At 37.6% G+C, this 57,671-nt stretch carries 36 protein-coding genes and 1 tRNA gene; 3 read left to right on the top strand and 34 right to left on the bottom strand.

From position 1 onward, the window contains the following. Positions 1-165: 165 nt before the first annotated feature. The gene (locus tag PMI10_RS15150) at positions 166-561 is read right to left on the bottom strand and encodes an ExbD/TolR family protein (RefSeq protein WP_007809541.1); all 396 of its coding nucleotides are present in this window, start codon (positions 559-561) and stop codon (positions 166-168) included. Positions 562-563: 2 nt separating this feature from the next. Further along, positions 564-1,259: a MotA/TolQ/ExbB proton channel family protein gene (locus tag PMI10_RS15155; protein WP_007809543.1), complete on the bottom strand. Its 696-nt coding sequence runs from the start codon at positions 1,257-1,259 to the stop codon at positions 564-566. A gap of 128 nt (positions 1,260-1,387) precedes the next feature. On the opposite strand from PMI10_RS15155, the gene PMI10_RS15160 reads away from it, so the two are divergent. Then, entirely contained in the window at positions 1,388-2,614 is a 1,227-nt protein-coding gene (locus PMI10_RS15160; protein WP_007809545.1) for a bifunctional folylpolyglutamate synthase/dihydrofolate synthase, read from the top strand. 170 nt (positions 2,615-2,784) lie between these two features. Beyond that, positions 2,785-2,859: transfer RNA gene (locus PMI10_RS15165), tRNA-Val, on the top strand. Between the two features lie 59 nt (positions 2,860-2,918). Here the strand turns inward: PMI10_RS15165 and PMI10_RS15170 are convergent. From PMI10_RS15170 to PMI10_RS15205, 8 genes are all read right to left on the bottom strand, one after another. Next, positions 2,919-3,287 (bottom strand): hypothetical protein, encoded by a 369-nt coding sequence (locus tag PMI10_RS15170; RefSeq protein WP_157489862.1) that lies wholly within the window; start codon positions 3,285-3,287, stop codon positions 2,919-2,921. Positions 3,288-3,439: 152 nt separating this feature from the next. Next, complete coding sequence (locus tag PMI10_RS15175; RefSeq protein ID WP_007809549.1) at positions 3,440-3,826, bottom strand: hypothetical protein; 387 nt, start codon at positions 3,824-3,826, stop codon at positions 3,440-3,442. Positions 3,827-3,876: 50 nt separating this feature from the next. After that, positions 3,877-4,479, bottom strand: coding sequence for a peptidylprolyl isomerase (locus tag PMI10_RS15180; RefSeq protein WP_007809551.1), 603 nt, complete (start codon positions 4,477-4,479; stop codon positions 3,877-3,879). A gap of 45 nt (positions 4,480-4,524) precedes the next feature. Further along, a complete protein-coding gene (locus PMI10_RS15185; protein WP_007809553.1) occupies positions 4,525-4,833 on the bottom strand; it encodes a hypothetical protein in 309 nt (102 codons plus the stop codon). A 316-nt stretch (positions 4,834-5,149) separates the two neighbouring features. Then, complete coding sequence (locus PMI10_RS15190; RefSeq protein ID WP_202948192.1) at positions 5,150-6,436, bottom strand: bile acid:sodium symporter family protein; 1,287 nt, start codon at positions 6,434-6,436, stop codon at positions 5,150-5,152. A 137-nt stretch (positions 6,437-6,573) separates the two neighbouring features. Then, positions 6,574-7,236, bottom strand: a complete 663-nt coding sequence (locus PMI10_RS15195) for an aspartate/glutamate racemase family protein (protein ID WP_007809559.1) — start codon at positions 7,234-7,236, stop codon at positions 6,574-6,576. Continuing rightward, positions 7,233-8,612 (bottom strand): four-carbon acid sugar kinase family protein, encoded by a 1,380-nt coding sequence (locus PMI10_RS15200; protein WP_007809561.1) that lies wholly within the window; start codon positions 8,610-8,612, stop codon positions 7,233-7,235. The genes PMI10_RS15195 and PMI10_RS15200 overlap by 4 nt, the downstream gene beginning before the upstream one ends. Beyond that, positions 8,612-9,853 carry a ribulose-bisphosphate carboxylase large subunit family protein gene (locus PMI10_RS15205; RefSeq protein ID WP_007809563.1) on the bottom strand — a complete coding sequence of 414 codons (1,242 nt, stop codon included), beginning with the start codon at positions 9,851-9,853 and terminating at the stop codon, positions 8,612-8,614. The genes PMI10_RS15200 and PMI10_RS15205 overlap by 1 nt, the downstream gene beginning before the upstream one ends. Before the next feature lie 376 nt (positions 9,854-10,229). Here PMI10_RS15205 and PMI10_RS15210 point away from each other — a divergent pair, with 376 nt between their 5' ends. Beyond that, positions 10,230-11,492, top strand: coding sequence for an MFS transporter (locus tag PMI10_RS15210; RefSeq protein ID WP_007809565.1), 1,263 nt, complete (start codon positions 10,230-10,232; stop codon positions 11,490-11,492). A 117-nt stretch (positions 11,493-11,609) separates the two neighbouring features. Here PMI10_RS15210 and PMI10_RS15215 read toward each other — a convergent pair whose 3' ends face one another. From PMI10_RS15215 to PMI10_RS15330, 24 genes are all read right to left on the bottom strand, one after another. Continuing rightward, positions 11,610-12,401 (bottom strand): hypothetical protein, encoded by a 792-nt coding sequence (locus PMI10_RS15215; RefSeq protein ID WP_007809568.1) that lies wholly within the window; start codon positions 12,399-12,401, stop codon positions 11,610-11,612. A gap of 25 nt (positions 12,402-12,426) precedes the next feature. Next, positions 12,427-13,653: a hypothetical protein gene (locus PMI10_RS15220; RefSeq protein ID WP_007809570.1), complete on the bottom strand. Its 1,227-nt coding sequence runs from the start codon at positions 13,651-13,653 to the stop codon at positions 12,427-12,429. Between the two features lie 44 nt (positions 13,654-13,697). Continuing rightward, positions 13,698-14,207, bottom strand: a complete 510-nt coding sequence (locus PMI10_RS15225) for an endonuclease V (protein ID WP_007809571.1) — start codon at positions 14,205-14,207, stop codon at positions 13,698-13,700. Positions 14,208-14,388: 181 nt separating this feature from the next. Then, complete coding sequence (locus PMI10_RS15230; protein WP_007809573.1) at positions 14,389-16,821, bottom strand: sugar-binding domain-containing protein; 2,433 nt, start codon at positions 16,819-16,821, stop codon at positions 14,389-14,391. A gap of 124 nt (positions 16,822-16,945) precedes the next feature. Then, positions 16,946-20,443 (bottom strand): malectin domain-containing carbohydrate-binding protein, encoded by a 3,498-nt coding sequence (locus tag PMI10_RS15235; protein ID WP_007809575.1) that lies wholly within the window; start codon positions 20,441-20,443, stop codon positions 16,946-16,948. Positions 20,444-20,656: 213 nt separating this feature from the next. Next, entirely contained in the window at positions 20,657-23,389 is a 2,733-nt protein-coding gene (locus PMI10_RS15240) for an alpha-d-galacturonidase (protein WP_007809576.1), read from the bottom strand. 45 nt (positions 23,390-23,434) lie between these two features. After that, positions 23,435-24,328: a sugar phosphate isomerase/epimerase family protein gene (locus PMI10_RS15245; protein WP_007809578.1), complete on the bottom strand. Its 894-nt coding sequence runs from the start codon at positions 24,326-24,328 to the stop codon at positions 23,435-23,437. Positions 24,329-24,382: 54 nt separating this feature from the next. Then, positions 24,383-25,528 carry a sialidase family protein gene (locus PMI10_RS15250; protein WP_007809581.1) on the bottom strand — a complete coding sequence of 382 codons (1,146 nt, stop codon included), beginning with the start codon at positions 25,526-25,528 and terminating at the stop codon, positions 24,383-24,385. Positions 25,529-25,668: 140 nt separating this feature from the next. Continuing rightward, complete coding sequence (locus PMI10_RS15255; RefSeq protein ID WP_007809583.1) at positions 25,669-28,416, bottom strand: glycoside hydrolase family 78 protein; 2,748 nt, start codon at positions 28,414-28,416, stop codon at positions 25,669-25,671. A gap of 120 nt (positions 28,417-28,536) precedes the next feature. Further along, complete coding sequence (locus tag PMI10_RS15260; RefSeq protein WP_035631954.1) at positions 28,537-30,105, bottom strand: MGH1-like glycoside hydrolase domain-containing protein; 1,569 nt, start codon at positions 30,103-30,105, stop codon at positions 28,537-28,539. 201 nt (positions 30,106-30,306) lie between these two features. Then, a complete protein-coding gene (locus tag PMI10_RS15265; protein WP_007809587.1) occupies positions 30,307-31,305 on the bottom strand; it encodes a hypothetical protein in 999 nt (332 codons plus the stop codon). Positions 31,306-31,369: 64 nt separating this feature from the next. Then, positions 31,370-33,835: a glycoside hydrolase family 95 protein gene (locus tag PMI10_RS15270; RefSeq protein ID WP_007809589.1), complete on the bottom strand. Its 2,466-nt coding sequence runs from the start codon at positions 33,833-33,835 to the stop codon at positions 31,370-31,372. Positions 33,836-34,040: 205 nt separating this feature from the next. Continuing rightward, positions 34,041-35,468 (bottom strand): acetylxylan esterase, encoded by a 1,428-nt coding sequence (locus tag PMI10_RS15275; RefSeq protein WP_007809591.1) that lies wholly within the window; start codon positions 35,466-35,468, stop codon positions 34,041-34,043. 8 nt (positions 35,469-35,476) lie between these two features. Then, positions 35,477-38,221 (bottom strand): glycoside hydrolase family 78 protein, encoded by a 2,745-nt coding sequence (locus PMI10_RS15280; protein WP_007809593.1) that lies wholly within the window; start codon positions 38,219-38,221, stop codon positions 35,477-35,479. Positions 38,222-38,300: 79 nt separating this feature from the next. Further along, positions 38,301-40,175 carry a hypothetical protein gene (locus PMI10_RS15285; protein WP_007809594.1) on the bottom strand — a complete coding sequence of 625 codons (1,875 nt, stop codon included), beginning with the start codon at positions 40,173-40,175 and terminating at the stop codon, positions 38,301-38,303. Between the two features lie 139 nt (positions 40,176-40,314). Continuing rightward, positions 40,315-41,232: a glycoside hydrolase family 43 protein gene (locus PMI10_RS15290; RefSeq protein WP_007809596.1), complete on the bottom strand. Its 918-nt coding sequence runs from the start codon at positions 41,230-41,232 to the stop codon at positions 40,315-40,317. Positions 41,233-41,461: 229 nt separating this feature from the next. Next, positions 41,462-43,036 (bottom strand): glycoside hydrolase family 28 protein, encoded by a 1,575-nt coding sequence (locus tag PMI10_RS15295; RefSeq protein ID WP_007809598.1) that lies wholly within the window; start codon positions 43,034-43,036, stop codon positions 41,462-41,464. A gap of 161 nt (positions 43,037-43,197) precedes the next feature. Next, on the bottom strand, positions 43,198-44,589 hold the full coding sequence (locus tag PMI10_RS15300) for a glycoside hydrolase family 140 protein (protein WP_007809600.1): 1,392 nt from the start codon (positions 44,587-44,589) through the stop codon (positions 43,198-43,200). A gap of 115 nt (positions 44,590-44,704) precedes the next feature. Further along, entirely contained in the window at positions 44,705-47,860 is a 3,156-nt protein-coding gene (locus PMI10_RS15305) for a DUF6298 domain-containing protein (protein WP_007809602.1), read from the bottom strand. Between the two features lie 164 nt (positions 47,861-48,024). After that, positions 48,025-49,725, bottom strand: a complete 1,701-nt coding sequence (locus PMI10_RS15310; RefSeq protein ID WP_035631955.1) for a polysaccharide lyase — start codon at positions 49,723-49,725, stop codon at positions 48,025-48,027. Positions 49,726-49,807: 82 nt separating this feature from the next. Beyond that, complete coding sequence (locus tag PMI10_RS15315; RefSeq protein ID WP_050992455.1) at positions 49,808-50,473, bottom strand: DUF3826 domain-containing protein; 666 nt, start codon at positions 50,471-50,473, stop codon at positions 49,808-49,810. A 68-nt stretch (positions 50,474-50,541) separates the two neighbouring features. Then, entirely contained in the window at positions 50,542-52,245 is a 1,704-nt protein-coding gene (locus PMI10_RS15320; RefSeq protein WP_007809609.1) for a hypothetical protein, read from the bottom strand. Between the two features lie 89 nt (positions 52,246-52,334). Further along, entirely contained in the window at positions 52,335-54,365 is a 2,031-nt protein-coding gene (locus PMI10_RS15325; protein ID WP_007809611.1) for a RagB/SusD family nutrient uptake outer membrane protein, read from the bottom strand. Between the two features lie 26 nt (positions 54,366-54,391). Continuing rightward, entirely contained in the window at positions 54,392-57,619 is a 3,228-nt protein-coding gene (locus PMI10_RS15330; protein ID WP_007809613.1) for a SusC/RagA family TonB-linked outer membrane protein, read from the bottom strand. Positions 57,620-57,671 lie beyond the last annotated feature (52 nt).

Below are 57,671 nucleotides of genomic sequence, written 5' to 3' on the forward strand. Positions count from 1 at the left end.
ACAGAAATGACAACATAGTTTTAAAGTCATACTCGTTTTTTGCGTGAGGGATAGCAGCAAGCTACCGAAGTAGCGCGGATAGCCCGACCGCAATAAAAAAATGGGCTCATCAACACCCTGCTGATTAGCCCATTTTATTTATTGAGGTCACGCCCTAATGATTTTTTACTTTGGACTTGTGGCAATTACAAACTTCAGATTGTTCTTTACCCCTATCTGTAATACATCAACCAAATCCTGTACCTGAAGATTAAACGGAATACGAACTACAACAGTTTGCTGTTTATCATCTCCAATTTTTGACATCAGACTCGTTTCTAATTCTTCAAACTCGACTGGCTGTTTGTCGATATAGAACTTTTTATCCTCGGTAACTGATAAACTAATTAATTGTTTATTCGTTTTTTCGTTAGATTTCGCTTTCGGCAAAGTCATCTTAATAACATTCGGATTTGCAAGTGTTGAGATAATAAGAAAAAACAACAGCAGGAAAAACATGATGTCACTCAATGATGAGGTCGCCACTTCGGCATGAAATCTTCTTTTTCTTTTAATAGACATACCTATGCTCTTTGAATTATATTGACAAAAGCTAATATTTGTTTTTGGATTTTTAAGGCAAAATCATCAATTTTACCATTCAGAATATGATAAGCGCTATAAGCAATAATACCTACAATAAGTCCCGCTCCACTACTAATCATTTTCTCATACAATCCTCCCGAAATGTTTCCGATACTAATATTTTCAGTTACAGAAATACTGTAAAAAATCTTAATTACACCCGAAATAGTTCCGACAAACCCAAGTGTTGGTGCGATACCGGCAATAAGTCCCAGATGTCCTAAACGACTTTCCATTTCACCAATTTCAATATCGGCAGCACGATCCATATTGGCTTCGATTTCTGCGATTGGTCTTCCAATAACCAAAACTCCTTCTTTTAAAACATTCGAAGCTGCAGTATCACTTCTTTCTACAATTGTTCTGGCCAATTCAATATTTCCGGTATTCAGTTTATCTCCAACATCCTGCATTAATCTATTATCTATTTTTGAGGCTTTTGTAATGTATAAATAACGTTCAATAATCACGTAAAAAGTATAAAACAATAGTATGGCAATTGGAATCAGAAAAAAACCTCCTTTTAAAATAAATCCTAAAACTGAGATTTCGGTATTTGGTGCAATTTTTTCGATAACTACGTTAGATGCAGCATTTGCGATGGTATCTGTTTGTAATTGAATGAAGCTAAACATATATTAATTCTGGTTTATAATAATTAATTCTAAAAAATATTTCAAATTTGCAATAAAGATAATTTTCACTATAACATTAAACTAATAAAATCGAAAATTATTTCAATTAACCACTATTTTATTCAAAAATGAACTATCAGGAAACCACAAATTGGATGTTTAATCAATTGCCAATGTATCAACTTCAGGGTGCTTCTGCATACAAAGAAGACTTAACCAATATCAGGCTGCTGGCGTCACAATTGGACAATCCACAGGACAGGTTAAAATGTATTCATGTTGCGGGAACCAATGGCAAAGGATCGACTTCGCATATGCTGGCTTCGGTTTTACAGGAATCCGGATACAAGGTTGGACTATACACTTCTCCGCATTTAAAAGATTTCAGGGAAAGAATAAAAATCAATGGAGAAGAAATTTCAGAAGATTTTGTTATTGAATTTATCGCCAGGCATAAATCCTTTTTTGAAGCAAATGACATGAGTTTTTTCGAAATGTCTGTTGGTTTAGCCTTTGATTATTTTGTTTCTGAAAAAGTTGATATTGCTATTATTGAAGTTGGTCTGGGAGGAAGATTAGACGCAACTAATATTATTACGCCCTTAGTTTCGGTTATCACCAACATCGATTTAGACCACATGCAGTTTTTAGGAAATACACCCAGAGAAATTGCTGGTGAAAAGGCCGGAATTATTAAACTAAATGTTCCGGTCGTAATTGGAGAATACACTCAGGAGACACAGCCTGTCTTTTTGGCTAAAGCCGAAGAAAATAAGGCTCCGATATATTTTGCTTCCGATTTAATTTCTGAAGTTTTTGCTTCGGATTTAATTGGGGATTATCAGTTTCATAATAAAAAGACAGTTCAGCAGACCATTGCTGTTTTAAATACTCAAAACGAATTTAAAGTTTCAACTGAGAATTTAAAAATGGGGTTGTTAAATGTTTCAAAAAACACAGGTTTACAAGGAAGATGGCAACAGTTAGGTGAAAATCCGAAAATAATTTGTGACACGGCACATAATAAACATGGTTTGGCAATTGTGATGAAACAGATTCAAAAAGAAACTTTTGAAAACCTGCATATTGTTTTGGGAGTTGTAAACGATAAAGACCTTGATTCGATTTTGCCTCTTTTTCCTAAAAAAGCAATTTATTATTTCTGCCGACCTAATTCTTCAAGAGGTTTGGATACTGAAATCCTGAAAGAAGCGGCGAAAAAACACGATTTATTAGGCAAAAAATACAATTCTGTAGAAGATGCCTTCTCTGCAGCCAGGAAAAATGCTGGCCAAAACGATTTTATTTATGTTGGCGGAAGCACTTTTGTTGTTGCCGAATTGCCTTTGAAGTAATTGAAATTTAATTTGCATAGAAAAGTTCAAAAAAAAAGCTTTTATAACAAATTCAATTCCAGTAAAATATAAGTTTTAGTGTAAAAAGTTTACATATTTAATGCATTTTCTTTGCACAACTGAAAAACTAACGTATATTTGCACTCGCAATAAGGCATTACACCTTATACGGGCGATTAGCTCAGCTGGTTCAGAGCACCTCGTTTACACCGAGGGGGTCGGGGGTTCGAACCCCTCATCGCCCACAAAAAACTCCATTAGAAATAATGGAGTTTTTTTATGCCCGAAACTTTCGTTTTGACACTTATATTTTATCAAGTGTTATTTTCATTTCTTTGCTGTCTAATATCAGTTTATCATCTGTTATTGTACTTTCACTAGGATATGGTGTACCAGTTTCATCTTTGATTACTAAACTTTTCCCGCCTTTTGTTAAAATATAAGTACCATCTGTAATTTCTGCCTGCAAATAGCCTGTTACATGTCCGTCTTCAGTAAATGTTAGAGTTCCATTTTTTAAAATTGCATTTTTTACAGAATCCGAAAGTGGTACTTTCGCTTCAACAGCAGTAATTTTCCAGGAATTAATAAGTTTATTTCTTCCTTTATGACATGAAATCATTATTATTGTTAAGAATGCAATCCCGAAGATAAATAATTTAGATTTTTTCATGATCTTATGATTAAAGTTAAACATCAACAAGTTACAAAAAAAATAAATTCAAAATATTTAAAATCAATTATTTACACAAGTAAAAATATAAATTTAGAAAGCGTCAATATTTTGAAAAATTACAGCCCCTTTTTATTCAAAGAAATGCTATGTTATTCGTTCAATTTAAAAACATCATCATAATTAATATACCTTTTTCTACCGATGGTATATATCGGAATTCCATTTTCATCCTTAATGATTCCCATACTTTCATCATCTGATTTTGGAAAATTAATTTGATAATTTCTTCCGTCAGCCAATTGAATTCCATAAGTAGAAACAGAATTTTCAATTTGCACAGAATTCTGACTATACTCAAATTTTTCTTTTTTGCCGGAGCTATTTCTAACGGTGAAATCTTTGGCATTAAAAAACAATTCAAATTTTGCACCATTAGCATCTGTGGCTTTCCATGAACCGCGATAGGTATCTGAGCCACTGCATCCAACTAAAATTACTGCTAAAATTCCCAACAATGCAATACTTGCTTTTTTCATTTTTATTTATTTAATTTTTTTTTAGGGTTTTAAGTTTATGCTTTAGAGCCTTAACTAGTTCTAACTTTCAAAACACTTAATTCCTCCAATTCTTTATCCTCAAATGTTTTTAACACAATGTAATACCATTTTTTATCAGCAACATCGACTTTAAAAATCTCATTTTGTTTATGATTCTTGACCGCATTTTCGAAATCAGGAATCATCATTCCCTCTGAAAACCAACCAAGATCCCCGTCAGGACTACTATCCATAGTATACTTTTTAGCTAAAATAGCAAATGAACTCCCCCTATTATATTCCTCTATAATCTTCGTTCTCGACTTTTCAATTTCTTTTAACGAAAGTTTACTTCCATCCAAATAAATATAGCTTACCCGAAAAACCTGAACATTTTTTACAGAAATTATTTTGTACACAAAGTCAATATCTGAAAAAGCATCTCCTGGTTTGACATTGGAAAGTTTTGCAGAAAATTCGTCTGCATACATTCCAGGCACTATATTCATAAGCTGTGCTTCAAGGTTTTGATTTTCCAGCACAAAATTTCTTGCATCTTCAATTGTGACGACTTGCTTTAATTGCTCTTTTATATTTTGAGCAAAAATTACTGATCCAAATAAAAAAGTAATAACTGTAAATATTTTTATCATCTGGAACATTTTTGTATTTCTCTACTCAACTTCAAGCTTATCATTTTATAAAACATCAAAGGAAGAACCCACATAATTTAAAACTTCAACTTTATGTGTGTTGTCCAATCCGCTTTTATCTCTTTGCTCCTGAAAAGATTTAAAAGATGGAATGTTGAGGATTTGTTTTTGTATTTCCTCATTTTTGTAAGTTGAAAAATGAAGGAAAGTTATTCCGTCTTCCTGCAAATAAACATTATAACGAAATTCAGACGGATTCAATTTTTTGAAGTCGATTAGAAATCTGCTGATATTCTCTTTGTTTGCTTCCACAAACTCAGGTTTTACTGTGTAGGTTACTTTTACCGTTATCATATATATACTTTTATTTGTTCGTAAATTGCTTATATGTCGTTTTCTGTCTGACAGTTGATAGTTCTAAAAACTTTCAGGAAACTTATTTATACCAACCTTAAATCGAGAATTTCAGGTATAACGCAAGTATCTTTATTCTTGCTAATATAATATTATTATTACAAATTTGAAACACAAATTCAATCGAAAAAAGGGTTATAAAAATGAGTTTGCATGGACAGCTCATACGCGGCGGCGGACATGTCCAAATTCTTAAACTAACTAAACATTCCATTCCATAAAAAAGCTCCATCTAAATAATGGGGTTTTGCGTATTTTAAATTGTATTGGGAACGACTTCTGCTTCTTCCTCATCTCCTTTTTTACGCCAATAATTAGCCAGTAAAGATCCAGAAACATTCATCCACGGACTAAATACGGCTGAGGCTAATCCTAATGTTGCCAGTTTTCCCATTGAACCTGCTAATCCGGAAGCCATACCTCCGTTTTGGAGACCCACTTCGAAAGCGATGGTCTGACTGCTTTTTTTGTCGAGTCCGCTTAACCTGCTCAGCCAATAGCCAAAAAAGTACCCCGCTCCGTTGTGCAAAACCGAAGCAAGGAAAAGCAAAAACCCAATCTGGATTAAATTATCCCTTCCGGCAGCTGTAGTTACCAACGTAAAATAGATGATTCCAAACATGGAGAAATAAGGCATAATCGCATCAATTTTTGGATAGGCTTTGTAAAGCCAATGGTACAATACCCCTACGATGAAAGCGCCACAGGTAAAGTTGATGATTTCTAAGATATGGGAAGCGGTACTGTCATCGGCAACTGCGAATGCATCTGCGAAGAAAATAAAAACACCTAACCAAATTGTTGAGATCGCAGTCAGAATATAAATTCTTCTTTTAGCTACAGATCCATAATTTTTTAGAATATCATGAATCATAGCAGCTGCCAAAGGAACAAGAACGATTTTAATAATCTCCATCATCATATTGAAGAAATGCACCTCAACCATTGTTCCTGCAAATATTTTCATCAAGAACGGGGTCATAATCGGCGCAGCCAATGTAGACATTGCCGTTACAGTAACGGATAAAACCAGATTTCCCTTAGCAATATACGTCATCACATTCGAAGCCAATCCACTGCTGCAGGATCCAATCAGGATAATTCCGGCGGCGATTTCGGGTTCGAAACCAAAGGTTTTGGCAATGATAAAACCGGCAAGCGGCATGATGGTAAAATGTCCCAATAAGCCAATCAGTACGCCTTTTCCGGATTTTCGGATGCCTGTAAAATCCTCAATGCTCATTTGAGTTCCCATTCCGAACATCACCATTTGAATGATAATCAGGATAAGCCATTTGTTGCGCATATCGAAACTACCCACATGCAGGAAAAAATCAGGATAGATTAATCCGGCACAGACAGCGGTAATAATCCAAAACGTATATTGATACCCGCTCAATACTTTCAGGTGTCCTACCCCAACGGCAATACTTGAAAAACCCAAGATTAATCCCAACTTCCAAAGAATTTCTATTTGCTGTAACCAGCCTAAACCGGCAACGATAAAAAGTAATGGGACAGCCCAAAGAAAATATTTACGCATACTAAACATTATTAAACCATATTATTTTATTCAAAACTTTTTTAAACCATATAAGTCATATAAGTAAATATTAAGTTGTTGCCTTTTTTGCGCTGAGCTTAAATGTCCTTATATAACTTATATGGTGATTTTTTTGGTTAGAAATAAAGCTCTGCCAGTTTTTTCATGGCGATGGCCGGACTTGCCAAAATCGGCACTAGTTTTTCTTCGGCGCTTAAGCCATCAACCACTCTTGCCATTGAAGCCTGTGCCAAAACTATTACATCTACTTCTTTCATTAATTCTTTCAGAGCTTTGGCTACCATTTCGTCATGCTTGGCTGCGTCTCCGCTCATTAAAGCTTCAAAAGCACCTTCACATAATTTAGAAGTAATCGTTGCTTTTTTACCTGCCAACTCTGCTCTTCTTCTAACCAAATCACTGGTTGGTTCCAAAGTAGTTGGTAAAGTGGCAATAACACCTATTTTATTACCAATTTGAACTGCTTCATCTGCCATCGCCTGGTCTACGCGAATTACCGGAACGTTACTTAAAGTTGCAGCGGTTTCAATCGCCACACCAATAGACGAGCAGGTTACCAGAATCACATCGGCTCCTGCGGATTCAGCAAGCTTAACATGGCTCACAACTCTCGCGGCCGTATTGGGCATTAATTTTCCTTTTTTGATTACGTCTTTAATCAGACTATCATCCACTATATTGAACGTTTCAATTCCCTGTAAAAACTCATTACTTAACTGTTGAAACAACGGAACCAGTGTTGCCGATGTATGTACAAAACCTAACGTTTTTGCGCTCATAATTTTTCTCCTTTTAATACTTTTATAAAATAATCGGTGGTACCAACCTGACCGCCTTTAAAATTCATTTCTACTCCATTAACCCATTCATTGTCCGAAACTGCCTTGCAAAGCGGTGCTCCCGGAGCTATTGGTGCAATCATTTCCAGTGCCAGAATATCCAGTTCTGATGCGGCGTAACTTGATGTGTCCCCACCTGCAAAAAGGATTCTTTTAATTTTGACAGCCTTTAGCACTTCTTTGGTTATTTGTCCCAAAATGCTTCCGTAAACCGTACTGCATTGTTTTTGAATGTCATTTTCCGAAATTCCTTTTGTTCTGAAATATGCTTCGGTTTCTGCAATACGTGGATCGTTTGAACCAGTGCTCGTATGCAGAATCGTGCTTTTTCCCTGATTGAAATTGTCAACAATTCGAGCAACGGTGTTTTTTATAATTGCTTCCTGATTTTGAATATCGACAGCTTTGCTTTCTAATGCTATTTCCAAAAATCCATTTTTGAGAGCGTATTCAATTTGTTTAGAAGTCACTGGTGAGCAGCTTCCCGATAAAACAAGTATGGGCGAAACTTCTCCTTCTGATTCAAATGCTGTTTCGTTTCCTATGCCTTTTTTGTCTTTCCAATCCAATCCCAAAGCCATTTCGATTCCGGATGAACCTACTGAAAACAATGTTTTTTCGGTTGCCAATTGATTAAAAACACTTCCGATGGTTTTGAGGTGTTCCAAATTGAAACCGTCAAAAAACAGGATTTCTGCTTTATTGTTTTCTACCGATTCCAAAACTGCTGATGCACCTTTTTCAATTGTCGTTAAATTGACAAGATTGATGGATTTCTTCGTTTGTTTAGCCAAATGAACAGTCAAATCGCCTTCTAAAGCAGGTGTAACGGGATGTTTGCTCATGGACGGATGACGGTCGATACGATAAATTTCTCCGTTTCCAATAGTTCCCATTCGGGCAAACAGATTTCCGAACACGCAAAATCTTCCCAAATGTGGTGCTGATGGCGAAACCAAAACCGTTTTTTGATTGAAAACTTCGCTTCCGATTTCAATTGCTTTTCCGATGTTACCAACATGTGGTGCAGAATCGAAAGTGGAACAGACTTTATAATGAAAGTGATTTGGGGCAAAACTTTTCAGATTCTCAAAAGCAGTATAAAGTTCTGTCTCCATTTCCGATGGTGACATTGACCGGCTTTTTCCGGCCAGGCCGATTGCCTGAATTCCCGGAAAACGATCTAAATCTTTTTGTTCGGGTTTTCGAAGAAAAAGAACAGTTTTCACTCCGGCCAGCGTCAGAAATTCCAGGGCATCCGTAGAGCCCGTGAAATCGTCGCCATAATAGGCCAAAAGCAATTTATCGTCCTTCATTATTTCGAAAATTTCTTTACCGATTCGGCAAATTCCGGATATTTCAAAGTAGTTTCTTCCACAGATAAACCGTCAACGGCTCCTGTCCAGGCTTGCTGTAATGCGTTCACTCCCGCTTTTGCCCCCATTGGATGAGCTAAGATTCCGCCACCTGCCATATACAGCAAATCAGTAGTTTGGGTTCTTCGGTAGGTTTCCACCGCTTGTCCTCCCCATTGTCCAGAAGATACTACCGGTAAAATTTCGTATCCGCCCAAAAAGGGTTTCAAACAGGATTTTATCGAAGTTACCACAGAATCATCGGATTCCCAAAATTTATTCTGGATTCCGTTGACATGCAGTTGATCGACTCCTGCCAGACGCTGAATTTTTTGATAGGCAGGAAACTCAATTCCCAACATTGGGTGTCTGTTCAGCATTCCCCAGCCGTTTCTGTGACCGTGAATAACGAGTTCGCCCTGATCGCAGATTTTCTTCGTTCCCGAAAGGCCAACACTGTTGATGCTGATCATCGCACAGCTTCCTTCTTCCTTTTTGATTAAATCATATTTACGTTGCATTTCGTCAATTTCATCGCTGATATTGAAGGCATACATTACTTTTTTACCTGTTTTTTGTTCGTTGTCACGAATGACTTTCATAATTGCTTTTACCCTTTCATCAAAAGGAGAATTAGCGGCAAAGCCCATCAATTCATCGTCTTTGATAAAATCGATTCCGGCGTCAATGAGTGTTTTTACCAAAGTAGCAGTTTCCTGCACACTCATCCCAATACTTGGTTTTATAATGGTTCCAATCATCGGCCTGTCGGTTACACCACAAGATAATTTAGAACCTTTGATTCCGAATTTTGGTCCTTTAAAATGAGTTGCGAAAGAATCCGGCACTTCAAAATCCATTAGTTTTAAACCCGTAAATTGCGTGATTTCGTATAAATTTCCTTGTAAAGTGCTGATCAGAACCGGCAGATTATAACCGAAGTTCTCAATCGACCAGCTTACTTTTACTCTTGCTTTCTGGTATTTTTTCCCTGGAATACTCCCGCCCGGAATAGAAGGTTCGTCTGCCAAATCCAATAACTGAATATCCTCCACTCGGGCCGCAAAGCGTTTTTTCAATTCTTCAGTTTCGCCCGGAACAGACACAAAAGTTCCCGACGACTGCTCGCCTGCCAAAACCGCCGAAGCCTGTTCTACATCATAAGGGGTTTCGATAAGATATTCTGCAAAAACTCTTTCCATTGTCTTTCAATTTTTTAAGAAATCCTAAATAAATGAATTTATGGGGAGTAAGTGTCCTGCTGTGTGCTGTATGGGAAAATTTATTTTGAAGTTAAGTTAACCTGAATCGGATATTTTAATTTCAGGAGCAGAAAAATTAGGCATTATCAGTAAACATTGTCCCGCTCTTCCTTGCAATTTTGTATGCCGAACCCCGGCACACAAAGATTTTCACTTCGATCGGGGCTAAAAAGCAACATTTTGCTTTTTTGTAATCATGCAAAAAAGAAAACAAGTATGAATCGAATAGCAAACATCGCAAACAAATCAGATCGAAAACAATTATTTCCTGTTGTGTTTGAATTCGTATATTCGCCCATTATTTTGAAAAAAGAAAATGATTGCAAAATTGAATGAAAAAAAATCCTATCCATGGATTGTTGTTGGCTTGTTGTGGTTTGTCGCTTTACTGAATTATTTAGACCGACAGATGCTTTCAACTATGAAATCAGCGATGATGGATGACATTCCTGAATTGGCCAAAGCTGAAAATTTCGGTCTCTTAATGGCTATTTTCCTTTGGATATATGCGCTTATGAGTCCCGTTTCCGGAATTATAGCGGATCGCTTTAACCGAAAAAGAATCATCATAGCCAGTCTTTTTATCTGGTCCGGGGTTACGATGGCGATGGGTTATGCCACCACTTTCAATCAGATTTATATTTTGCGCGGCATTATGGGCTTCAGTGAAGCTTTTTACATTCCGGCCGCATTATCCTTAATTGCCGATTACCATCAGGAAAAAACACGCTCATTTGCTATCGCCATTCATACCACCGGAATTTATTTAGGACAGGCACTTGGTGGTTTTGGAGCCACTATTTCTAAGCATTTTTCCTGGCATTTCAGCTTTCACTCCGTCGGTTTACTCGGCGTGCTTTACAGTTTAGTACTTATATTTTTTCTACAGGAAAAGAAAACGTACTTTTTTGATACAGCAAAAAAGTCATCTGTCAGCTATGAATTCAGGCAAATGTTCAAAGGATTGGGAATGTTATTTGGCAATATCTCCTTTTGGGTTTTGCTCTTTTATTTCGCTGCACCAAGTTTACCGGGTTGGGCGGCCAAAAACTGGTTACCCACTTTATTTACTGAAACGTTACGTTTAGACATGGCTCTGGCGGGACCAATTGCAACTGTAACCATTTCGATGTCTTCCTTTTTTGGCGTATTAATTGGTGGTGCCATTTCAGACAGATGGGTCATGAAACATCTTAAAGGAAGAATTTACACCAGCGCTATCGGATTGTTTCTTACCATTCCGGCCTTATTTTTATTTGGCTACTGCTGCGACACAGCAGCTATTATTTTGGGCGCTATCCTCTTTGGACTAGGATTTGGAATATACGATACCAACAACATGCCTATTCTTTGTCAGTTTGTTGCGCCTCGCTACCGTGCCACCGGATACGGAATTATGAATTTTGTTGGCATTTCGGCCGGAGCCGTAATCACCGAGTTTTTAGGAAAAGCCGCTGATAATGGAGGAATGAGACACGTTTTTGTATTGCTGTTATTTGTAGTTTTGAGTGCTATCGTTTTACAACTGGTTAGCCTGCATCCAAAAACTATTGATATGACTGAGGGAAATGAGTTTTGAAGTTATAGACAAAAAAGAATTCTGAAAAATTATTGAGTTTTTATACAGCCTTTTTTTGTTTTAACTTTTACTACTAGAAGACCATCACAGAACTTTACGTTATTTTAAGAATTTTTCTTAGAGTGGGGCAAGAGTATCGCCAACACTTAAAGTATACAACAGCTTTGGATAAACGAAGTTTGTAACGCTATTTTCCTCTCCTCTTAATTTAAAAAATGCTGCTTTTTGATCATCATTGGCTAATTTTAATAATTCTCCGGTAGGAAAGCGAGGTGATCCATCATTAAAATTTATAAACGTTTTCGATTTTCTAAAAGTAATACCAAGCCATTTATTATCTGATTCAGACTTTTTTAAACTTGGCATTGATTCTAGTATAATTTTATGCAGAAACTTTGTATTCGCAGACAATGAAAACAAAACAATTGAATTATGGGTCAATGTAATATCAAATTCCTCGTTTGTTGTTTTGTCTTTAAGTTTGAGTTTTCTTAAATTTTTCTCTGTCAATTTATCCGGATTTTCATAGCAGGTAAAAAGTCCGATATAAGAATCTGTTTCCAAATCCATACATTGATCAGAATGGTATTTCATGGTGGCGTAATTGCAATCATAAACTTCTATTAAGGCATTATTAAAATCCAGCAATGGCAATTGACACGTTTCATCATTTTTAATTGTCTCGTTTACAGATTCGACAATTGTATGATGAATGGCAGAAAAATTATGGGCCGGTATATTGTATACGGTCGTAGTTCTTACTATTGGAACACCATTTTGAGATGTTGCTACCAAATGATTTCCGATTCTGCCTTTTGCTACATCTTCAAAAGAAACAGAATTCGATAATTCGTCGAATAAATTCTTTTCTAAAGGAAGTGTGATTTTATAAAAACCTGAGTTTTCCATTATTGATTTTTAATAAAGATTTGGTTTAAAATATTGGTTTTTCATAATCTCCTGAATTCATACTGAAATGAATTTTTCCGTATTCCACTTTCTTCTCATACATATTTTCTTCGTAGTAAGAATTTCGCAAATCAACCATCGTTTCAGAGGTCATTTCTTCCAGCTTGATTAATTCACCATTTTCTTTAATATAAGTCTGACCGTTCATGTGTACAGCCTCCAGATTAGAACAACGGGCAACATAACCCATTCTCACCGGAATTTTATCCACATTCAGTACCGAAGGCCTGATTTCATGCGTATACAATCTATTGGTAGAAAGCGGTATTAAAAATGCTGAATTTGGATATAATGTCACGCTGAATTCTTTTTCTAAAGTCGAATCAGTAACCGTACTTTTTAATTTGAAATGCAGTTTTGTCAACCCGCTTGTTTCTTTATAACACCAATCGTATCTGTCTTTTTTTGATGGTTTTAGCTGATCAAAATTAGCTTCATCATAAAAAGTACAAAACACAATAATGCCTTCTTTCGGCATGTCTTTCGTTTTATCAGAATGCGCTTTTATTTTCGATTTTACTTCTTTTGTATTCTCGGCCGTTTTTACTTTGTTTTCATAAATCTGCGCTAATACATGATTTACTTTCGTTTCATCCTCAAAACTATATTTGACAGCATCGTTTAATTCATTTATTATAATATGATCGGTTTCGCGAAAATTATCTGTTGGTCCAGTAAAATTGCTTGAACATCTTAAAAGACGATAATGCAGTATTTCGTTTTCGTCTGCGTTTTCTTCTCTTGAAACTTCCGTCAAATAAATCCCTTTTCTTAAAGCAAGAGAATCTTTATTAGATTCTGTTAAATGCTGAAAAATATGTTCTGATTTAATTTTATCAAAATAATCCTTATCAAACATATCCCTAAAATAAACACCCGCATTGCTGATCAAAATTGGCACTTTTCCTAAGTCTGCAATATGGAAGTTTTCTTTATCGTTTTCATAATTTACAGAGAGTTCCTTAATAATGTACAGCGCATTGGTATCATTTTTAAGTTCATCTAAATCTCCACAGACATAAATTTTCTTATTGTCTAAAGGAGCCTCGATTTCAGATAAACTTTTGACTACAGTTCCGCAAAAGTTTTCGATTGTATACTGAAGTTCTGCTATTTCCTGCTGATTATTTTGTAAAACAACAAGAATATTTTTATCCCTGGCAATTCTGTTTTCAATATCTGATGTTATCATTTTATATTTAGTTTTGATAAAATTTAATTGATTTTCGCTTTTGTCTATATGGTGTCTTCTTTTGTCAATCGGTCCAGTTCTTTCAACAATGTCGGAATCCTGAATTCGCCTTCCATACTTGCTACTTTTTGTACCGCATCGTCTAGTTCAATTCCTATTGCAGTAATAAATAATGGTTTCTGACTATCGCCTCTTAATATGCCGATTTTATCTTTTTCGATCGAAGCAAAATTCGTTTTGGCAACACCAATAATCGGAATTTCTTTGTTTAGTTTTTCATACAAATGACCGCCCAAACCGTATTTCTTTTCATCATCTAAATAAACAAAACTGTCCACAATAATAACATCAACAGTTTTTAAATCTATTTGATTTAATAAACTCATAATACATGGAAGTTCTCTTCTGTAAAATTCTCCGGGAATATATTCTTCTATATTGTCTATTATTTCTGTGTGAATTTTAAAGTTTTTACTTTCATTCCATTTTTCAAATTCCAGACAAACTGTTTTTGCTTTTCCGTTAAAATAGTAAGTATCAAAGGCTAATATCATAAGTTACAAGAAGCGTGTTAGTAATAAATTATATAATGAATTGAATTTCATTTTAGCGAATATAAAACTTATTTCTACTACAATCACGAACTTACTGAACCTGAATTTCAGGAATTATCATAAAATCAAAAAACTCCATTATCGCTAATGGAGTTTTGAATACAATTATTTTCTGAAGAGCTTATTCTACTTTAATTTCAATCGTTTTACCTGAAATCCCATTAACTGTCGAAGCTTTCAACTGAATATTTTCTTTCTTCCCGTTGGATTGAATAATGGCGATACATTTACCATTAAATACGTTGTAGGATGAGGCTTTAAAAGAATCCAGATTGGCCTGATAACCGTTGTCGAGCCCAACTAGTTTACCGCCTCCGGTTACCTCAAAATCGATTTTATGATCGGCATTCGGAACTAGGTTTCCGTCAGAATCTGTGATAGAAACGGTCACGTAAACCAAATCATAAGTATCATTTTTTAGGATTGCTTTATCCACTTTCAAATCTATTTTGGAAGCTTCTCCGGCGGTGTGAATCTCCTTTTCCAAAACTACTTTTCCGTCTTTTCTGGAAATGGCTTTTATCGTTCCGGGTTCGAATTTTACGCGCCACGAAATGTGCAGGTCGTCATTTTGTTTGGCTTTTTTGCCCAGTGATTTTCCGTTGAGGAACAATTCTACTTCATCGGCATTGTTGTAATACGCCCAAACATCGACTTCCTGATCTTTTTGCCAGTTCCAGTGCGGAAAAAGATGCAAGACGGGTTTGGTCGTCCATTCGCTTTGGTACATATAATAGACATCCTTGGGAAAGCCCGCCAAATCTACGATTCCGAAATACGAACTTCTTGCGGGATACGGATACGGATCGGGTTCGCCCAGATAATCGAAGCCTGTCCAGATGAAAGTTCCCGCCATAAAATCCTGTTTCTTGATGGTTTTCCAGTTTTCTTCGTGCGTTGCACCCCAATACGACTTTACCTGATCGTAAGCAGAAACGGTCCAGTCGGCATTTCCGTCAAAAGGCGCGCCGTGTTTGGTCGGCCATGCTTTAATTCCGTCCGGAAAATCATAATGCCCGCGGGTTTGCAATGCCGAAACGCTTTCGGAAGCTAATATTTTCTGCCCTTTAAATTTGGTTGGGAAATCTTTATAATCTTCATGTTTGTAATTGAATCCCAACAAATCCAAAGCACCTGATTGGTAAATGAAATTTTTCTCAATAACATTCTCGGTCAAAGCGCTCGTAACGGGACGAGTGGTGTCGAGCGATTTAACGATTTGAGCCAATTCTCTGGTAATGGCAATTCCGGTGCTGTCAAATTGTTCGCGGATTTCATTTCCTATACTCCACATAATCACCGACGGATGGTTGCGGTCTCTTTTTATAAAATCTTCCAAGTCCTGTTTATGCCACGCATCCCAGTCTTTATGATAATCATTAGTTACTTTTTTCTTTTTCCAGACATCGGTAAATTCATCCTGAACAATAAATCCCATTTCGTCACACAACTGCATCATCTCCAAAGAATGCGGATTGTGTGCCATTCGAATAGCATTAGCGCCCATCTCTTTCATGATTTTCAGTTTTCTTTTGACAGCGTGAATGTTTTCCACAGCTCCCAAAGCACCGTTGTCGTGATGCAGGCAAACGCCTAATATTTTGGTTGGTTTTCCATTTAATGAAAATCCTTTTTCGGCATCGAAATTGAAGAATCTAAATCCTAATGGTGTTTCATAATTATCGACTGCTTTTGAATTTTCGTAAATCGTAGTGACAATTTTGTACAGATTCGGATTCTCAGTATCCCACAATTGTGGCTGATTTACGTTTAGTTTGTGAACCTTTTTTGCATTAGTATTGGCACCAATTTTTTCTGTTGTTTTGGCATTTGCTACTTCTTTATTATTCGCATCCAGAATCGAGGTCACTAATTGAAATTCTTTTTCGGAATTGGTTTTATTTTCAATCGTTACTTCCAAGTTAACCGATGCTTTTTCTGTCGAAACTTCCGGTGTCGTTACATAAGTTCCCCACTTTGCTACGTGGAGTTTTTCGCTCGCCACCAATCGTACATTCCTGTAAATTCCCGAACCGGTGTACCATCTGGAATTGGGCTGTGCATCGTTATCGACTTTTACAGCAATGATGTTTTCTTTCCCAAAATTTAAATATTGCGACAATTCATAGGTAAATGAAATATATCCGTTCGGGCGCATTCCTAACGAATGTCCGTTGATGAAGACTTCGCTATTTTTGAAAACACCGTCAAATTCTACCGAAACCGTTTTGTTCGCCCAATCCGCCGGAACGGTAAAAGTTTTGCGGTACCAGCCTTTTCCTGCCGGCAAAAATGCCTGTGCCTGTTTGGTTTTACTGTCTTTATCGAAATTACCTTCGATGCTCCAGTCGTGCGGCAATTGCAAAGTTCTCCAATCGGCAGTACTAAAATCAGGCTGAATCGCTGTTGGATAATCTCCTAATTTGAAGTTCCAGTTTTGATTGAAATCTTCAACGATTCGGACATTTTTACTTTTTGAAGCACAGGCAACTAAAAGCGACAATGCCAATACAATTGTTATTTTTTGTAAAACGTTTTGATATTTTTTTACCATTGTAATTGTTTTTTTCACCATATAAGTGATATAAGTTTTTGAAAGTTTTGCTCGCAGATTTTTATTCAATTAAATAGATCAATTTTTGAAATCTTTCTTCTTTACTCTTTCCTCTATTTTCTCTCTACTGAAACTCAAAAGAATCCAAAAGCAAACCTTTCATATCCTCTGATTCTATTATGATTTTATACGTTCCGGCATTGATGTAACCTCCAGAAGTTGTATTCAGTATTTTCCATTTTTCTGTGGCAGACGGAAACTCGATCGAGTCATTTCGCATCATGATTCCGTAGGCGTCTTCCATTTTGAATTTGACTTTCAATGGCGTTTCGTTTCTATTCATAAATCGGAAGCGCATCAGGTAAATTCCCGCAACTCCCGGTTTTACTTCAAACTGAATGGTGTTTTTTGATTTTTGTATAAACTCAATATAATCTGCTTTTTTGAAATTGCCTTTTTCGATTCCGGTTCCGGTGGTTTTCGCAGTTTCTGCTTCCAAAAGTACAACTGGTCGGAAGTCGTCTTTTTCGCCCATATCGTAGGTTGGAACAACTGCGATGGTGCTATTTTCAAAACTAACTTTTTCTCCTTTTTTGACTTTTTTATGGAAAACTGAAAATTCGATTTTATCTGAATTTTTAGCGATTTCAGTCATTCTTTTATAACCCGAAATAGAATCTTTTGATTGGGTAAAAAGATAAATTTCCGAATCTTCTTTGGTTACAAACAAACCTGAGCTTTTTGAATTTGATGAAATCCGTAAATAATCGGCACCATAAACTTCACCAGGCAATTGCGTAAAAACAACTTCTGAATCTGAATATTGTTTGGAATTGATATCCAGCCACGAACCGATTTTAGTTTCTGAACTACCCGCAATGTTCTGAATATTTCGTGGCGAAGCCGAAGCTCCTTTTACAGTTTTATCTTTGGTGGCTATGGCAATTGCCGAAATGATCGCCTGACTTGCTTTTACATTTGGGAAAGAGATTACGATTTTTCCGTTTTTGCTCTTCACGACGAAAGTTTTCTTTAAAGCAACATCGTGTCCGACTTCGCTCCAAATGTCCAAATCTTTCAGCACCACATTATCATTGATGGCTACGTCAAACAGACGCCAGCCTTTGCAATCGAGTCCGCCACCGGTTCCATACCAAGGTTCTATAAAATACAATTCTACCAGATACTCTCCGTCAGGAGCAGGGAATTCGTAACGCAATTTGTCAATTCCATATCTGAAACTTTGGAATAAACTCCAATCTTTAGTTCCTGCAATTGGGTCGGAAGTACTTCTTTGGCTTGCATAAAAATCAGGCAATTGTTTGAAATTATCTGTCCAAGATAAAGAACCCCAAGTGTTTTCTCCGCTTTTATGAACATCCGCTTGCCAAGTGTTTCCAAGTGAATCGGTAATTTCACTACCGCCACTATTCACTCTGTAAATGTAATTGTATCCCTTTTGAGGCTCCAAAATCGTTTCTTTTTTAGTTTCTAATGCGTTGAAATGTGGCGCTTTTGACAAACTGTTTAAAACGATATAATCTTTGGCAACTGCTTTTCCATTTACATAACCAACGGCATACAAAACGTTGTATTGAATATTTACATTATTCCACTGAAAATGCTGTCCCAATCCCGGATTTTTTAATTTTCCTAGCGAAGATTTATTGACATCATTGAACAATTCGACTTCATCACAATTGGAATACACATCGATTCCGTTTTTGATTCCAGGTCTTTCCCAACGGTTCGGCCAAGTGTGCGAAACGATATACACCATCGGATTGGTTTTGTTCGAAACGTAATTGGCGCGGTACATATAATAAGCATCCAAAGGTTCGCCCCAAATACTGAAAAGTCCTTTATAATTCACTGGCCCAACCTTGTCGATATCCCTGAATCCTTCGCCGTTTTGCGAACGTCCCGGATTTTCATGCGAAGCAAAAAGCCAGTTGAACTGTCCTGCGATTTTATCTTTTACAGACTCGGCTTCGCGGACTTTTATTTCCATTAATTGCGAGAAACGGTTTTCGCTCAAAGTTCCTTTTTGATCGAATTCGCCTTCAGTGTGTAAATCGTGTGAACGCCAAGCACCGTATTCTCCGTTAAGCAATTGCTTGCTCATTTCGACATCGTAATTGAACGGATCGCCACCGTAGGTTCCCGACCAGTTTTGTACCACATTCCAATCGGTTCCTTCGCCTCCATTACAGGTGGTAACGATGCGTTGCGATGCGGACATCGGATCCATTTCGCGAATGATTTGGGTACATTCTTCAGCAAACTCTTTTGGAATCGTGCTTTCGTTCTGCAATCCCCACATTACCACCGATGCATTATTTCGGCGTTCTTTGATCCACTCGCGTAATAAGGTTTTGAAATTCTCTTTGAATTCGGGTGTGTCGTACCAAATATGTGCCGAAAACTGACTCCAGAACAGGATTCCGTTTTGGTCCAGTTCTTTTTGGTATTCTAAATTATGAGGCTGATGTGCTTCGCGAAAAGCATTGAATCCTCCCGCTTTGATTTGTTCGATTCTCGAGTGAATCTGTTCATTCGAAAAAGAATGGCTATTACCAATTAGGTGTTCGTATTCGCAGGTTCCGTTAATGAATAAAGGTTCGTCATTGATATAAAAACGATTGTCCTTTCCGTCACGACTTACAGGCCAGCTTACCCAACGGATTCCGTAAGGGGTTTTTAATTCGTCTATTTTTTTTCCGTTTTCCCAAATTGTGGTAACCAATTGATACAAATACGGATTGGCTGGCGACCATAATTTTGGGTTTGCAATTTCTGGAAGTGTTTGTGCTATTTGTTTTGTTTCTCCTGAATTGTTTTTGACATCACTTTTTACGCTAACCACTTTCTTTCCATTTTCATCAAAAAGCGAATTTTCGATAGTTATGCTTCGGTTTGAAGTTCCGTAGTTTTTGATTTCAGTAGTGATATTCAGAATTGCTTTTTCTTTGGAAGTAGCTTTGTCATTCCAAATGTGAACGCCGAAAGGTTCGATACGAACTTCATCGGTAACTACCAAAGTTACGGGTCTGAAAATACCCATTGGCTGAGAGCCTTCGGAGAATCCCCACTCGCCGGAACAACCGCCACAGACCCAAGGCAAATCGGCAATGAACGACGGATGCGATGCTTTGACAATTATATCATTTGCTTTTTCGAAAGAAACGGCGTTGGTGATATCAACTGTAAAAGTGGTTCTTCCCCCTTTGTGTTCTCCTACTTTTTTGCCATTTACCCAAACAGTAGCATAAGAACTTACACCTTCAAAAAAGAGGAAATGCCTTTTGGAACTGTCTTTTTTGTCTAACTGCATCGTTTTACGATACCAAGCGGTTCCGTGTAAATTTCCGTGTTTGGTTCTGAGAAAACCATAATATTGATCCCAATTGTGGGGTACGTTTACTTTTTGCCATTTTGAATCGCCTTTTGGATTTTGCACAAAGGTTTCTTCCTTCTCCGGAAGCTGATTCAAAACAATAGTTTCCCAAGATGAATTCAGCGAAACTTCTTTACGAAACTTCGCTGATTCTTTGTTGCCTTGACTCCAAACAAAGCAAAAACTTGAAAAAAAACATAAAATAAAAAAAACTATTTTCTTCATATCATTTTAAACCATATAAGTGATATAAGGTTATTTAAATTGTATTATTTTGAAACCGGATTATCTAACTTAATCTGGGTTCGCGTGAGGGATAGCAGCGACATCCTTTTGGGGCGGGGTTCGCCCCAAAAGATATAGCGGATAGCCCGACCCGTAGTTTTTACGGAGGGTCACGCCCACACGAGCTTTTGCGAACTGACGCAGTAGATTATCTTAATAAAACAACCAGTCTACCGCACCTTTTTCGCCTGCATCGATGTAACCTACATCACGTGTAGTGATGGTTTGATCAGCGTCGATGAAACCTAAAATCAGCACTCTTCCTTTACCTAAATCGAGTTTATTTTCGCCCGGCTGGAAAGTGTAAGTGTGAATGTTTATTCTTGGTAATTCTTTTAAATTCATTGCGCTTGCCAAAATCACTTCGGCTTGACCGTGAGCATTTCCGGACGCATCTGTTTCTAAACTTGGCGGAAACAAAAATCTCTTTTGATCAGAATTGAAATAACCTACCACCAGTTTTACAGCTTTGGTGTTTTTGAATTTGAGGTGTGTTCCTTTTTCATTTTGCGATGTTTCCTCAAAAGCAATTCCTTTTAGGTTTTGCAGTTCGGGAGCTATTTTTGTCAACTCTGAAATTGGTGTTCCGTATACTTTTGTTCCGTTTTTGACTTCGTAAGTTCCTTTGCTTTCGCTTAATAAAGTTACCTCGACGGTTTTCCAAGGCTTGCCTTCCTTGGTTACGATTTTACCATCTTTTGATGATTTCAACAAATCCAGATTTCGTTTGAAGTTAGCCAATTCACGTTCGTAATGAGGTAATAATTCTGTCCAGGTTTTGTTGTTTCCATCATCTCCGCCAATCGGAATTCGGCGTTGTGCTGTCTGCATACTGTTCGCATACAAATAATGGTCTTTGGTCAAATTCACCAATAATTCGTAATATTCGATGCTTTTCTCTAAATGAGGCAGGGCTTTGTCCAAATCGGTAATATCGTTGGAATAACTGTATCTTAAAACCAACAAGGCCGCTTTTACTTTTTCTGAAAAGAAATCAGCGAAAGCTTTATAACAATGTACATCGTTTTTAAGACGCAGAAATTCTTCTTTGTCCTTGGTTACGCTGGCTTCGGCTTTGTCGATGGCTTCAACGGCTAATCTTCCGTGTTCCGTAATTTCGGCAATAATCTGCGTTGGCAATTCACCAGAATGTGGTTCTTTGTTCCACTCTTTCTTGGCATATTCCAAAAGCAATTCACCCGCTGGCCCACACGATTCGTGGAATCCAGGATAAACTCTCCATTTGGATGGATTGACCAACTGGCTTTCGAACATTCCTAATAATAAGGTCTGACGATTTCCTTCAGTAATTCCAAAACGTCTTAAGGTTTTTGGGGCAATTTCGCCTGTTTCTTCGTAGGCTTTTAAAATATTATTGGCTCCTTCTAAATCGGTTCCGTATTTAGTTCCCAAGTCTTTATCCCAATATTTGATTTCTTCGTTTCTATCTCTTTTGCTGTCCCACGCATATCTCGCCCAGGCTTTGTACCAGATCCAGTCGCGATCCATTTCGAGCAATCGTTCGCCCGTTTTAGTTTTATCAGCGGAATACGGCCAATCCCAATAAGAAGCTTGCGGATATAAATGCAAGGCGTTGGCGCCGTGAACACTGTGCATGGCTTTTATTGTTTTCTGGATAAAATCAGGTGATCCGTAACGGAATGGTTCCAGGTTTGCCAGAATATGAACGTTTTCAATATGGATTGATTTTAAAGCACTTAACTGTTTGTGCGTTTCGCCCCAAGGTCCACCTGGTGTGTAAGTTGTCAACGATTCTCCGGTGTATTTGCTTTCTGTGTACAGATTTTTGTATAACGGAAGTGATTTTTCCATTACCAAAGGGCCATCGGTGTCATGAGAACGCAGAATAATTGGTGGCTCATCTGTTCTTCCCAAGGCTTTCAGACCGTCCTGAACACCCGGAATAATGGTTTTGGTAAACCATTCTACGTCGTCATCTACGGTATTGATAGCTTCTCCCAAACAAACCAATAGTCCAACGTTTGGATATTTTTCGATAAAAGCTGCGATTGACTTTCTGGTATAATCGGAAAGTAAAGGTGTAATTGGTCTTGAACGATCCTGTGTTTTAATGTTATAATGCTCCGCAAATGGTTTGGAAACAATGATGTTATAGAACATTTGAATAACCCAGATTCCTCTTTTATTGGCTTCTACAGTAAGATATTTGTAGATTTCCTCATTCTTCTTGAAATCTTCGTCACTTACTTCAACGGCAAAAGGGTAATCTTTTAGTTTTACCAAAGAAGCAAAAGGGTGTCCATTCCACAGATACAAAGAGTTCATGCGGTTATCGACCATCATGTCCAGATACTTTGTCCATAGTTTTTTATCGTAAAACCAAGGAAAAGTTTCAGGTGTATATGGATATTCGTAAACGTCCCTTCCTGGAAGATACACCGGTTTTTGCATTCCGATACAGGCTCCTCTCAAAACCATTTCAGGACTGTTTTCGATATTGACTTCTGATGGAATTTCGCCAGCAGATTTGATTCGGTCAACGAATTCCATTGCGCCGTACAAGGCTCCAGTTGCATCGGTTCCTTCAATATAAATGAAGTTTTTTTGTGTGCGGATTTGGAAGCCTTCTTTCTTTGTTAATTGACTGTCATCGATTTTGGCAGTTTTGGCATTTTGATTCCAAAAATCGGTTCCTTTTTCGCCAATTACGATTACTTTGTCTTTTGATTTTTTTGGTGCCTTGTCTGCAAAAACTACCTTGAATCCTTTTGCGGTTGCGGTTTCTGATAATTTTTCGGCTCCATATTTTGCTCTTGGGGCATTAGCATCACGAACAATGGTGATGTTTTGTGCCGATGCGAAAGTGGCATATAGTCCTAAAAAAAGTATGCTTAAATATTTCATTGTATTCTAAAGTATTAAGTATCGAGAATTAAGTATCAAGACGTACTAATTCTGAAAAATTTTCTTCAAGTAAGCTACGTTGGCACCGTAATTGGCTTTTACGTTATGAACTTGTGTTACGTCGCGAGAACGCTCTACGATCAACCAGCCACTCCATTTCATTTCGTCCAGCGTTTTTTTGATTTTTGGCATATCAACATTTTTGTCATTTTCCAGCCAAACACTATCTGTTGTTGAAGCGTGAATCTGAGCCAAATGTTTTTTTCCTAAAATCTTCAATTCGGTAGCGATGTCTCTTCCGTTATCTACGGCATTGGCAAAATTGAAAGAGCTTTTGATATGTTTACAGCCAACTTCTTCCAACAGTTTTTTCTCTTCGGTAGCATTTAATGAAGTTTCAATTGCTATTACGCCTCCAATTTTACCTACTTGTTTTCCTGCCCATTTTAATCTTTCAATAATGATCGGGCGTAGTTCCGGATTTTTAGTCAAATCACTTTCTGTTCCCAATGGAAGATAAGCCACTTTTACGTTCATATTTTTCATTGTTGACACACAATCGTTAATCATCAATGTGATTGAATCCCTTTTGGCGAAAGACTGGGCATAAAAACCAGACATTGCAATGGAACTGATTCCGACATTCAATTCTTTGGATTTATCCAAAAACTTTTGTCTTTCAATCGGGTCGCCCAGTTTACTGTCGAAAGTTGGTCTTTTTCCCAATCCGCCCATGTCGAGTTCGATTCCGTCTGCTTTTATTTCGCTTGCCAAACCAAAGGCACCAAGTTTTTGTCTTTTTAAAATCATCCAATCGCAAACAGCTACTTTATACTTTTGCTTTTTTGATGATTGAGCAGAAACTTCACTATTAAATGTTCCTGCCAAAACAATTGTCATTGTTATAGCGATAGTTTTAATGAAACTACTATTTTTCATATTATGTTTTTGCTATGAATTCGTGATTTCCAATTCGTAATTCATAATTAATTTTTATTCCTCCTCCGCTTTAACTGCTTTTACTTCTTTACCTTCATCGCCAGGCCAGATTCCGTTTTTGATTGGAATAGCAACCAATTTACTTGGATCGATTTTTACGTATTTCAGTTTTTCTCTTCTCCATGTATAAACAATATGCACCATTCCGTCTGAACTCTGAATAATTGATGGATAGGAATATTGACTTATTTTCGAATCTTCCAAAATCAATACAGCTTTCCAATTGATTCCGTCATCAGAAATCGAAAGATTTAAAGGTGTTCTTGGTCCTTTCGCTTCTTTTCCTGGAGGCAAAACGTGGTTATAAACCAATAAGTGTTTTCCGTTTTTCAATGTTACCGCATCAGTTCCCGAATTATTATTTGGCAAACCAATCAATTCTACATTCGACCAAGTTTTTCCGTTGTCTTTAGAAGATGTGCTGAAAATAGCCCTGTTTCTAGTTCTTCCAATCGCCTGTATAGTTCCGTCTTTATGAAACAAAATACTTGGCTGAATGGCATTTATTTTTTGTTTTCCTCTTGGCAAAGTATCTCCCATAACCCAAGTTTTTCCAAAATCGGGAGTAGATTCCATACGTAGTCTCCAGCCATCGCCTTCGATACTTGACGGACACAACAATGTACCATTACTTAATAAAACTGGTTTGTTCTTGATTGGTCCTAAAAATCCTTCTGGCATTTTTTTAGCTTCTGACCAAGTTTTTCCTCCATCCGAAGAAGTTCGGGTTACACCCCACCATTCTGATGGTTTTGGTCCAATTTTATAAAACAGCATCAAATCGCCACCCGGAATTTGGTACAAAACTGGATTCCAAGTTGGCAATCTTGGTCCGTCTTTCATAATTCCGTCAGCAACCTGAACACCTTCGCCCCATTTATCACTCCCTTTTGGTTTAACACTTACATAAATACAAACATCAGGATTTCTTTCAGCAGTTCCACCAAACCAAGCCGACACTAAATCCCCATTGGTTGCTTCAACAATGGTTACGGCATGACAAGAAGGATAAGGTGCTTTGTCATATATAAATTCATCTACTAAAATTCCTTCTTTCCAAGTTTTTTTCTCCAAAGCAGATTTACAACTTCCCAAAAGTAAGAGTCCAAAAAAGGCAATCGTTATGTGTTTCAGTTTCATTATTTATTTTTAAAGAATTATATTATTTATTTTCAATGGATTACATTGACATGCGAATACAAAAAAACATTAAGTGTAAAAATAACACTAAATAAATTATTTTGCAACCTGTACCGTCCTGTATTAAGGAAAATGTTTTTTTATTTTACATTTACAACATAAGAACCCGATGGCAAAGTCAGTACAATGTTGTTATTTTCGGTTTTATAAGAAGATTTATCCAATTTCTGATTGTTCACCATTATCGATGAAGCATTGTTTGTTGGCAAATACACTACTGCCGATGAATTGGCCGGAATGGTAATTTCCCACTGCAAAGTATTTTTGCCTTTCTTCCAATCACTTTTGATTAAGCCATAAATTGATTCATACGACGCATTTACAAAAGTCAAACCAGCGTTGAAATCCGGTTTCATAATGATTTGTTTGAAACCCGGAGTTTCGGGATTGCTCTTGATTCCCGCAATATTTTCGTAGTACCAGATTAATAAATCGCCCAAGAGCATTACGTGATTTTGCGAATTCATTGATGGATCTGCAGTATTTCCGTTCCATAATTCCCAAATGGTTGTTGCACCATTTTCTACCATATAACCCCAGCTTGGGTAGGTTTTATTCGATGCCAGTTTGAAAGCCAAATCACCTCTTCCGAAGTTGGTTAATGTTCGCATCAAGAATTGCGTTCCGATTACGCCTGTACTGATATGACCGCTTTTGGTCACCTCAACTTCGTGCACCATATTTTGGAAAACCTTGTCAATTAAGTTTTCAGGAACCATTCCAAATGCCAAAGGCAAGACATTTGCAGTTACCGTATTATTGGCATAGTAGTTTTTTTCTGTATTCAAAAATTTGGCGTTGAATGCTTTTTTTATTCTGGTTTTCAAATCATCATAATGAGCAATGTCAGCATCGGCATTGGCGATTTTGGCAAACTTTTTTATTATGTTTAATAACTGATAATAAAACGCACTCGACAACAATTGTCCATCCGTCAAACGGGCTGGATCTTTGGAACGGATCAGTTCTAATGATTCCGGCGGAACGCACCAATCACCGTATTTGTCCTTGTCCATTAAATCATTTTGAAGATAATTTTCTTCCATATACACCATCCATTTTTTCATCGATGGATATTGTTTTTTGATCACTTCCGCATCGCCAAATTGTTGGTACAGCATATCGCCCACCGTAATATACGTTCCCGGCCAGGTCACATTATCGCCGTAATAACGCCAGAATGCCGGCGCCACATCTGGCAATCCGCCATCCTGCGTTTGAGAGTATTTGATATCATCCAGCCATTTGGCATACAAAGTCTGGTTATCGAATAAAAAACTTTCGCCGTAAGCACCTGTAGTTCGATCTCCCAACCAAGGCTGACGCTCGTTTCGCTGTGGACAGTCGATTGGCATTCCTTTGTAATTTCCGCTGATTCCCCACCAGGCATTTTTGAAAATCTGGTTCATCGTCGCATCCGAAGATTCGAAAGTTCCCGTTGTTTTGATATCGTCATACACCACTTTTCCGATGAAATTATCCAAAGTTGGTTTGGTCGGAAAACCTGAAATTTCTACAAAACGGAAACCGTGAAATATAAAGCGGGGTTCCCAGATTTCTTCACCTTCGCCTTTCAAAGTATAAATATCAGTCGTTTTCGCATCACGCAAATTGGCAATGTACAGCGAACCATCAGCCTGTAAAGACTCGGCAAATTTCATTGTGATTTGGTCACCGCTTTTTCCTTTTACTTTCAGTTGCAACCAGCCCACCATATTTTGACCCATATCCAAAATATACTTTCCTTTTGCAGTCGCTTTAATCGAAATCGGTTTTACTTCGCCCATTATTTTCATATTCGGCATCATCTGCGCTTCATAAAAACCGCCCGGTTCCTGAACGTATCTGGCGTTTACCCAATTTTTATCGTCAAAACTAGTCGTCGCCCAGCCTTTCATTTCCTTGCGGGCATCGTATTCTTCGCCGTCGTATTCGTTATTGGACAAAATCGGTCCGTCAGTAGTTAATTTCCAGGTGTCGTCAGTTCGGATGATGTCTTTGGTTCCATCTGTATACTCGACAAATAACTGCAAAGCCATTTTTGGAAAACCAAATGATTTGATTTTATACGGTTTGTAATCCTGACGCATCGCAAAAAAACGTCCGTTTCCTAAAATCGTTCCCAGCATATTTTTGCCTTCTTTCAGTTGAGAAGTCACATCAAAAACATTGTATTTTACGTTTTTGGTATAATCCGTAGGAACGGGTGCCAAAACCTGATCGCCAATTTTATTTCCGTTGATGTACAGCTCATACAAGCCCATTCCTATAATATACACCTTGGCATTTTTGATTGGTTTTTTCAAATCAATTTCTTTTCGCAAATAACGGGCTGATAATCGTGAATACTGGGAAACACTGTCGTCCTTCGATAATTTTTCATACCCAATCCAACGCGTCGATTTCCAGTCGGCATAGGTTAAAATACCAATGCCGAAATGAGCGTTTTCCGCCGATTTAATTTCTCCTTTATTCGTAAAAACAGTTACTTTCCAAAACGCATTTTGTCGGTCTCCCAACTTTTTTCCGTTGTAAATAATATTAATAGATTCGTTGCTTGTTACTTTTCCGCTATCCCATAAATCGGCTTTGTTGGCATTCAAATTTTCTAAAGTCGAAGCGACCATAATTTGATACGCCGTTTGTTTTACATCATTCACATCCGACTTTATCTGCCAGCTCAAACGGGGTTGCACCACATCAATTCCTTCCGGATTGTTCAGCATTTCGCATTGCAGATTGGTTACGCTGATTTTGTTTTGGGCTTGTGCCAAAGAAAAACAGAGCAATGCAATGAGAATGAATGTATGTAGAAATGATTTTTTCATAAGTTGTAATTTTTATTTCACGCAGATTTCGCAGATTTAGGCAGATTTTGTTTGAATAAGATTGAGATAAAAATCTGCGTTTATCTGCTTAAATCCGTTCAAATCTGCGTGCAATTCTTTTTATTCCGCCACTAATTTCTCCAATTTTTCTGAAACCCCAATCTCTTTTCCATTCTTAAAAATCCTAAACCCTTTTCCTTTACCATATTTCTCCCCTGTTTTATCCCAAAGAATCGTAATAATATTCCCGTGATACAACACATTATCCAGACAAAACCAATCCCATTTTTCTTGTGGAATCAAAGGATTAACCTCAATTTTTTCATCCGCTCTTGGGCGTAAACCCACCAATCCTGTAATCATCAAATCGTTAAAAGTCGAATGGTTGTAATAACGGCTACGCTCTCTGTCGCCCATTAACCAATAACCTGTTGTTTCGTCCAGATATTCTCCGATATAAGGTTTTCCTCTGTAATATTGCGACTGCACATACAAATCCATTTGTTTGAAATAATCGGTTTTGGCAACGAAAGTTTGGTCGTAATTATTCAAAACATTGGCCAAAGCCGTCAAGGTTTGTGAACTCGCAAAAGGCCAAATCGCGCCGTCCCATTCGCAGGTTCCGGTTCCGTGGGTTCTAAAACGAGGACTTCTGCGCTCTGCTGTTGTCAAACCAAAAGGAGCCGAAAATCCTTTTTCATCCTTAATCTGTTCCCAGGCTTTTTCAAAACCTTTGCCTTTTTGTGGCAGGTTAAAATACCACGGAATAAAACCGATCGCCTCTCTTACCTGAGCAAGCGTATCTTTTTCGGTAAATGTTTCAAAGAATTCACTTTTCTCATTCCACAATTTGGTTTCCACCAATTGTTGTAAAACATCAGCTTTGGCTTTAAATTTAGTCTCCGCTTCTTTATCGCCTTTCATCGATGCCATTTTCGAAATCGCCACAGCATTTCCAAACATATAACTGTTAATCGTTGGTCTTGCATTTTGTACTTTTCGCCCGCCACTCAACGATTCTTCCATACCATCCTTTACATCGTGTTGCCAAAACAAACCATCTTTACGCTGGCGGTCTTTTTCCCAAACCGCATAATCCGTTACCATATCCGGGTACAAATCCAATAAGAATTTTTCATCCTTATTCACCAAATAACGATTGTACAACGCATCTGCCGTCCAACTGCTGAATTTATACAATTTGTTCATCGGTTTTCCTTCATTGCCACGGTACCAAATTTTGACATCCTGCTCAATGTACTGCGGATCGTGCACCCAACGAAATTCGTTAATATGATGACCCACTGCACAAGCAATCAAATTGTATTTATCGGCATACGAACGGTCCACCAAAAACTCAGTAATTCCGAAACCAAGTGGTGTTTTCTTGATGTGTTTTCGAGCCGTCCACCAACGATAATAATAAATCTCCTCAAAATTTTGCTGTGGACATTCAAACAACGGAATATTCTTTTCCATCCAAGTCCACGCACTATCATTCGGAATCGCAAATTTCAGATTCTCGTCTTCCATCGTATTGAAATAATCCACATAATACTTGAAATTATCGGCTTTCAAAACAACCGAAGTTCCTTTTTTAGAATGCCCCGCACCCGATTTACATCCGCTGTTTAAAGCCGAAATCAGGATCACAATCGCCATTATTTTGTATTTTAATTGGTGTAACATATTCAAATTATTTTAATTTTTTGGGCGTGACCCTCCGTAAAAACTTCGGGTCGTGCTGTACGTTCCCGCTTTTTTTTATTCGGCTGAAAAAGCCTCTCAAAAAAAGAGCTCCACTTCCATCACTCACGCGGACACAATATTCGTTTTAAGACCTGACAGGTTTTTGAAACCTAGAGTCAATAAATTAATTAATACTCATTTTTATTCCCAAGGAAATTTCATCTGCCCAGGATTCCAAAAAAACACTTTATTATCTATTTCAAAAGAAATTGGCTTTTGTGATTCTATTGTTTTTGAGCTATTATTTTCACGCACCATTTCTATCATTTTTATCTCCACAAGTTCATCCATTTCATCTTTTAATTTTAGAATTTCATTTGGAACATTCCCAACCCATTCACTCAAAAACACAGAATCCAGATTCCAACCATTTGTTTGCATTTTTTGTGAAAAAAGAAAAGCAAACTCAATTGTTTTAGTTTCATTATTCAAAATATCAGCAACCATTTTTTTTAATAATTCATTAGGAAGACTTTCAAATCCTGTGTTAAGAATAATAATTCCAGCATTTTTAAAATTAGGATTCAATTTTTTATATTGTTTGATTTGATCGCTAGCAGATTTGAATTGATTTTTAATTGTGTTTTTTACAAGACGATGGTAATCAAATGTCAAATCTCCAAAATCAAGCAAAGGATCAATATTAATAGCATAGTCAACTCTATCTTTAAAAAGTTTTGCAATACTTTTTTGTCTATCTTTATTTTCAAGGCTATCTTCTTGTAAATCTTTCAATTCTAAAAGTATATCATTAATGTAAAAATCAGGAGTTCTTTTTTCTGTTTCAGAAATTTTACTCCCTCCTATTGAATTAATAATTCTTTCAAAATCTACTTCTCCAAAACGTGGTATCTGAATTAAACTCATATTTAAATTACCTCTATCAGGAAAAGCTGAAAATGAAAAACCTTGATTTTTAGCAAGATGATATGCATCTAAAAAATCACCCGTCTCTTTTTCACATAATTGATCTATTAATTTATCAATCTTTATTTCAGAACATATAAAATAGTCTTGAGTAACTGAAATATTATAAATTTTAGACACATTAAAAACATCTTTATTAATCAAAATAACACATTGTGCAAAATGATTAACTTTTCTATTATATGCATAAAAACAAGCTCTTAATATATCCATTAATTCACATTTTTAATTATTAAATATTCAGTTCATTCAATATCATCGTATAATAATTAAACTATCAATTCGCAGAAAAACTAAACGTCTGCCCTGCTTTCATCTCCACATCATATTCATTATACTTTGGCAATTGTACTTTCGGCAATTTTACTTCTTTAGAAATGATTGGTTTCTTTACTTCCACATCATAAAACAACGGATTCGGGTTTTTACCTTTTGCTTTTTTAAGTACAATCCCTTTGTCTGCTTTTAAGGTGTTTTCCAATTTCAATCTGCAGTTTCCTCCTAATTTTGAGTACACTTTCAAAGTCGAAACTTTATTGTTTTTCCAGGTCATATCAATTACAAATCCGCCTCGGGTAACCAAACCTTGGATGCTTCCGTCTTTCCAAACCGTTGGTAAAGCAGGCAATAAATGAATCGCATCTTCCTGACTCTGCATCAGCATTTCGGCGATTCCGGCAGTACAGCCAAAGTTCCCGTCAATCTGAAACGGTTGGTGCGCATCCAGCATATTTGGATAGGTTCCACCACCTTTTCTTTGGTCAGCGGTTACCAAATGCAATTGGTCTTGGATTAATTTATAGGCGTGATTCCCGTCTAATAATCTTGCCCATAAATTCACTTTCCAGCCCATAGACCAGCCTGTCGATTCGTCTGTTCTGTAAATCAGGGATTGTTTGGCTCCTTCGAATAATTCAGGTGTTTTGATTGGCGAAATCTGATTACTCGGAAACAAGCCGTACAAATGCGAAACGTGTCGGTGATTGTCTTTTGGGTTGTCCCAATCGTCCTGCCATTCCTGCAACTGACTGTGTTTTCCAATTTTCATCGGAGGCATTTTGGCCAAAGCATCGCTTAATTTTTTAGTATAATTTTCATCCGGAGCAACTAGTTTCGAAGCTTTAATCACATTCGAAAACAAATCAAAAACCAATTGATTGTCCATTGTAGTTCCCGAAGCAATAGTCGATTTTCCGGTTCCGCCAGCGTGTGTGTTTTCAGGCGAACTTGATGGTACCACCACCAAATATCCTGTATTTGGATCGGTAATCATAAAATCCAAAAAGAAATCGGCAGCACCTTTTATTACAGGATAAATTTCTTTTAAATAATTGATATCGCCGGTGTACAAATAGCGCTCCCACAAATCCTGCGAAACCCAGGCACCGCCAGTCATCCACATTCCAGACGCAGCCGAATCAACCGGAGCGGTTACGCGCCAGATATCAGTATTGTGGTGCAAGACCCAGCCATTCGCATTGTACATTGTTTTGGCTGTTTCTGCTCCCGCAACACTCAATTCTTTTGCCATTTGGATAAAAGGCTCGTGCATTTCGGTAAGATTGGTGACTTCTGCAGGCCAGTAATTCATCTCAGCATTGATGTTTGTGGTGTATTTACTGTCCCAAGGCGGAGTGACCATATCATTCCAAATTCCCTGTAAATTAGCAGGCTGACCGCCCGGCTGTGAACTTGAAATCAATAAATAACGTCCGAATTGAAAATACAAACTAGCCAATTGCGGATCGAACTCCTTTTTGAAATCACGAATTCTTTCGTTAGTTGGTTTTTTGATGGCATCATTTGAACCTAAATCCAACGCCACTCTGTTGAAGAACTTTTGATAATAAGCAACGTGTGCTTTTTTGATAGTTTCAAAATCTTTCGAAATTGCTTTCTCCAAATATACTTTGCTTTTCGCTACTTCGTCTTCGGTAATATCCTGATAATTTTTGAAATTGGTTGCTATCGAAATGTAAAGCGTCACTTCATCGGCTTTGTTGATGATTAGGATTCCGTTGCTTGCCGAAACTTCTCCGCCTTTATTTTTGGCTTCGATTCTTCCCTGAAATTTTACTTTTCCTTTTACGCCTTCAAAATTCGTCCCAACTCCCGAAAGGATAATTTGGTTGCCTTCTGTCGAAGGAACGGTTTTGTCAATCGGGCTGTTCATAAAAACATTCGCCGTAATTTGTCCCGGCTGGCTTGCCGACAATTTTACGACAATCACCTGATCTGAAAACGAAGTCAATATTTCTCTGGTAAATTCTATTCCGTTTACCGTGTATTTTACTTTTGCCGAAGCGTTTTCGATATCCAAATCGCGGTAATAATTGGTATATTTTTGATGTCCAGGAAACGAAATATAAGCACTCCCAAAAGTCTGATACGGCATTCCGTCGTTGGTCTGCGACATAATATCACGTGTTGCCAAATCCTGTGCTTCATCAAATTTACCTTCGAAAACCAGCTTTCGCACTTTTGGCAAAGCCTCGATTGATTTGGTATGTGCATTACTGTTTGGTGAACCTGCCCAAATGGTTTCTTCATTTAATTGCAGACGCTCTACAGCGGGATCGCCAAAAACCATTGCCCCCAAACGGCCGTTACCCAAAGGCAAAGCTTCATTCCAGATGGTGGCGGGTTTGTTGTACCACAATTTTAGTTCGCTTTTGCTTTGCGCTGTTGAGGCGAAGGAAACAATTCCGAAACAGAGGGCTGTTATTTTATTTTTAAACTTCATATTTTATACTTTATAGGCAATGCCCTAATTATTTTTTAACCACAAATTGCACAAATTATCACAAATTTCTTCAAGTTACGAGAGTGCGTGAGGGATAGAAGCTGGCTACCGAAGTAGCGCGGATAGCCCGACCCGATTTGGGAAAGGGGGCAACTAAGCGGTTTCGAGAGTTGCCCCCTTTTTCAAATTGGGTCACGCCCAACTATTACTTCTTGACCTCATAGACTTTCAGGTTTTTTTCTCCGAACATTTCATATAATTTATCGATGTCTTTTAATGCATTTTTCGGCAGGTTTTCGGATTTGTTGCCAAAAACATATAATTTGTCGTAAGGCTCAATTACACAGGTCGATTCGTCGATTTCGCCTTTGTCGTTCTTCACTTTGTTTAGATCAAGACCTAGATATTTCGCCATAAACGGGTACAGCGCCATACGTTTTGAAATGCCAAAATCGTGACCTTCCTTAGCAAAATGGGCATTTTCTACCAAGTCTTTTTTGCCGTACAAATCATAAGTTCTTTGGATAAAAGGGAATTCCAATTCGGGAACTGCCAGTGTCCAATCTTTTCCGTCTGAAACAATCAACTGTGGTTTTGGCGCCATCATTGCCGAGATTTCGGCATTATTGGTTCCGTTTCCGCAAAGGTGGATTCCGCGACCGCTTTCGCACGGACAACCACCCGAAAAATGCGAAGAAACCATCACCACAGGAGCCGAAACCGTGATTCGATCATCCAAAGCGGCCAGAAACATCGTGTGCGAACCTCCGCCGGAACCGCCCGTAACGCCAACTCGCGAAACATCGGCATTTTTAATAGTCGCCAAATAATCCAGTAATCGGATTCCGCTCAAGACCTGAACGGTGGAAGCGATGCTGTTTCGGTGCGTTTGTTCAGGAAACTGAAGCAGGGATTCTCCCCAGGCAAACAGGTCGTAACTTACTACGATTGCACCCATTTTCGCCATAATCGCACAACGGTACTGCTCGTCTTTTCTATATCTTCCATCACCGAAATGTCCATCGGGCGTTAAGATAATTGGTGATTTTTTGTTTAACGGATACGGTTTGTAAATCGAACCCGTAGTGTAAACTCCTGGTAGAATTTCCAATGCGATATTCTCTACGCTGTAATCTTTATAAATTCGTTTTGGGGTTAAGATTGGTTTTGATTTGGGTGTTGGCGGTGCTTTGTCCAAACCAAAAGACGTGATCATACAAGCTTTTATTTCTTTTTTGCGTTTTTCCCAGTCAGAAACATTGGAATATAAAGTTGTCAAATAATCCAGGCGTTCTTTTCCTTTATCGACTGAAACTTTGTGGTTTTCATATTTTCGGATTTGGTATTTTCCGTCCGGCTGTTTGAAATACGTCAACTCAAAAGGCACTAAAACATTGGCTAAAGAAACTTCTAAATTGCCTTGTTCAATTCTCCAATCTGCATAATCGAGTTCTTTTCCTTTTAACAAACCTCTATCATCAATTACGGTGATTTTGAAAATGGTTTCGATATTTTTTATTGTTTCAGTAACCGGTTTTCTGAAATTCGTATCGGATGTGCATTGCGCGTTTGCAAGCGTCAATCCGAAAATTGAAACCAAAAAAGCAAACAGTATTTTTTTAATTGTAGTCATTTTAAATGTTATATTTTGCATTCAATTGTATATTTTCCTGAACCTAATTTCAAATCTTTAGTCGGTTTTCCGTTGACTTTTATTTCTGAATTCTTTGCGATTGGCAATTTTATAGTCGCTGAAGTATTCACAGGAATCTCCACTTTCAGAATTAACTTTCCGTCTATTTTTTCCCAGGCCGAAGCAATATTTCCGTAAATGGATTTGTAAGTTGCTTTTACGAAAGTCATATCACCCACAATTTCCGGCTGAATAAAGAAATGTTTGAAACCTGGATTTTGATCGTCGGGAACAATTCCGGCCAGACTTTGGTAAAACCATTCTTCGATTTGCCCCATCATAAAATGATTCCACGAGTTTCCTTTGCGTGGATCCCATTGCTCAGTTAAAGTCGTCAGACCAAATTTAATCTGAAAACCATAACCCGGTGCATCGTAATGATTGTTCATTTTGTACATCGTTTCGTTTTCGCCATTTCGTGCCAATGCCTGAAATAAATAACGGTTTCCAACATCTCCTGTTGTCAATCGGTCGCCTTTTGCTTTGATGTCGTTCAATAAATTCTGCATCACCGCCTGTTTGTATTGTGGTTCAACGATATCCATAAAAACCGGAACGGCATTGCTGAACTGACTGCTGGTTCCGTATTGTTTGGTTTCGGGATTGAAAAACTCTTTGTTGAAAGCATTTTTAATGTCCAAAGTCAGCTTTTCATACTTCGCAATATCTTCTATTTTGTTCAATAATTTGGATGCTTTTGCCAACAAACTCGCTCCATAAAAATAATGAGAAGTTGCCGAAAGTGCAATCGGACTGTTTTTGGAATATCCCGCCGGATGCGTTCCGTAATCGTACCAATCGCCCAATCCGTGCGAGACAATATGATTCGTTGCTTTGGTTCCTAAATAATCAATATACTTTTTCATTACCGGATAATATTTCTCGATCAATGATGCATCGCCATAATATTCGTAATACATCCAAGGCAGAATTACACCTGTAACTCCCCATTCCGGTGAATCGGTAAAGTCGCCTCCGAAAACTACATATTCCGGAACGATGGTCGGAATCAGACCATTATCTCGTTGCGAATCGGAGATGTTTTGCATTGTTGCCGGAATAAAACTTTCAAGATTGTAATTGAACAATAATCCCGGTCCGTTTAAGTGAATTTCTTCCAGCCAGCCCAATTTTTCACGTTGCGGGCAATCGGTAAAAACACTTTGGAAATTACTTTTGATAGCGTTGTTAATCAGCAAATGTGTCTTATTGAAAATGTCATTTGAAGACTCAAAAGTTCCCGCTTCTCCAGCCGAATTGTAAATGAAATTCGATTTTAAATCAACAAGCGTCGGAAGTTTTTCGTTCTTTGTTTGTTTATAATTGATATTTTCAATCTGAACATACTGATAACCGTAATAACTGAATTTCGGTTGCCATTCTTCAATGCCTTCTCCTTTTAAAGTATAATCGTAATAATACGGTTTACCCGTTTTTCCCTGACTCACTGTTCCGTCTTCGTTTAGACTTTCGCCAACCCATACACGAACAGTCTGACCTTTTTTTCCTTTGACTTTTATGGTCATAAATCCCGAAAGATTTTGTCCCATATTGAAGATATAGAAATTAGGTTTTAGTTCTTTTGCAGTTGCAACATCATATTGTTTATGAACTGTAATTGGTGTTGTAATCTGTGATCTCAAAATACCTTTTGGCGCTTCCTGAACAATTACTTTTTTCCAATTATTATCATTGAATCCAGTTTCGTTCCAGCCTTTTTGTTCCAGATTGGCGTTGTAATCTTCTCCTCCAAAAATACTGTTGTAGGTAATCGGGCTTTTGCTGTATTTCCAGCTTGCATCTGATTTTACAAGTTCTTCGGAACCGTCTTTGTAAACCACTTTCATTTTGAAAAATAAAGTCGGCGGACCAAAACTTACGTAAAATTTCGAGTAGCGTTCGGCAAGCGTGTTGTACATTCCGTTTCCTAATAAAACGCCAATTACGTTTTCGCCTTTTTTTAGTTCTTCAGCAGATAATTCATAGGTATTAAAATTAACGGTTTTGTCGTAATCTGTCCATAAAGGAGCAAACTCACTGTTGCCGATTTTCTTTCCGTTGATGGTCAGTTCATAATGTCCCAAACCGGAAATATACACTACGGCTTCCTTGATTTCTTTGTTAACCGAAAAAGGTTTGCGGAGCATAATACTTCTGCGGGACAACGAATCGGAAGCATTGATTAAAGCGTCTTTTTTCTGTCTGTTGAAAGTGGCTGTATGATAATTTCTGCCTTCCGGTAAATGGCTGTCGGCTTTGGTAATCGCTCCAATCCAGATTGGATTTAATTCTGAAGGCGCGATTCTGAAAGATGCTGTTTTACTCCAATTGGAAGCTTTGTCTTTTTGATTCCAGACTTTGACTTTCCAGAAATATTTGGATTCGTTTTTTAAAGGAGTTCCGTTGTAAGTGATTTGAAGATTTTTATTGGAAATTACTTTTTCGCTGTTCCAGATATCGCCTTCGTTTTTCTTCAATTTTTCTTCAGATGAAGCTATCAAAATTTGATAGGCAGATTGTGTAACATTCTGTTCTTTTGAAACCAATTGCCAGCTTAATCTTGGTTGGTTTTCAATAACAGCCAATGGGTTTTCTGTCATTTCGCATCTTAAATGCACGGCAGAAATTTGTCCATTCGAAATGAACGACATCAGAAGACAAAAGAGGAATACTATTTTTTTTAAATTCTTCATGTTTTGTTTTTTTGCACGCAGATTCAGCAGATTGGGCAGATTTTATTTTTTAATATTTAAATTTTTCAATCTTTAAATCTTATAATTTCTTTGTGACCAATGATTGAATATTAAATACCGCTTCCGGAATTAATTTTCCTGTATCCGGTAAATCGGTGAAATCCGGTGTGTCCGGTTCTGTGTCGGCATTTGGTGTGTAGCGCTGATCGCCTGTGCGGAACATAATGCGTGAAATGCCGTCTACCGGAGCATAGAATATTTTATTGGTTTCTTTGCCGTCATTCACTTTTACTGTGTACGAACGGGAAGTTACATCCAATTTGACTGTTATCATATAATCTTTTCCTGCTTCATATTTTCCAATTCCGCCGTGACGGGCTCCGTGTTTTACTTTTATTTCTCCATCCGAATCGAAAACGATGCGAATTGCAGGTAATCCTTGTTTGTTTTGGAATTCCACCTGCAGTAATCCGTGATTATTTTGTTCCGCTTTTACCGTAAAAGTGGCTTCCATTTTTTGTGCAAATGGAATCACACGCTCGGCTCGGGAATAATCAAAAAAGTCCTGATCTCTTAAAGTCAGCCATTTTTTGCCATCTGTTTTCTTTTCGATTTTGGTGGAAGCCCAGGACAAATCATAGGTGTTCCATAATTTTAGTTCTTCGCCGTTGGGCAAATCATTAAAAACATCATTGGCGTTTTCTTTGACTTCGCTTGTCACCGGAACTGGTACCGAAGCCACCCAAATGTCTTCTTTGTTCACGCTGTAACTTACCCACAGTTTTCCGTCCGGCGGAGTTCCGTCTCCTTCGTTTATTCCGCGAACGTATTGTGGTCCCGCCGATTTGTAATTTCCGCCATAACGCATTGGACTCACTTCTCCGTGAACCAATAATAAATCTTTATAATTCAGTCCGTCGTCACTAGTGGAAATCGCTAATGGCCAACGGTATTCTGATGGATTATAAACGGTTGCATAGCGATTATCTGAGGTTTTTTGTCCCCAGATTTTGGCGTTGCTGTTTACAAATCCAGGTGCTCTCAACGGAGTGTATTCCCAGGTTTTGCCATTGTCTTTGCTTAATGAGGTCAAAGCAAATTTCCATAAACCGACTACGTTTCCGTTTGGCAAATGGTAATAATTGAACGCTTTGTATTGTTTTTTTAACGGAATCAAAGCGTCATCACGATCGGCTTCTTCGACCCATTGTTGCATCAGTAAAGGTTTTGACATCAGTTCATCGCAGGCTTTGATGAATTTTTTGTCTTTGCTTTTGGTGTAAAACGGAAAGGTTGTTGGCAACGGGTTTCCGGTTTTGTTGTATCTGATAAAATAAATTGGACCATACGTTCCGTCTTTGTAAATTTCTCTAATTACACGACCAATTCCTTTTCCGTCATTGGGGTCGTCTTTTTTGTCTAAGGCAACTCCGTAATAACCGGTTGCCAGTAATCTGTTGTCTGATGAAACATAGAATCCCATTCGCTGGTGCATAATCGCATCGATGTTTTTGGCTACGCCTTCAACACCTTCTTTTTTAAAGCCGTCGGGAACACGATAAATAGGGAAAAGCACCGCTGGTTTTGTCCAGGTTACTCCGTCTTTGGAAGTCATCATAAAAGTCTGGCTTGGCGGAATGTGTTCTCCGGACGGATCACTCAAATAATGCAAATAAAAAGTATTATTCCAATACGCCATCATCGACTGGTGATTGTAGGTCCAGCCAAATCCGTCTGCTTTTTCAGGATGTTCACGGCTGGCACGCATAATCTGCGTGGCGTGAACACCAACTGCCGGACTTAATTGTCCGTGGTGGTAATCGACATTGGAAAGTGTTTTGCCTGTATATCGTATCGTGTCTTGCTGGGCTTGCGCCGAATTGACTGCGACACAGCTCAACAAAATGGTTGTTGCTTTTACGATATTGGTTTTTATGTTTTGAAATGCAATCATTGCTTTTGTTTTTTTGCCACAGATTTCACAGATTTTCACAGATTTTTTTCTTGAATTTGCTTGTCTATTTTTTCACGCATATTTGGCAGATTGAGCAGATTTTTTAATCCTTTTAATCTTTGAAATCTGTGGCATTAATTTATTTTTTCTCCATTAATCCTTTTAGAACTTCTTCGGAAATTGTTGTTATTGTTCCGTGTTTGTGTCCTTCGGGAAGCGATATTTTGGATGACACATCTTCGAATTTTACAAAATCGGATGTGCTTAAGGCTTTGTAATTTTTGGATCCGTAATTGTCATAATACAACAACCAGTTTTTACCGACTTTCACGACAGTTGGTCCTTCTGATAAATACTCCGTTAAGGGTTTTGATCTTTTTTCGAATGGTCCTAAAGGCGATTTTCCGAAAGCTACTTCTATATTTCGCATCGGTCTGGTGTTGTCTTTTAGAACCAAAACATAATCCTTTTTGCCTTTTTTGACAATTACACAATCAATGACGCTGAAACCTGGGTCGTAATATAATTTGGTATCCGAAAAGGTTTTGAAATCCTTTGTGGTTACGTAATACATTCGGTGGTTGTTTTTCTCGTCTTCTACTCCTTTTTCGAATCGGAATGGAATTGTGGATGCCCAGATAATAATGTATTCTTTTTTGACATCATCGTAAAAAATTTCGGGTGCCCACACGTTTACGACTTCGGGTTCGTGTTTCATTACGGGAATGTATTCCTGTTTTGACCAGTGAATTAAATCTTTTGAACTCGCATATCCAAAACCGTTTCCGCCTTTCCAGTCGGTTGTCCAGACCATATGATAGGTTCCGTCTGCGCCTTTTGTGATGGAAGGGTCACGCATAATTTTGCTGGCTCCGATTTCGGGTTTTAGGAATGATCCTTCCAGGCCTTTCCAGTTGTAACCGTCTTCGCTGTAGGCTAAGTACAAACCTTCGGTAGCGGGTTCCCTAAAAGAGGTGAAAAGGAAAATTTCCTTTTTTTTCTGGGAATAGCTTAGAGCGAAAAGTGAAAGCGTTAATATGATGAATATTTTTTTCATTGTTATTGTTTTAATCTTTGTCAAAGTTTTGAACTTTGACAAAGATGTTTAAACACGAATCTTTATATATTTTCCTTTTTGGATGATTTCTAAAAAGCAAAATGTTTCTCTTTAGCCCCGATTGCAGTGGAAATCCTTTTTTGCCGGTGTTCGGCACAAAAGATTGTAACGGAAAGCGGGACGATGTTTCCTAAAATGCCCAATGTTTCTGCTCCTAAAAATAATTACGTTATTCAGTAATTGCTTTTTTATCCAGGTCTTTTCCTTTTTTCACAACTGTGGTCACATTGTTGAACACATTGTTTTTAAGGAAGATATTTTTCGTGTCTTTTCCGTTGGCTTCGATGAAAATATCGGTGGCGTTGAACGGAAAATTGTTGTTGATCATAATATTCGAAGCGTTGTCGATTTTGATAACCGGAACGCCTTTTATCGGTGTCGATGAACCTACGTTGTCCAGAATCAGGTTTTTGGCATCGGTGATTTTGAAAGAAGAACCCACGGTTGCGTTGACTTTTACATCGTGAAATTCTACGTCGGTCGCCGTGTTTATGGTGAAACCTTCCTTGCCATCCATATTGATGTTGGAGAACGTGATGTTCTGGATTGGCATTTCAACGATTCCGCGAACGAATCCGGCTTTGTTGACGTTTCCGCCGGTAACGTTGCTGATGTGGATATTTCTGAAAATCGGAGTGCGCTCTGTAACGGGCTCTACGGGATTGTCTTTGTCGTAGAAAAGATCCAAGATAATGGCTTCTTCCTTGATGTTTTTCATGACGATATTATCGACGCGAATATCCTCGACTACTCCGCCACGACCACGAGCGGCTTTGATACGGATTCCACGATCTGTCCCGTCGAAAACACAGTTAGAAATGGTGATTTTTTTGATTCCGCCCGACATTTCGCTTCCGATAACGACACCTCCGTGACCACTTAACATGGTGCAGTTGGTGATGGTTACGTTTTCGGTTGCTTTTCCGTATTTACGACCGTCTGCATCTCTACCCGATTTGATGGTAATACAGTCGTCGCCCACGCTGATGTGGCAGTTTGAAATGTGAACGTTGGTGCAGGACGAAGGGTTGATTCCGTCTGTGTTTGGCGAATGTGGATTATTAATCGTGATTCCGGTTACGGTTACGTTGTCGCAAAATTCAGGGTTTATCGTCCAGAAAGGCGAATTCTTGAAGGTTACGCCTTCGATTAAAATGTTCTTGCAATTGTAGGCCTGGAAAAATGAAGGTCGGAAAAAGTGCTTGTCGATCGTTCTTTTATAATATGGCTCATACACAATTCCCTTGTTTTGCTCGGTCCACATTTTTTGGTATTTGGTTTCCGGAATCGGACCTTTGGCGGTTTCTATTCGGTAGACTTCATTCCACCACGCTTTTCCTTGTCCGTCGATTACGCCTCTTCCTTTGATGGTGATATTTTCGACATCTTTGGCATAAAATAATGGCGAGAAAGACTGCATCACGATTCCTTCGTAACGCATTTCTACATACGGAAGATAGTCATCGAAATTCTCTGAAAATTTTAAAAGAGCGCCTGAATCCAAATGGATGGTGATGTTACTTTTTAGTTTTAAAGCGCCTGTTAGATATTCTCCGGCTGGGAAAAATATGGTTCCGCCTCCGTTTTTAGATGCTTTTTCGATGGCGCCCTGAATGGCTTCGGTGCATTTTATTCCTTTGTTGTTCCCGCCTTCGTTGAGGATGTTTAACCAGCCGTCGTTTGCGAAAGCGGTGTTTAATCCTGTTATGAAGAAGAGTATTGTTATGATGTTTTTGATTTTCATAGTGTTGCTATTTTTGGCTCTCGCAGATTTTGCGGGATTTTCATTCTCATTTTTGTCATCCTGACGGAGGAAGGATATCCATTAGTAGCTCCACATGCTGAATAAACTTTGTGTTAGTTTCTTGCGGAGATCCCTCGTTCCTCGGGATGACAATATTGTGGTTACTTTGAACTTAAAATTAAAACCCAGTCGTTTCCGTCTTCTTTTTTGCCGGAAGGCTGGAATTCTTTTGTTCCTTTGTTATCAAAAATTCCAATCTTTGTTTTTTCTCCGTTCCTTGGATTATACCAGGTTGCGGTTACTTTATCTCCTGAAATTTTGCCCATATTTACAGTAATTTTTCTTCCGGTATAGGTGTAAATCAAAGCATAATCATTTCCTCTTGTTGCCACTTGGTAATCGTATTTTTTGCCCTGATTAGCCACTAATGACTGATCCGGAACTCTTTCTAAATATGGAAATTCCAACATCAGATTTTTGATGTGCACCATCTGTCCGGCACCCGGCGCGTTGATAGCGTCATTCCATAATTCTTTGTTCCCATAGGCTGGATTATCGCCTTTTCTGAACATTTGCATTACGGCATTGTGCCCGTAAGTGTAACCTGCTCCGCCTGCAAAAACCGACCAGTATCCGTAACGGCGTACATCACTGGCAGTCCATTTTGGCTGTAAAGTATCGTGCAGACCGTGTGGTATTCCTTCGTATGATGGTTCTCCGTCAAGGGTTGGTTTTGTTGGTTTTAAATCCCAGTCTCTGTGAACGAATTTATAATTGTCTTCTTTGAAAGGTTTCACCGAATCCTGATCGTATCTTCTGTGACCTGACTGAAACATATTGAAATCCAGCCAGCTTGCATTATGAAAATTCTCTGATGAATCGGTTCTTCCGAATGGGTGAAAGGTCACTAATTGATCCGGGTTACTGGTTTTTAAAGTACTTCCGAGTGCGTTCCAGATGTCCTGAAATTTATCGCCGTAGGTATCACCACCGTTCAGCCAGATTATATTGGTTCTTTTTTTATATCTATCGGCTAAAAACTTGGCATATTTTTCAACATCCGCTTTCGTTACTTTGCTTTTAGCACTACTAATATTGGTTCCCCAAACCGGCACCATCGCAAGGTAGATTCCATTTTTTTGGGCTACATCCAAGGTATAATCAACATGATCCCAGTAATCGTATTCGGGAGCATCATTTGGATCGTTGCCAGGTGAAGTAATCTGCTGGGACAAATTATCATTCATTAATGCCTGATCGCCATACGCATTTACAGCATTCACATTATGCAGTACCATCACCTGAACGACATTGAATCCTTTTGCTTTTCGGTCTTCTAAATATTTAACAACGCCTTCTCTGTCCAGTTTTCCGAATGTCAGCCAGCCTGTATCGCCTAACCAAAAGAAAGGTTTTCCATCTTCGGTCACAAAATAATGCTTGTTTTCGGAAACTTTGAGCTTTGGCAGGTTTTTGGATTGAGAAAATCCGCTTTGTGCTGTCAACATAAAGCTTATACAAAGGGCGTATAAATATTTAATTTTCGGATTCATTTTATTTTATTTTGAATTATGTATTTATTTTTTGCTCACAGATTTGCTTCGCCTGTTCGCTATCGCTCGGGTGGCAGATTTAGCAGGTTTTAATCTGTGTTAATCCTTTCTGTGTCTAACTTTTTTTCACTACGAATAGTACTTTTTCTTTGATTTCAGCTTGTGGGATTACGATTTTTTTTCCTCCGCTGATATTGGTCTTTTTGGTTATAGTTCCATTGGAAGCATTAATTGTATATACTTCGAAAGTTCCTTTGTGATTGGATAAATCTATCGAAACATCCTGATCTTTTTTCAGATAAAAAAGATAGGCATTGCCTTTATTTTCCAGTGTCCAAAGTGTATCTGAAAAAGTAGTTCCTTCTGCAAACTTCATACCACTCAGGGCAGAATGAAAGGCAGAAAGTTCAATTTTTGGGACATTTGCCAATGAAGCTCCTCCCATTAATGCAGGCCAGCCAAATCGTGGTGCTCCCATCGTCGAATACAGGACTGCTTTTTCCGGATATTTTTCACGGTATTCTCGAACTGCACGATACACTTGGTCATCGGTTTCTTTTCCGGTTTTGATTTTACGGGCGTGTTGACGCGGTGCTAAATTCTTTCCTCCTTCTGGAGCATATAACGTTCCGTCTTCTTTGTAATACCAATATCTGATGTCAATTACATCAACGATTTTGGCTCTGGCGCCGTCATTTAAGATTGCATCCTGAACATCTTTTGTTGCGCTTAAGGCGATTTTGGATTCATTTTGATGTGACTTTTCGTAATTGGCTATCACATCAATCCAGAATTGCATAAAGCTTAACGGGCCTGTATATTCAGCACTTGTGAGTTGCAGAACGTTAGCGTTGTCTTTAAAGTTTTCCAGATTTTTTTCAATGAATGCTACGTGCAGTTTTCGAATGTCTGTATTTTTTACATCATAAAATTGTTCGGCAAGGAAAATCCTTTTGTCACCTGCATAAGGCGGTGGTTCCGGCAATCCAGTTGTATTGATATTATTGGCTGGACGCCAAGGGGAACTTGACCAATGTGCTCCGGCTTCTAAAATATTGTGCTGAAAATAAGCCTGATTGATTAAAATCTTATTTTGTGCAGAAGCTAATTCCGCAAATGTTTTCAATCGGTTCCAGTACCAGGCGTTGTATCGTGTCAAATCATATTTGCTCAGATGATCCCAGGCAATTCCCTGTCCGCTTCTGTCGAAAGGCTGTTCGTAAAAAGGTGCCCAGACATCAGCATCGATTCTTCGGATGCGTTCGTGATCCGCCATTCTTTGCTCGTACCACAATCCGTAATTATGATCTATGGCTGATTTATTATTTTCAACTAAATAATTTACGGTTTCCTCCAAATTATCTGTATAACCTAATCCGTAATGTCCTGGAACAAATCGGGTAATGTGCGGTCTTGATTTTGCAATTTCAGATTCGCGCAGACTTCCTCTCCACCACGGAACATCTACAACTTCTCCGGTAATTACTCCTTTTGAAGTGGTTAGTAATCCATTGGTTATAGTGATTTTATCAGTATTCGAATTCGCAACTATATCTGATTTTACTTCGTCAATTCGTTTTGCTTTGGCATAATCAATCGCAATAGGATTTCTTGCTGATGCTTTAGTAATAAACTCTTTTAAAGTTTCATTTAATTTATAAGCTTCGGCTGTTAATGCTGTTGCTTGTTCTATCGTTGGACTTGAAGATGGCTCTGAACCTAAGTCCATAATTTGAGCCTCCATTGGTAATTTGCCCAGACGCTGTTCTAATAAACCATAAAATAAACTTCTTGGGCTGATGTGATTGTTCACGTCTTTCCAGTGTCCGTTTCCTGCCCATTGTGCCCATACTCCAAACGCCCAGTTGTTGGCTGTTGGCGGACTGTAATTTTCTATTTTGGATGCGGATGTTTCCCAGATAACGCTATTGGCAACATTCCAGCCTAAACCTCTTCCGTCCTGTTCTTTGTTTTTGAAACTGATAGCATTTCCATCAATTAGAGAAACATCAAAAAGGATTCCGGTTGCCCAGCTTCCAACTGATCCGCTGAAACTATATGGCAAATGTGATTCGCATTGCAAAAAGACATTTGGTCCAGCCGTAGCGTAACCTCCGACTACAAAATCATTATATCCAAATTCCGAATAACATCTTTGAAATAAAGTCTGTTGTCCTTCGGTATAAAACGTATTTCTTCTGAATGCTGCAATTTCCGAAACCGGGTTTAAAGCCAGGCAATCTTCAACAGTGATTCTTTTGGCTGTTTTTAAAATGGAAACCGCACTTCTTGCAAACTGTTCAAAATTGACTTGTCGTACCCAAATATCTTCCGCATTTTCTATAGAAATTCCTGTCCATCTGTGCTGTTCGTCTTTTGGATTTGTGGTGTCGTAATCTGATTTCAAAGTCAGATTTTCAATACCTGAATTATTGATTCTGCCTGACCAAGTGTAATTTACTACAGTTGATTTTGATAATTCTTCGTCCAAAGCATTCGTTAAAGGCGCATCAATCGTAATTTTATTTCCCTGAACATCTGTAATTTCCCTGTCCGTACGAATGACAAAATCATCGGCTTTCCAGCCAATCCATCCGCTTTCTCCACCAAAATCATTCATTGACAAAAGGTCAATCCATTTTTTAGTGATGGGTGTGTTGATTACAATATGGTCTCCTTTTTTAAAGTTACCAGCATTTTTTACTGCTATAACAGTTGCTCCTAATGGCGTATAATTAGTCGCTATTTCTGTTGTTTCTTTGAAAACACGGTTGTTGATTCCGCTGATATTGACAATTGCTTTTCTGTTGATTGAAGTTCCTAAAAGTGTGGTTCCGTTATTTCCTGAACCGCTTCCTCTTAATACAATTCCGCTTTCCTTGATATAGATTTCGCCTGAAACTTTGAAGATTCCTTTGTCTAAAAGCACTGTTCCTTTAAAACCGTTTTTATCTGCTTTTAATTTGGCAACATAATCAATAGCGGATTGGATTGTTTTGGTTGCATCACCTTCAATATGGGGTACAAAAGCGTTAATGGCTACATCAGGAATTGCTACCGAAGAAGCTTTGTAACCTGCAAAAGAAAAATCCGGAATCTGGTTTCCCTGATTGTCTGCGGTTAGCGAAAGTTTGCCTTCTTTGGTTTTTGTAATATCCGGGAAATTATTCTGAGCTGTTCCTATTTGAATGCTGAAAAGCACCGCGAGACCAGACAAAATTATTTTATCTTTTTGAAGAGAAATTATATTTTTTAGCTGGATGAAATTCATTTTTATTTGACTTTCTTAGAATTGAGATTTTCTACAATCTTGTCATTTCGACGGAGGAGAAATCGCATCCAATATTCCGCAACTGTGCGTTTCCTGCTAGTGTGATTTCTCCTCCGTCGAAATGATAAACTTTGAACTTATTTTTATTAACGAAATTTAAAACTTTATTGCAATAAAACTTTCGATAATGTATCTGTATTATTTTCTGATTTTGTCCAATCCGTTTTGCTTTTTGGATCAATTCCGTTAAAGTATTTCTCGATATTGGTGTATCCGTCTCCGTTTGAATCCTTGTTTGCATCAGATGCATCGTTTGGATTCAAACCAAATTTCTTTTCCCACGCATCTGGAATTCCATCATTATCTGAATCTTTATAGGCTTTCCCTTTATATTCTGGATAACCGCCAACCTGATTTGGATTGGTAATAATTCCTTTTTTATATGAATCTGCCGGTAATCTTCTTTTAATAAATGCTGCACCAATTGAATTTTCCAAGCCATTTTTAACCTCAATTTTTCCTGTACGAACCTGTTTGATTATTCTTTCGTCAACAGCATCTCTTTTTGGTAAAGTTGCTCCCACATTATTCAATACAAACTCATACGCTTCTTCTGCTTTCATAATGGTGATATGAGGCATTGAAAAAGGTTTTGGCTGTTTAATTCTTTCTAAATATTCTTTCGTTTCTTCAGCCGATTGATCTTCTAATTGTATCCCGCCATTCCAGTTATCTGCTGTAACTTCAGGAGAACCTACGATAAAATTCCCTGAAACATAAGCTCTTCCGTAAGTTTTAGGTTTCATATAACCTGATTCCGGCTTTAGAATTCTGTAACGAATTGGCTGATCTGTTGGTGTGATTGGTCCAGGTTTGAAATAATTATTGATGATGTTGAACATCGAACGATAATCACCTCCATCCAAAGAACGGTTCCACCAGTTGAAAATCACATTATTCACAAAATTAAAATCACCATACATTCCGATAGAAGCATTTCTTGAAATATTATCGGCCCATAAGTTACGCATAAAGGTACTGTTTAATCCACCAATGGTACTTCCGAAAGCATGATTGTAAGTATCTAAACCTTCTGAAGAAATGGTGTTTTGAATCGTAATGTTACAAGCAGGCAATTTTTCCAGTTTTGATTTATCGTTTGCTTGAAACTGATGTCTATAGAGTGAAATATTTTCATCCAATCCCCAGCTTACCGAGCAGTGGTCCACTATGATATTCCCTATTGGATTTCCTCCAAGTGCATCGTCTCTGCGGGTAACATCGGTTTCTCCTCTACGGAAACGCACATGTCTGATAATTACGTCATGCGTGTCAATTTCCAGCGTTTCTCCTGCAATGCAAATTCCGTCACCGGGAGCGGTTTGTCCAGCAATTGTTACGTAAGGCGCACGCATGCTGATACGTTTTTTTAATCTGATAATTCCGGAAACATTGAAAACGATTGTTCTTGCTCCAACCGCTTCGCAAGCTTCTCTGAAAGTTCCTTTTCCGCTATCTTCCAAACTGGTTACAACGAATATTTTTCCGCCTCTTCCACCGGGTGTAAATGCTCCGCCACCTTCAGCTCCCGGAAATGCAGGAATATCGGCATGAACAAAATCTTTAGGATAAGATGCCCAGGGCAAATACGGACGGCCTAATTTGGCTTCAGCCTGAATAGTACTATAATTGGCATTCCATATTTCGGCCAGTCTTTTTTCTTCATCAGCTAAAACCGCATCGGTTTTGTCTTGAAGCGGTTTTGGAATTTCCGGATATTGTGCATATGCAGATGAGAAGACAGAACAAAATGACACAATCATCATTGTTCGTTTCAGGGTGATTTTTGGAAAGTTATTTTGCATGAGAATTATCATCTGAAATTTTTATGGTTTTCAATAGAAACCTAACAGGTTTTAAAAACCTGTTAGGTCTGATAAGAATTTATTATTTCGTTTTATTTTTTTCTCTCTCTTCAATACGTTTGTGCCAGTCAGCACTTTCTTTGTTTAAATCGTAACCTTGTTTTGATAAATAGTTATTGATTCTTCCTTTGTACTTACCAAACCATCCGTGCTTTTCTTTTGATGAACCACCGTCCATCGCATGTTCTCTGGCTTCAACCAAAGCATTATAAATATACTCCTTTTGTTCTTTGGTTAAATTCGGCAGCATATCGTTGTAACCCGCTATAGTTATTGGAAGCACACCATAAGTCATTCCGTCTTTAACCTCAGTAATTTTAGCTTCGTTTAACTGCGTTCCCAGTTTTTTCAAATAGGCTTTGTGTAATTTATCGATTGACTTGTCTGCTTTTGATTTTAGTTTTTCAATCTCAGCATTTTGCTTTTCTTTTGCTAAACTACTGTCGTCTTTTACTTTTTTGATTTCTGCATCTCTTCCATCATGGATTTTACTCAAATCACGAAATTGCTGTGCAATAATATTGGTTACGGCAGTTTCTTTTTCCTTATTGTTCAAGGCTAATTTCTCGACAATTTTTGAGGCTCTTTCGTTAGTAACCTTGATATATTCCGGGTCTGCATATTGCTGTGCGCTTAAATTGCAAAAAGCAAAAAGCAAAAACATCAGACTTATTTTTTTTATTGACATCCTCTTTTAATTTTTAATGAAAATCTCAAGTCAAAAATGCTATCAAATTTTGACTTGAGATTTTTGAATTAATCTAATAAAGGCCTAACTAAAGTCTCTTTATTATTAGCTAAATCTTTCCAATCTACTTTTATCGCAGGGTTTACACCGTTGATGTAATCTTCAATATTAGAATATCCGTCACCGTTTAAATCTCCTTTTGCATCAGAAGGATCATTTGGATTTAGTCCATATTTTTTCTCCCATTTGTCTGGCATACCATCTTTGTCTGTATCTACATAAGGCTTCCCTTTGTATTCCGGATATCCGCCTACTTGAGAAATATCGGTTATAATACCTTGTTTATATGAATCCATCGGCAAACGTCTGTGCTCAAATTGATAGAATGTTTTTTTCTCTAATCCTTTTGCATATTCAGGAACGCCTGTTTTTACAGTTCTAATGATTCTTTCGTCTACTTTATCTCTCAATGGTAAAGTTGCCCCCACATTTTTCAAAACATACTCATAAGCTTCATCCGCTTTCATGATTTTAGAAAACCAAGGCATTGGAAATGGTCTGTCGCTTTTCATTTTATCGAAATAAGTTTTAGCTTCATCATAACCCATTAATTCCCCTTTTTTATTTTCGATTTGAACACCGCCATCCCAGTTGTCTTTGGTTACTTTTTCGTTACCATTTACTATATTTCCTGTTACGTATGCTCTACCAAAAACCATATAAGACAATTTGCTTCTTCCTGATTCCGGTTTTAAAATTCTGTAACTAATAGGTTCGTTTAAATTAGTTACTGGTCCCGGTTTGTAAAAGTTATTAATGATATTATAATTGGCTGTGTAATCTCCTCCGTCAGTAGATCTGTTGTACCAGTTATAAACCACATTATTTACAAAATTAAAAATACCGTTCCACCCAATAGATGGATTCCTACCAGCATTACTCGCCCACATATTTCTCATAAAAGAGCAATTTTCTCCACCCAAAGTACTTCCGAAAGCATGATTGTAAGTATCCAATGCTTCACCGAACAAACTGTTTTGAATTGTGATATTTACAGTTGGTTTCTTTTCATCAGGATAACCTGCACCCGGACTGTACATGTGTCGGTACATAGACATATTTTCGTCTAATCCCCAAGTAGCAGAAACGTGATCTATCATGATATTCCCAACTGGATTCCCTCCTATTGAATCATCTCTACGACCAACGAAAGTTTCACCTCGACGGAAACGCATATGACGAATAACGACATCGTGAGTGTTAATCCAAATAGATTCACCAGCTACGCAGATACCATCACCTGGAGCAGTTTGTCCTGCAATAGTAATGTAAGGCGCACGAATAATTAAAGGGGCTTTGATTCTAATAATTCCCGAAACGTTGAAAACAATGATTCTGGCTCCCCCTTTTTCACAAGCTTCACGTAAAGTTCCCGGTCCTCTGTCTTCCAGACTTGTAACGATATAAACATTTCCACCACGCCCCCCATAAGTATACATACCTCCTCCTTCAGCACCTGGAAAAGCAGGTATGGATGCCTGTGGTAAATCGTTTGGTCTGGATGCCCACGGAATATAAGGTTTACCTTGTTTAGCTTCTTCTTCAATAATTACAAGTGCCTTTTCCCATGCTTCATCAGAAAGTCTATCTGCTTCATCTATAAAAGCTTTAGATTGTGCTGCCATTTCAGGACTTATTTTTGGGTACTGGGCAAAACATTCTATAGTCCCTAAAAACAAGAGAAATACAATGGATAATGTGGTTGTTTTCATGTTAATTTTTAATTATATAATCGTTTTTTAAACAAATCACCTGTATCTTAGGAATACAGGTGATTGTTTATATAGAGTTTTAATAGTAATTATTTAAGCGGATCAAATGAACCACCCCAACCTTGAGTCTGCTCTAAATATGGAGAAGAATCTAATAATGATTGATATATTCCAAAATAATAATATTGACTATACCAGATAAACTTCCAATTATTTGTTGTAGGATCTAAATTATCTTTTTCTACAATATCAAAATAATTGGTATATAAATAATCTATATAGGCATCATAATTCGGTATTACTGTACCAGGATTTTTTCCTGTTGCAGGAATGGTATAAGGGAAAACAGGATCTCTGTTTACTATTGGAGCTACTCCGGCAGCATTTGCTAAGAAAGGATCTGTCGCTGCAATATATTTTGTACCATCCGTTTTTTTAGCAACAATAAAATAACCTGTTCTTCTAGTCCCGTTTAAAGGAGCTACTCCCAATCTTGCAGTAGTTGGTCCATCTTCAAAAAGTTTCCAACGTCTTAAATCGTAAAAACGTTTATTTTCATATGCAAATTCAATTTTTCTTTCATTAAGCACCGCTGCAAAGTGCTGATCTCTTGAAGTAACATCTGCCAAACCATAATGACCATCTCCATTGGTAATTCCTGCACGAATTCTAACTGATTCGATTAGCGATTTACCTTCTGCTAAATTATTAATACCTATTGCAGATTCAGCTAAATTTAAAACTACTTCAGCAAAACGCATTTCCATATAATCTGTACCACTATTTAGGTAACCGGTAGCATTACTTGCTCCTTCATTAGTAGCTTTTCTCAAATATATCCCACTTGAATTTGCGCCAAGTGATTCCGTAGTTTTATCAGGATTTGGAGCAGCTACTGTAGGTGCTTTAGAATACCATGTATAAGTCCATTGTTTAAAGGCTGTATTTTCAGTAAATTTCCAAGTTGCACCATTATAAGCAAAAGTTTTGTAAAATCTTGGATCTCTGTTTTTATAGAACAATACTGGATTATAAGCCGCATTTCCTACTATACTTTTACCATCAGCCATCGGGAAGGCATCTACCATTTGTTTAGTTGGAGAAATCGCACCATTTCCACCAGAAGCTTTAGAACGAACAGCTCTTTCCCAACCGTTATTTTTTTGAAGATTTGCTGCTGCTGAATTATTAAAACCATAAACAATTACTGCCTCCGGATTATTAACCTCAGTAAACCACATATTACCCCAAGCTACACCATTTGCAGCACCTCCTGCAACAAAAAGGCCTTTTCCCTGGCTTTCTAAAAGTGTTTTGGCTGCAAGATTGGCATCATAAGCACGTTTCCATCGTTGTACATCATCTGTTGGATTAAAAATTGGACTCGCCCAAGTCAATAATACACGACCTTTGAAAGCTGCTACACCACCACTGGTAATTCTTCCCCAATTTGCACTTGACCATGTCACATCCTTTAATAAATCTTGTGCTTTATCTAAATCTGAAATAATTTGTTCAATACATTCAGAAGTAGAACTTCTTGGAACTTCAGCTTCAGTTGAGCCTTCATCAATAATAGGATTTTGTGCTGTTAAAACGATTGGAACACCTCCGTACAATTTTACCATTTCATAATATTGATAAGCTCTCCAAAAATACATTTGTCCTTTCAAAGGATTTTTATCGGCATCAGCCATACCGTTTTTATCAATTCCATCTAAGAAAATATTAATTTGCCTTAGACGTGTCCAGGTATTATTAGCAATACTTGAAGAGACTCTGCTACCTATATATGGTAAACAATGTGCATTAAGAGGTGATATTGAAGTCCAGGGCTTATTCCAGTTAACTTCTCCTGCCAACTCTTCAGTTGTTTGAGAAAAATCATCATTTCCTCCAGCTGCCAAATCCCATGTGTTAATAGCTGCATTATTACCAGGTAAAAACAAGCTGTATACATAATCTACATATTGTGAAGCCAATGCAGGTACTTTAAATACATCTTCATTTACACCAGCGTAATCTTTCTTTTCTTCAAGAAAATCATCATTACAACTTGTTAGTGAAAAGGTTGCCAAAAGAGTAAACAAACCTATCGCTTTTATATATTTTATTTTCATAATCTTAATTTTTAATAATCATTAAATTAGAATCCTACATTTAATCCCAGTGATAGCGTACGCAGGGTAGGATAGTCCAAATAACTACCATTTGCCTCCTGAAAACTGTATGGATTATAAATGTTAAAAGGATTAAGTGCAACAAAATTTAATTTACAACTACTCATATTAATAGCTTTCAAAGCTTTTTGTGGTAATGCGTAACTAAGCGTGATATTTCTACATGCTATTCTAAAAGAATCAACTTCCCAAAATTTAGATGATACTGAATTAATATCCGCAAAAGCCGGATTAGGCATTGAACCATTAGGATTAAGTGTTGGATCATAAATATCATTCCAAATGGATACTGTATTATCTACAATTTGAGGTATTTTAGTTTTTAATGGTTTTCTGGCGTCGCTGCCAATTTCAGACCAACCTCCAAAAGAAGCATTCACTACTGTATTTAAGCTAAATGACTTATAAGCAAAACGTAAAGTAGTCCCTAATCCGTATTGACTATTAGATTTTCTGGATAATCTTACCTGATCGTTTACATCAATAATACCGTCTGGCGCCGCAAATTGACCGTTTCCTAAATAAGCTCCTCTTATATCTCTATAATATAACATTCCTGGTTTAAGTTGAGATGGTGAATATGAAGCACTCCCCTCAATATTTTTAACTGCTGTAATTTTGTATTCACTTACATAAGCGTCTATATCTGCCTGTGATTTAAACATTCCTAGATAATCATACCCCCAAACACCATTATCAGTTGATTCTCCTGGTTTTGGATTCCATGGTTTTAAAATATCTTCATTATTAAAGTCCCCTTTAATCAATTTATTACCAGACCAGCCAAAACGCAGATCAATACCATAACTTGTATTTTGTCCAATCTTATCATTCCAACCCAAAGCCAATTCATACCCATAAGTATCCATTTTGCCATAATTTTGAGCCGCTACAGTCCCACCAATTGTAAAAGGTAAATTACCTGTTACATTCATAAGTAAATTTGTTCCAATATTATAATACACTTCTGCTGTAGCTGACAATCTATTATTTAAAAATCTGGTATCAATTCCAAAATTAGTTTTTACTTCATCACTCCAGGTAGCATCTGGATTTGGAGAAGCTTCCATTTTCCATCCATTAGTCATATCTCCATTTCCTCCAAATACACCTCCTTTATTTGCCTGAAAAGTATATCGTTGTCTCCATTGCCAAGCTTTTGTATCATCTTTTCCTAATAAACCTACTGAATATCTAAATTTAAGAAAATCTATTACCGAAGAATCAAAGAAATCTTCTTTAGAAACCACCCAACCCACAGATGCAGAATAAAAGTTACCCCAATAATTTTCCGGCGAAAACTTAGTCGAAGCATCTGTTCTGTATAAAAACTCGACTAAATACTTATCATCATAAGCATAGTTTAACCTTCCAACGTATGACAATGAACCACTTTCATTTTTTGTAGTTGTTCCATCAATAGTACCAGTAGCAGTGTTAAATTGTCCATTTGTCCCTTCTAAAACATTTGTTTTTAAAACACGTTCTTTGTTTGAAGTAGCTTCAGCTTTTTCTATTCCAAATAAACCATTTATACTATGTTTCCCAAAAGTGCGATCATATGAAAGAGTAAAATTTAATTGCTCTGATAATATTGTTGTATTATCAAATAACAATAAATCACCGTTAGAATATTTAGTGGTTTTAATTGGAGCGTCAGTAATGTCATCATTAAAAATATGACCGTTAGCCCCTAAACCTTTAAACTGGTACAAAGTATATGTTGTTCCCACTTGTGTACCTCTGGTATTACCCATGTTACGGGCATATGCACCTCTGGCCATCAATCCCTTAACAAAAGGAACTTTGTACTCCGTATACATATTTATCGTCATTGTATTTGCAGTAGTTTCTGCAAGATTATTCAAACGTTTAATTTCCGAATAATGATAACGCTGATTTGCATCTGTATTTCCAGGTAACTCAATTGCCATTCCATTTACATAATTAGGTATATAAGGAATATGAGTTAATAATTCATTATAATCATTTTCTTCTTTCTCTCCACCGATTTTATTGAATGTTTTTACCTGATCAGAATAGTAACCGGATAATTGTAATCCCGCTTTCCAGTTATTTGTTAATTTTACATCAGTACCGGCTCTAAAGTTCCATTTAGTATAGTCTAAAGTACTTAAATTTCCATTTTGTTTGTAATAAGAGGCTCCAGCAAAATAAGTAGCTTTATCAGAACCTCCGCTTACGTTTAAATTATGACGCATGTTATAAGATGGCTTCCACTCATCATCTAAATAAGTATTTTGCAGTGTTTTAAAATAGTCTAATTCGTCTTGTGAAAAGAAATATTGTGGATCTGTCGAAGTTTGATTATATCCATTAGAGCCATTCATAATATTAACGTATTGTCCAAATTCATAAGCATTCAGCATTTTTGATTGATATGTCTTATCATTGGCTCCATAAGAACCACTATACGAAAATTTTGGATCTCCTTTAGTCCCTCTTTTAGTCGTTACCAAAACTACCCCTGAACCAGAACGTGATCCATAAATAGCTGCCGCAGCATCTTTAAGAAAAGAGATACTTTCTACTTCTGATGCATCTAAATTATCAAAAAGCGTACTATCATTTAAACCGTCAGCAGTAGTCTGCAAAACCCCGTCAATAACATATAATGGATTGGTATTTCCTCCGTCTTTAGCCAAAGAATAAGGCTGGCGTATTGTCAAATTAGACTTAACTCCTGGTCTGGTAGATCCTCCTGATATCCCTACTCCAAGAACCCTTCCTTGTATAGCTGTACCTAAATCTCCAACTGGCAAATCTGTTATTTCGCTCATCTTTACACTTTCTACAGCACTTGTAAGATGACTTTTCTTTTGACTTGTATACCCTACAACAACAATATTGTCTAGTTGATTAGAATCTTCATGTAGTTTAGCGTCAACAGTAGTACGACCCGACAAAGGAATTTCTATTTTTTTCATTCCGATGAAAGAAAAAACCAATGTTGCACCAGGCTTCACACTAATTTCATACTTTCCGTTGTAATCTGTAGTAACGGTGTTTTTTGAAGATTTTTCAGTAACATTTACTCCTGGTATAAGGCCTCCTGAATTGTCTGTAACAGTTCCTGTTACTTTAATTTGACTGCTTGCGGTTTGAGCATAAGTGAGCATACTCATTAGTGCAAACAAAATAAAACTACATCTCTTTATAAGTGCTTGTTTCATAAATGTTTGATTTTAATTAATAGTTAGGTTAGTTAGTTTATAAAAAAGTATT

The sequence above is a fragment of the Flavobacterium sp. CF136 genome, from assembly GCF_000282055.1.
Taxonomy (GTDB): domain Bacteria; phylum Bacteroidota; class Bacteroidia; order Flavobacteriales; family Flavobacteriaceae; genus Flavobacterium.

What these genes read in the sequence shown, in the direction of transcription:
- PMI10_RS15150 (WP_007809541.1), bottom strand. Translation starts at nt 561, where the DNA reads ATGTCTATTAAAAGAAAAAGAAGATTTCATGCCGAAGTGGCGACCTCA.
- PMI10_RS15155 (WP_007809543.1), bottom strand. Translation starts at nt 1,259, where the DNA reads ATGTTTAGCTTCATTCAATTACAAACAGATACCATCGCAAATGCTGCA.
- PMI10_RS15160 (WP_007809545.1), top strand. Translation starts at nt 1,388, where the DNA reads ATGAACTATCAGGAAACCACAAATTGGATGTTTAATCAATTGCCAATG.
- PMI10_RS15170 (WP_157489862.1), bottom strand. Translation starts at nt 3,287, where the DNA reads ATGAAAAAATCTAAATTATTTATCTTCGGGATTGCATTCTTAACAATA.
- PMI10_RS15175 (WP_007809549.1), bottom strand. Translation starts at nt 3,826, where the DNA reads ATGAAAAAAGCAAGTATTGCATTGTTGGGAATTTTAGCAGTAATTTTA.
- PMI10_RS15180 (WP_007809551.1), bottom strand. Translation starts at nt 4,479, where the DNA reads ATGATAAAAATATTTACAGTTATTACTTTTTTATTTGGATCAGTAATT.
- PMI10_RS15185 (WP_007809553.1), bottom strand. Translation starts at nt 4,833, where the DNA reads ATGATAACGGTAAAAGTAACCTACACAGTAAAACCTGAGTTTGTGGAA.
- PMI10_RS15190 (WP_202948192.1), bottom strand. Translation starts at nt 6,436, where the DNA reads ATGCGTAAATATTTTCTTTGGGCTGTCCCATTACTTTTTATCGTTGCC.
- PMI10_RS15195 (WP_007809559.1), bottom strand. Translation starts at nt 7,236, where the DNA reads ATGAGCGCAAAAACGTTAGGTTTTGTACATACATCGGCAACACTGGTT.
- PMI10_RS15200 (WP_007809561.1), bottom strand. Translation starts at nt 8,612, where the DNA reads ATGAAGGACGATAAATTGCTTTTGGCCTATTATGGCGACGATTTCACG.
- PMI10_RS15205 (WP_007809563.1), bottom strand. Translation starts at nt 9,853, where the DNA reads ATGGAAAGAGTTTTTGCAGAATATCTTATCGAAACCCCTTATGATGTA.
- PMI10_RS15210 (WP_007809565.1), top strand. Translation starts at nt 10,230, where the DNA reads ATGATTGCAAAATTGAATGAAAAAAAATCCTATCCATGGATTGTTGTT.
- PMI10_RS15215 (WP_007809568.1), bottom strand. Translation starts at nt 12,401, where the DNA reads ATGGAAAACTCAGGTTTTTATAAAATCACACTTCCTTTAGAAAAGAAT.
- PMI10_RS15220 (WP_007809570.1), bottom strand. Translation starts at nt 13,653, where the DNA reads ATGATAACATCAGATATTGAAAACAGAATTGCCAGGGATAAAAATATT.
- PMI10_RS15225 (WP_007809571.1), bottom strand. Translation starts at nt 14,207, where the DNA reads ATGATATTAGCCTTTGATACTTACTATTTTAACGGAAAAGCAAAAACA.
- PMI10_RS15230 (WP_007809573.1), bottom strand. Translation starts at nt 16,821, where the DNA reads ATGGTAAAAAAATATCAAAACGTTTTACAAAAAATAACAATTGTATTG.
- PMI10_RS15235 (WP_007809575.1), bottom strand. Translation starts at nt 20,443, where the DNA reads ATGAAGAAAATAGTTTTTTTTATTTTATGTTTTTTTTCAAGTTTTTGC.
- PMI10_RS15240 (WP_007809576.1), bottom strand. Translation starts at nt 23,389, where the DNA reads ATGAAATATTTAAGCATACTTTTTTTAGGACTATATGCCACTTTCGCA.
- PMI10_RS15245 (WP_007809578.1), bottom strand. Translation starts at nt 24,328, where the DNA reads ATGAAAAATAGTAGTTTCATTAAAACTATCGCTATAACAATGACAATT.
- PMI10_RS15250 (WP_007809581.1), bottom strand. Translation starts at nt 25,528, where the DNA reads ATGAAACTGAAACACATAACGATTGCCTTTTTTGGACTCTTACTTTTG.
- PMI10_RS15255 (WP_007809583.1), bottom strand. Translation starts at nt 28,416, where the DNA reads ATGAAAAAATCATTTCTACATACATTCATTCTCATTGCATTGCTCTGT.
- PMI10_RS15260 (WP_035631954.1), bottom strand. Translation starts at nt 30,105, where the DNA reads ATGTTACACCAATTAAAATACAAAATAATGGCGATTGTGATCCTGATT.
- PMI10_RS15265 (WP_007809587.1), bottom strand. Translation starts at nt 31,305, where the DNA reads ATGGATATATTAAGAGCTTGTTTTTATGCATATAATAGAAAAGTTAAT.
- PMI10_RS15270 (WP_007809589.1), bottom strand. Translation starts at nt 33,835, where the DNA reads ATGAAGTTTAAAAATAAAATAACAGCCCTCTGTTTCGGAATTGTTTCC.
- PMI10_RS15275 (WP_007809591.1), bottom strand. Translation starts at nt 35,468, where the DNA reads ATGACTACAATTAAAAAAATACTGTTTGCTTTTTTGGTTTCAATTTTC.
- PMI10_RS15280 (WP_007809593.1), bottom strand. Translation starts at nt 38,221, where the DNA reads ATGAAGAATTTAAAAAAAATAGTATTCCTCTTTTGTCTTCTGATGTCG.
- PMI10_RS15285 (WP_007809594.1), bottom strand. Translation starts at nt 40,175, where the DNA reads ATGATTGCATTTCAAAACATAAAAACCAATATCGTAAAAGCAACAACC.
- PMI10_RS15290 (WP_007809596.1), bottom strand. Translation starts at nt 41,232, where the DNA reads ATGAAAAAAATATTCATCATATTAACGCTTTCACTTTTCGCTCTAAGC.
- PMI10_RS15295 (WP_007809598.1), bottom strand. Translation starts at nt 43,036, where the DNA reads ATGAAAATCAAAAACATCATAACAATACTCTTCTTCATAACAGGATTA.
- PMI10_RS15300 (WP_007809600.1), bottom strand. Translation starts at nt 44,589, where the DNA reads ATGAATCCGAAAATTAAATATTTATACGCCCTTTGTATAAGCTTTATG.
- PMI10_RS15305 (WP_007809602.1), bottom strand. Translation starts at nt 47,860, where the DNA reads ATGAATTTCATCCAGCTAAAAAATATAATTTCTCTTCAAAAAGATAAA.
- PMI10_RS15310 (WP_035631955.1), bottom strand. Translation starts at nt 49,725, where the DNA reads ATGCAAAATAACTTTCCAAAAATCACCCTGAAACGAACAATGATGATT.
- PMI10_RS15315 (WP_050992455.1), bottom strand. Translation starts at nt 50,473, where the DNA reads ATGTCAATAAAAAAAATAAGTCTGATGTTTTTGCTTTTTGCTTTTTGC.
- PMI10_RS15320 (WP_007809609.1), bottom strand. Translation starts at nt 52,245, where the DNA reads ATGAAAACAACCACATTATCCATTGTATTTCTCTTGTTTTTAGGGACT.
- PMI10_RS15325 (WP_007809611.1), bottom strand. Translation starts at nt 54,365, where the DNA reads ATGAAAATAAAATATATAAAAGCGATAGGTTTGTTTACTCTTTTGGCA.
- PMI10_RS15330 (WP_007809613.1), bottom strand. Translation starts at nt 57,619, where the DNA reads ATGAAACAAGCACTTATAAAGAGATGTAGTTTTATTTTGTTTGCACTA.